Raw genomic sequence first — 55734 nt, forward strand, 5'->3', positions numbered from 1 at the left:
GAGGGCGTTGGATGAGGGGCAGACATCATCGATTCGGGGAATCTGGCGGCGCGATTCATCACCATGCACGCCATTGGGCTTCATCGCGCGCCAATTGGCGACCTGTTCAGACCTTCCGTAGTCGGTCGGCGAACTCAATCCTGCCAAAAGCACTTGGACGACCGGAGTGTCGAGCGTGTACGAGGATAGCGGTGACTCAAGCTGAGTTAGGAGAGCGGGTGAGCCCATAGAAATTCCGTGAAGCTGTTCAATGTCCAGTGGTGGCCGATTGTTGTCGGACGGAGTTCGCTACCGAGTTTCCCCGGCCGTGGCGTCGTCGCCCAGAGGACGGATGCTGAGAGTAGCCCCGTTTTGCTCTGCCGAGGGAGCGCTGGCGGAGATGGCAAACGAACGACCGCCGTACGCCACGGTGCGCTCCTCGGCGGCGTCTACCGCGCCAGGATTGAACAATGCTTGAATTCGCGAGAAAACGGCAGCATAAAACTCACCGGGCACCTCAAACAATGGCGTCGCTCTGGAGTCCGGGCCCGCATACACGCACGAGCTCGTCGCTGGCGTCGGCGATGGCAAGAACAACTTGCGATGCCCAGCAATCGCTGAATCCTGCAAGAGCTTTCCGGTGATGCGCGTCACATACCCGCCGGTGCGCCCTGGATAGGTCGGGTCTTCCAACAGCGGGGGCTTTCCAGTCGAGGCATCGGTTGCGCGATTCACAGGGTCTCCAGAGCAAATTTGGGAGCCGGCGTCGAACGTCTGGACTTGGCCGTTGTCGGCCCGTCAGTCAAGCGACGCCTGACGGGGCGAACGCGAGCGGTGACGACCAGCAGGCTAAATCCGCTTGAAAAAGTGGAAGTCATAGCAATCCCGCTGAAGCTTGCCTCTGGCGTAAAGGCCAATCATCAGGTGCTCTGGCGGCTCGTTCGGTGGCACGAAAAATCTCTCCCCTGGGAACTTCAGTTCGTCCAACCGCGCGGCAATCACGTCTCTCATCTGCTCGTACTCGGGTTCACCCACGAACACCGAGACGGCCTTGTGGAACGCAACCATGTAGCCGCCTTCCTTCAGTTGCACCGTTCGGAAGTCGATGATGAAGCGCGCCTCGTTCACGGCCGAGCGGGCATCTGCTTCGTCGTCATCCCCTGGAGTTAGCGCGAGCAGTGTTCCGTTTCTGAGCATGATGATGCCGCTTGCCTTGTACGAGCGCAGGCGGTCTTCGATGACAGTCAGTGGGGTCAGGCTATCTGGCTCCCATGCGAGTCGAAGTTCTTTCATCTGAATTCCAGAGTGAGTTTTGGCCTGAGGGGGGCTATGTCCGCTTCTGGCCGGATTTTGCCCTTGACTGGCGCTCGTCAATCAGAGCGCCAGGGGGCCGTTAGGCTTCCGTCTGCTCGGCCATCTCCAGTGCATCCTCGACTTCGATTCCGAGGTAGCGCACTGTGCTCTCCAGCTTGGTGTGGCCGAGCAGGAGCTGCACTGCGCGAAGGTTCTTCGTGCGACGGTAGACCAAGGACGCCTTGGTCCGACGCATTGAGTGGGTTCCGTACTCGGCCGGATCCAGCCCGATCTCCTCCACCCAGCCATCGACAATTCGGGCGTACTGCCTGGTTCCGAGATGCGGAGACGAATGCACCCGGCTCGGGAACAGAAAGTCCTCGGAACGAAGGTGGGCCAGATTGATCCAGCCCGACACCGCCTCGCGGGTTGGATCGGAGAGTTCAAACTGAACCGGTCGTCCGGTCTTTTGTTGAACCACGTTCGCCCGTGCCGCCGTTCGATCACCGTTGGCTACATCGCGGACACGGAGCTTGACCAGGTCGCATGCCCGAAGCTTGCTGTCGATTCCGAGATTGAAAAGTGCAAGGTCGCGAGTACGGCGGGACAGCTGCAGCCGAGTACGGATCGCCCAAATTTCCTTGAGCTTGAAAGGCCGCTTCTGCCCGACGAGTTTGTCCTTGTTCCACGGGGGCCGTGGTGCTGAGACGGTGAGAGCGTTCATGTCGATCTCCTGTGCAGTTTAGGGATCGAAACTTTGCGCCGGTAGGGCACTTTGGGTCCCAACCGGAAATTGCCGTCTACGGCAAGCAGACTTTCAGAGGCAGTTGAACGCGGGGTCATGGCATGGACTGGCGGGCTTCTGCTGTCCCTCCCGTACTACGGAGGAACCGCTCAACCACGGCGCGGAAGCGCGGAATGTCCTGCCAACAAGCACTTCACTGCTTGCATTGCTGTCTACCGAAGGCTAGCGGGCGCAGGCTCCGACTGAGCCTGGTGCGCATAGTGGATGCGTCAACGCTATCGCTCCGGCAGGCCTGCCGCACGCATGCCTGCGACAAACCTGTTGCGGCTGGCCAGGTAGCTGTCGGCACCGGCAGGATTGTTGATGACGTACCGCTCGATCGTGTTGTGCGGCATCAGCTTGCGGTGCTCCGCCATATTCTTCTCAGCATCTGCCTGGCGGCCGTGCAGCGCGTCGATCGACGCCTGCATGGCATAGGAAAGACCGAAGTTCGGCCTTTCCGCCAATGATCGTCGTGCCAGCGCATAGGCCTTTTCGTCGTCTTCCAGTGTGAATGCGGCGTTCGACGCCACGAAGAATGCCGAGGCCATGATCCGCGAGTCCCGATAGCCAATCCGCATGGCGCTGTCTATGTGCGGCTGCATCTCCGCGGCACGGCCGTTGAGTTGCAGCGCCGTCGCATACCTCAGGCGCGCGTTCGGGTTTGAAGGCGAACGCAGCATCGCCTTCTCGTAAACAGGGAGCGCCAAGTCCGGTTGGCCGCGAAACAGCAGCACATTGGCCCAATTGATGAGCGCGACAGTGTTGTTCGGTGCGATGGCCAGGGCGCGTGCAGCGACGCGCTCGGAGGCGGCAAGATCTTCAAGCGGAGGCTCGCCGGAATGGCCAAAGCGCTCGGACATGAGCGCTGCACCCAGGCCCGTCAGTGCGACCACGGAATCCGGGTCGGCGCGCAAGGCCGCCTCGAAACGCGCCCGACCTCTCCTGACGTCTTCCATGGACTGGCGCCGGTCAATGTCCTCCCATCCCGACATCGCGAGGTCCGCGGGGTCGAACTGGTAGCCGGGCCGACTCACCCTCGCTTTGTGCATCTCCGACTGACGCAGCCTGAGGCTGCTGACGGCACGAAGAGCGACGTCGACGTTCAGCCCCGGGCCATTCGCATCGGGATACTCGAAGTGTTCCGACCAGATGATGTTCCCTTCGGGAATCGTCGTGACCTGCGTGTCGATCGCGACGCCACGCCCGTGTGCGGCGATTCGACCGCTCATCGCGTACCGCGCGCCGGCGGGCGATGTCGAGCGAATGACTTTCGCGCTCTGCCGCTCTGAAAGCTGGGCTGCAATCTCATCCACGAGCCCGTTCCGAACGTTCGCAGGTGCGGGTATGGTGCCGATGTCCTGGAACGGGATCAGGACAATGGAATGGCGTCTTGCGATCTCTTCGTCGATCCGAAGCGGCGGCGACGCCGATCCGATGTAGATGGTACCGCCGGCGATCACGAGCGCCCCCAACGCGACGGCTGCCACAAGGCCGCGCTTGCCACGCCGCGTGGGTGATGCTGCCGGCACAGTTGGCGCCGCCACTGTCGTATCAGTCGCTCGCGTGGGATGGCTGGGCTCGCTCAGGTCGGCAGGCCGAACGTCCGCCTCGAATATGTAGCCGCGCCGCGGCAACGTGGTGATCAACTTCGAGCCCTGATCGCCCAGCCGGCTTCGCAGGTCGCCGACGCACTGCACGAGCGAGTCGTCCGTCACCACTACATCCGCCCACAGGCTCTCCATCAGTTCGGCCCTGCTGATGAGGCGTTGGGGATTCGCCAGGAAATAGCGCAGCAGCGCGCTTGGCTTGGGGCTGAGCGGTATCGGCAAGCCGTCCAGTCGCAACTGATCGCGCTCGAGATCAAACTCGAAGTTGGCGAATTGAACGACCGCCGGAATCCCGACTCGAGCTCGCGATGGCAGGGACGCACGCGGAACTCGCTCATTGATGGTCGATTGCCCGTCGTTCATGGCTCCGCCTTCTCGGATCTCCGCAGACGCCCGGCATGCCGGTGTGCGATCCGCCGGGGGATTTTCCTCCCGTTTACGTCGACGTGGAAGGCTTTCAGGCGTCGCCTCCTCGGAGATTCATCGCCTTTTCATCGGGGTTTGATCGTGGTGATTCCACCCGCCACGCCTATGGTGGCCTGGCGGCGTCCGCTCAAGTTCGCAGGGTCCGCGAAGGGTTAGTCCATGAACAAACACCTGACGGGCATGATGGCCGGTGCGCTGGCTGCAATCTTTGTCCTTTTGCCGGCTTGCGGCGGTGGGGGCTCGGCCGGTGGGGGCTCGGCCGGTGGGGGCGCGGGATTCTCTGCGGCGCCACCCGTCAAGGTCATCGTGACGGGACCCAACGCTGTGACCTACTGGAACGAGGTGGCGAGCGCCACCGTCAACCTCCCCGCCACGGCCACCGGGTCACCGGCCGAACAGCGGCCGTCCGATGCAGTGGACCTCGCCGTGGTCCATCTGGCCATCTACAACGCGCTCGCTGCGATCACCGGGCAATACCAGCAGTACGGGGGCTTGACGCAGGTCGTTTCCGGCGCAGTGGTGTCCCAGCAAGCAGCGATCGGCGCGGCGGCCCATGGCGTATTGAAGGGAATGTTCCCGAACAGATCGGCCCAGTACCAAGCCGCCTACGACAGCTTCCTGGCGTCGCTCCCTGACGACGCGGCCAAGTCCGAGGGCGTCGCCGTGGGCACCGGAGCGGCGAGCGCGATGCTTGCGCTGCGCGGCGACGACGGTCGCTCGGTGGCGCTGGCACCTTATGTGCCAGGCACGGAACCAGGGCGCTTTCGGGGCGTGAACCCGATCAACCGCAACATGCCGTTTATCGGCCGTTTGCGATGACCAGTGCCTCGCAGTTCCGCACGCCTGCGCCGCCCGCGCTCGACAGCGAGGTCTACGCCATCGATCTCAATGAAACGCGCTTGCTGGGCGCCGCCGTCGGCAGCTCGCGCACCGACGCCCAACTTGAAATCGCCAGGTTCTACACGGAGGCCCCGCCACGCTATTGGCAGCGCAACCTGCGCCGGTTTGCCATGAGCGACTCCAGCCTTGTCGATCAGGCGCGTTTGCTGGCCATGCTGTTCGTGGTCGATGCCGATGCAGGCATCGCCTGTTTCGAGTCGAAGTACCACTACGAATTCTGGCGGCCGCAAAGCGCCATCCCGTTGGCCGGCGCGGACGCCAACCCGGCCACGACGCCCGACGCGACATGGACGCCCGTGGTGCCGACCCCCAATCACCCGGAATACCCTGCGGCCCATGGCTGCATCACGGCGGCGATGGCCGAAACCCTCAAGACCTACTACCGCACCGACCAGGTCGAATTCACCCTCGACAGCACGGTGACCGGCACCACGCGCCGTTTCAAGTCGACGCAGGCCATGGTGAACGAGGTCTGCGACGCCCGCGTCTACGGCGGAATGCATTTTCGAAACTCGACGCTTCGTGGCGCAGAGCTTGGAACCAGCGTGGCCCAGTGGGCGTTGCAACGGAACTTTCTGGCGCGATGATCAATTGGATTGAGTCATGCGAACCCGAATCTTCGCGTCGATGTTGTTCAGCTGTATGGGGCTCTTCCCGCCATCCGACGAGGTGACCGCTGCAGAGGAGCGCATCTATCTCAGCAAGGTCGACATCGAGCGCGTTCTCATTGGCAAGGGTCTCGAGTCGAGGAATCTGTCGACCGGCATGGTGTCGCACTGGATTTTCCTACCGAATGGCAGGGTCGAGTTTGCCAACAAGAGCGGGCCGGGCAGCGCTTCCGGAACCTGGATCGTTCGAACCGACGGCTTGATGTGCGTGACGATGCTCGCCCGCACGGGTTGCCGCTACTGGTTTCGTCAGGGCGGCGCACTCGCGAATGCGATCAGCAAGGACCCTGATTCGCCGCTGGTGGCCGAGATCGAGTTTGAGTAGCCACGCTGCCCAGTGAGACTCGAGCGGCCTTCAGCAGGCTCGGCACTGGAATGTCCGTTCTTGGCCGAGACTGTGAGTTCGCATTTGAGCCAGGGAGCTGAACACGAAGGCGCGACGGTGCGTTTTGTGGCAAGCTCCCGCTCGTGGACAAGTGCCAGTGGACCGGCGTGCGGAGGCTCAACCTTCTATGGTTCCCGAAACCCGATATGCGAGGAGCGGTGGCGTCAACATCGCCTACCAGGCGATCGGCAACGGTCCGCGTGATCTGGTGCTGGTTCCCGGCTGGGTGTCGAATATCGACGTCTTCTGGGAGGAGCCGACGCTGGCCCGGCTGCTGACGCGGCTGGCCTCGTTCTCCCGCCTAATCCTCTTCGACAAGCGGGGCACCGGCCTGTCCGATCGTGTCAACGACATGCCAAGCCTCGAGGTTCGCATGGACGACGTGCGCGCGGTGATGGATGCGGTCGGCTCGCAGCGTGCGGCCTTGTTCGGCTATTCCGAGGGGGGCGCGATGTGCGCTCTGTTCGCCGCCACGTATCCGGAACGGTCTTCGGCGCTCATCATGGGCGGCGCTTTCGCGCGACGCATACGGGCGCCCGACTACCCCTGGGGGTCGACGGCCGAGCAGCACCTGGCATTTGCCGACCAGATCGAACGAGACTGGGGCGGACCGGTAGGCATCGATGCCCGGTGCCCTAGTCTGGCCCAAGACGAGCGCTACCGGCGGTGGTGGGCCCGCTGGTTGCGCGCCAGCGCCAGCCCGGCGGCCGCGGCAACGCTGGTGCGCATGAACATGGAGATCGATATCCGGCATGTCCTGCCGGCCGTGCGCGTGCCCACGCTGCTGCTGCACAGCAGCAACGACCGCACGATCGATTTCGGCGCAAGCCGCTACATGGCCGATCACATCCCCGGAGCCAAGCTGGTCGAACTGCATGGCATCGATCACGTTCCATGGGGCTGCGACTGCGACGCTATCGTCGACGAGATCGAAGAATTCCTCACCGGCGCTCGGCACGACGCGGAACCTGACCGGCTGCTGGCCACCGTCCTATTCACCGACATCGTCGGCGCCACCGAGCGCGCCGCCAGCCTCGGCGACCGCCGCTGGCACGATTTGCTCGACAGCCACCACGCATTGATTCGCCACGAGCTGGAGCACTTTCGCGGCCGCGAGATCGACACCGCCGGCGACGGCTTCCTCGCCGCCTTCGATGGGCCGGCGCGCGCCGTGCGTTGCGCCTGTGCGATCTCCGAGGAGGTGCGTGCACTCGGGCTCGAGATCCGCGCCGGGCTACACACCGGCGAGTGCGAATGGATGGGAGGCAAGGTCGGCGGCATCGCTGTGCACACCGGCGCACGCGTTGCTGCACAGGCGCGCGCCGGCGAAGTGCTGGTCTCCGGCACGGTCAAGGATCTTGTCGCAGGTTCCGGGCTCGTGTTTCAGGATCGAGGAGTGCAAAGCCTCAAGGGTATCCCTGGCGAGTGGCGGCTGTTCGCGGTAGAGCACTGAGGCGCATGGCAAAACCAATGAGGCTCCCGGACCGCCACCGCTGACCGCGCCTGAGCTCATTGCTCGATGAGCTGCTCGACCTGGACGCGCGCGGACAGGCACATCGGATGGTGCTGCTGCGTACACCGCTTATGTCATGAGTTAACCACCAACGACTGCTTTGGAGCGGCGAATTCGGGTGTGCGAAAGGCTGGAACGGGTTGAGAGCGGCGCCGAGCGGCTGCTTTCTGGCATCCGTGCCGCCTGCCATGCGCGAAGAGGTTCGGGGCCTGCGCGACACCGAAGCAGGGCGATTCGTACTCCGCCTGTACTCGGAAGAGCGCGTCCGCGCTCCGCGCGGTGCCTGAGAGCCTTCTCAGGTCTTCGCCGACTTCTTCGGCGCTCTACTCGCGGCCTGCAGGGCCGCCGCCTGCGCGGAGTGCTTCTCGCCACGCGAGGGCCTGTGAGCCTTGCTAGCCTTGGGCTCCTTGGGCTCTTTGGGCTCCTTGGGCTCCTTTTTTTCCTTGGGCTTCTCTTTGGCCTGCGGGTGGTGCGTCCTCACCAGCTTGTCGATTGCCTTCGCCCTCGGCTGCTGCGCTTGCGCTTGGCGCTTCGCACGCTCCTCCTTGAGCAGACGGCGCTCCTCGGCCAGCGTCTGTTCGGCTTCGGACGGCTCATGGTCCGCCCCCAGCGAGTGGACGCGGTCCATCGTCGCCTTGTGAAGCATCGCGCCGTTCTTCGCGATGCGGTGGGTCAGCGATGCGATGCGAATGGGCATGTTGCGATCCTCATGGTGGGTGAAAGACCAATGTAGGCCGGCCTCCGCGTCCTGCCAATCGATTTGTGTGGCCTCGCCCCTGCGGCAGCGAAATTTCGCTGTCGGAGAAGCGACTGTCGCCAATACCGCTGCTGGCCGACTGTAGCCTGTCGGCTACCAGGAGCTTCGGGCCCTAAGCGACTGTTGGCTTCGCTCCGAACCGGGCGTTCAGCTTGGTTGCAGGCGCCGTGGCGGCGCCAACGTGAATAAGACCAGCGCGTGCGGACCCAAGCCTGGCGGTCCGGGCGCGCTCCGCGCCAGGCTGCAGCGCTCAGCCTGATCACGTCCGATCCGCTAACGGACGCCAGCAACCAGGCCCGCTGCCAACTGCCGCGCGGTTCGCGCGCTGGCGCCCTTGCCGGTAATCGCCAGCGCCGGGGGGTTGGCCAGCATCCGCTCGAAGACCGCCCGCACTTCTTCGGCGCGGATGTCGTCGATCATGGCAATCGCTTCGGCCATCGGCGTCACGGTTCCGCTGGCGAAGAGCTCTTCGACGGCCTGCTCCATCGTTGCGTAGGTCCGCTCTCCGGCGCGCACACGGGACACGGTCAGCTGGTTCTTCGCCCGCTCCAAGTGCACCGGATCGATGGTCGTGGCCTGTGCGCGCAGCAGGCCGCCCGTCGCCGTCACAAGCGCGTCGAGCTTGTCCGGGGTAGTGACCGAATGCACCACGAAGTTGGCCCAGACGTCCCCGCTTTCCATCGTGGAATGGGCCGTGTAGGCCAGGCCGAGCTGCTCTCGGACTCTGTCGACCAGGGGCGCCGACATCCCGCCTCCAAAAAGGTTGGCCGCCAGCGAAGCCGCAAGGCGCCAGCGCTGCTGCGACATCTCATCCTGCCGCGCGGGCGCCAGCGGGTAGGCGATGTTCAGGTACACCTGCGACACCTGCGTGAAGCGCCGGGCCACGGCATGACCGACGTACTTCGCGGGCGCCGGCGGTAGCGTCACGGGTAGGTCGGCCGACGGGGGCATTGCTGCAAAGAGTTCCCCGGCGAGCGCTACCCAGGCTTCGACGTCGAAGTTCCCGGCCGCAGCGACGACGGTCTTTTCCGCGACGTAGTGGGACTGCACGTGGCGGACCAGGTCGTGCCGGGTAAAGCCTTCTATGTTCCCGACGGTGCCAATCACAGGCATGCCCATCGGGTCGTCGCCCCAGATAGCGCGGTCGAGCAATTCACTGGAGCTATCCTCCGGATCCTCCTCGTACTCGATGGCTTCCTGGCGAATCACTTCCAGCTCGCGCTGCAATTCATTGTCGGGAAATGTGCTGTTCAAGACGATGTCGGCCGTCATGCGCAGCAGATGCTCCGCGTGCCGGCCCAGGCCAGTCATGAAGTAGCCGGTGGTGTCCTTGCCAGTGAACGCGTTGACATCCGCGCCTAGCCGCTCCGCATCCAGGTTGATGGCCTGCACGGAGCGGGTGGTGGTCCCCTTGAACGCCATGTGCTCCAGGACATGGCCGATGCCGTTCGTGACCGGCGTCTCGTCGCGGGAGCCGACGCGCAGGAACACGCCCACGCTGGCGCTCTGCACGTGGGGCATGGGAATGGCGAGCAGCCTCACCCCGTTCGCAAGCCTGTGAAGGGCGATGGTGGCGCGCTTCGCCGGCAGCCGGACCATTTCTCAGCGGCCTTCAGGCTGCTGCAGCCTGACGCCGATGCCGTAGAGCGCGAGCAGGCCCAGCACGTGCCCGATGGCCACGCCGGGCTCACCCGATTCAATGCGGCCGATGGTTTGGACATGCACGCACAGGCGCGCGGCGGCGGCGGCCTGGCCCTCTCCGGCCGCCGTTCGGGCCAGCCTTGCCGCTGCCCCAAATTCCCGTATTGAATGCAAGGCGTCGCCGCCGATGTCTGCCGAGATGCGCTTGCCTTGGGTCATGGGTGCATTGTCGCTGCGCCCGCGGCCTGCTCGGTACTGTGGTCCGGCGGCGGCTAATGGCATTCTTTCATTTCCGAATGCAGGGGAGTCCGTCGCGCCTGAATGTGAAGAACTGGGGAACCGAGCGCTTTTCGACGCTCGCCACCTTTGTCGGCGTTCTGGCTAACGACACGGAGCTTGGATAGGTCTGCGGCGCGCGGCCAAGCGAAAAAAGGTTTGTCCAACGCCGGAAGTCTTCCAACGGCGGCAACCTGCCGTCGCCCGATGTGGGCTTGTACGGCAAATTTCTTCTCCGTTTTTGAATCGAAGTCGATGTTTTCGAGACCCCCCAGTTTGCGTCGATGAGCGCGCTGTCCGGCCCACCTTCCACTCCAAGCAGAAATCGCGCGAGCTTCAGGCTGGCTACGGCGAGGAACGCGCTTGCTTGAGTCCCCAGGTCGCAGGAGGCCCAACCCTGCCTTCCAAAATCAAGGAAACCAGCGGCGTCGAGAGCAGAGTATCTCGGTATTTGGCTTTGTCGAACAGAACGTCTCGGTGCAGGTCACGCTTCTCTACGCAGTCGGGCCCGACCCGAAGACCGGCGCTGCACGCATTCGTCAGACGGAGCGGAGAGCCAGGCTTATGGGCGAGACCCGGCCCAGCGTCGAGGAATTCCGTGGTGGCCGCCCACGTCTCCACCGTTCTAGTCAGGTAGGCGAAGGGATTGCTGAGCTGAAATATCAGATTCCGCACAAGAAGAAGGTATGCATGACTCGTTCGGTAATATTGTTGGCGGGTGCGTTGGCGTGTTCAACCATTGGCTGGGCGCAAGAGGCGCCTGCGCCGGCGCTGCGTGAGGGCGACAAGTGGGTCTACAGCCTGAAGGTCGAGAAGCCGCCGGCCGGCTCGTCGATCCGTCATTGGGAGAACACGATCCATCGTGTCAGTTCTACCGGGATGGTCCTCGCGACCAAGCCAGTCGATTCGAACCTCCCCGCTACCGAGACTGCCTTCGAGAAAGACTGGAGTCGCATGGTGAGCATCAACGGTAGGATGACGACGACCAACAAGTACTTCGATTTTCCGCTGCGCGTCGGCAAGACATGGGAGGTCGCCGTGACGCAAGAGCATCCGACACCCAACGTGAAGCTCGTTCGTAACAAGCTGGACTACAAGGTGATCGGCTGGGAGGAAGTCACAGTGCCCGCAGGCACCTTCAAGGCACTAAAGATCGAGGCCGACGGCGAGTGGTACAACGAGTTCGAGCGCACCAACGCCGTAGCCAGTTCCCAAGTCCAAGCCGGCACGGCAGGGGGCACTTCCATCGCACAAACGCGGTCGCCGACCACGCCAGAACCACTGACGGGGAGGTTCTACAGGGCTTTTTGGTATGTGCCGGATGCCAAGCGGGAAATCAAGTCTGTGCTCGAAACAATCAACCAGCGTGGCGGCATCAGCCAACGCGATACTGCGGAGCTCGAGTCGTTCACCGTGCAGCCCTGATTTGCATGGGTCAACAGCTCGCCGGCGCTTTGCGTGGCCTCCTCGGCTGCCTCGGCCGGGGGCTGGAACGCCTTCGAGCACCGCGTGTGAAACGCGACCCCTTCCTCCGTGAGGTAGAGGGCGCGGGTTGTTCTAACCATGAGCAGGACCCCGAGTGCGGACTCCAGGCGACTCACGGCTACAACACTCCTTCTGCCTATGCAGCTTTTAGTGTGTTGCATCGATCAATTGAATCCTCCGCCGACTGTAGCCGGTCGGCTACTCGCAGCTTCGGGCCCTAATCCGAAGTTCACTATTCTCCGAAGCGGACTTTGGGGCTCATGTCAGTCAGGAGGTCGGAGCGCACCTCTTCCGGTGTGAAGGCTTTCAGAATCACGTCTTTTGGGTAGACCGCACCCTCGGCTCGCGCCAAATCTATCCTGGCAATCTGCTCCGGTGTTAGATAGGGCCCCTTCAGGGCGATGGCAGCGCTCGTTATCTGAGTGCGTCGAGCAAGGAAGGCGTGCATCTGCGCGACCGTAAGTCCAATCGCATGGCCTGCGGCGACTTCGGCTGCAACGTGCACTGTGAGGCCAGAGGCGGCGTGCACATTGACCGCCAACTTGAATTCGGCAAAGTATTCTTCGAGAGTCATCACGTGTCTGCTTGTGGCCCGCATTCTGCCTTTGCACTGCGCGCCAATTTTCAATCGACCTGTTTCTCGCACTCGCGAGGAGAGGCAACCCCGCGAATTTTCGACCAGTATTCGTCCTGAATGTCGTCGTCAATGACGGGCCGGACGTGCGTAGCGTACAGAGCGTCCTTGCCGTCCCTTCTGGGCCCGGATATCCAGTAGTGCTCGCCTGTCTCAACGTCGAAGTAGTTCGACTTAAATCCGCTCCCCTTGAGGCTACGAAAGGCTTTGCCCCCGTAGTACAGCGTTGCCCCGGACTTGGAACACGTGACTCGGCCAACGCGAGCTGGTCCTGTCAGACCGCCCGACTTCGCTTCGATGTACATGATGCGACTTTTCATCAGATTCGTGCTCTTGTGAAAACTGCGAGGGTGGTGGGAACGTCCGGTGCTGTCGCATGCTGCCACACCGTGGAGTGGCGTCACCTGAGTACGCCGAAGGCGAACCAAGCGATGATGCCCGCTACAAGCACCCAGTTGCCCTTCCGGCAGATTTGCTTCCCTGCCGCTGAATATTCGTCGCCTGGACCAACAGACCAGGCCACGCCCGTTAGAAGGATGCGCGCTGACGGCAACTTTCGCTTCTTTGCATCTAGGGCATGTCCGCCCACGACCACTCCCAGGTACGTGTAGTAGATGCCGCAAGCCGTGCCCAAGATGGCGAGGAGAGTGTGCAGGGTCATGACATTTCCCGTTCAACGTCGCAGCCAGTATGGCCGTAGCCCATCGGCGGAACCTTCGGCTCAACCCGCCGCCGTGCATGCTAGTTGAGTGCTCGTGTTGAAGTCCGTTTCGTACGTCCGTTTCTGGCCGAACTTTGCCACACGACCGACGCTGGTCAGTCTTGCCCCAAAGACCTGAGCAGCAGGCACAACGGGTCAGCGGTTTGCGCTGGAGCGCTTCTTCGTAGCGACCTTCGCCACCGACCCCTTCTTCGCGGCCGGCTTCTTCTGAGGCGCCTTCGTCGGCGCCATCTTCCCGGCAGCCGGCTTCTGTCGCGCGGCCGCGCCGCCCTTGCGCAGGACGGCCTCCCAGGCCAGGCGGGCCCAGCGTGCCGCTTCCTCGCGGTCTTCATAGATTTCGGGCGGCGCTTCCACGTACGAGGTCTGCGTCAGCTTGCCCGAGCGCATGTACTCGAAGGGCGCGAGCCCCTTCGCCTCGAACTTCGCTCGGCTCTCCTCGTCGGTCTTGAGGTACAGGCGCTCGCCGCTCACCAGACCGAACATGCGCCCCTCGTGGAAGATGCCGTGGCCGCCGAACATGCGGCGGGCTGACACACGGCCGAAGCGCTCGAACACTTCGGGGAGTTCCTCGGCCAGCTTCACCGTTTTGTGCCCCGTGTCATGAGGAAGTGATGGCGGACCGATAACCAAGGGCTCATGGCGCGTGGGAAAGAAGAGTGTTTCGGAGCGAAATTCTGACCGAGGTCGGAAGGTCCGGAGTTGGCCGGATTTTGCCGCAGCTATATGCGCGCTGGCACTGCCCCATTGGTCCCGAAGTGTTTGGCCGCGAGCTCCTTGGCGCGCCGTATGCCCTCTTCCGTTAAGTAGACCGACTCTTGCCTGCCGTGAGCCTCAGTGATGAGCCCTTTTTCGTGGAGCCGGTCCATGGTTTCGAAGTCATATCGCTTCCATACCCGTCCGTTTTCAAACTCGAAGACGCCGAGCAAAGCCAGAAGCGCCTCTTCGACCTTGTCCATGTCGTATCTCATAACATCACCTCTCAATGTTCGACAGTGAACCGTCTGCCGGCGCCGCCTCAGATTGGCCGCGCCGCCGCGAGGCGGCAGTTCGACTTTACGATGGTGTTCTGGGAGTCTGGCCTTCGCTTGGCCAACATGATCTCACCCGGGATGATCGTACAGGCTTCAGATCCGGCAGCGCGCAGCGATGAAAGCAAGCAAGACCAACAAATCCACGTCCTGGAGCGACGTCAAGGCCAGACTGGCCCACTTCGACCACGATGGACTGGTTTGCCTGGTGTATGACCTGTACACGGCCAACAAGGACAACCAAGTATTCCTTCATGCCTGTTTCGACCTGGGCGAAGATGTCCTGGAGCCGTACAAGACCGCCATTAACCGTTGGCTCTGGCCCGACACGTTCCGGAATCAGACCGCGTCCGTCACCAAGGCCAAGAAGTCCATTGCGGACTACAAGAAGGCAATTGGCCAACCGGAAGGCCTCGCAGAATTGATGGTCTTCTACTGCGAGCGCGCAACAGGCTTCAGCGTCGAAGTCGGCCTGCAGGACGAGGGCTTTTTCAGTGCGTTGGTGCGAATGTTCGAGCAGGCGTTGAAGGCCATTGCGACACTGCCGGACGCGCCGCGGCGGTTGTTCATGGAACGACTCGAAGCTGTGTGTCGCATCAGTCGGCGCATCGGCTACGGCGTTGAAGATGCCATGGGAGACCTGATAGTCGAGTACAGAACCTACGATTGATGGAAGGTCAGCTTTGGGGTGAATTCTGCGTCGATGGCGAAGGTGCGGTTCTTGGCGGTCTGCTGCCCGATGGCAAGCTGGTGGGAAGGGTGTTCGCGGCCGGCCGAACATCCGAAGAAGTAGACGTTTTGTCGGATTGTTGTTACAAAGTAGATGATTTTGTCGCTTTGTAGACGTTTTTCAAGGGCCGCCCCTTTCCGTCATGACTGTTGTGGGTCTTGCCCACGCCCGGAGGTCCGAAGGCCAGAAGGTTGTGGCCCTGGGCAAGCCATCCATCCGCTTCGGCAAGCGCCATGACGTGGGCCTTGGAGACCGCCGGCACGGTGGCGAAGTCGAAGGTCGCCAAGCTCTTGTCTGGTGGCAGATGGCTATCGACGCGAGCACGCGCCAGTCGTCGCGTCTCGCGCTCGTGTACTTCCTGCTCCAGCAGCATTCCGAGGAAGCGCTCGGCCGGCCAGCCCTCGCGGTTGGACTGCTCGGCCAGTGCCGGCCACATCCGCTTGATGGTGGGCAATCTCAGCTCGGACAGCATCGGCGGAAGTCTTGCTGCGTCGGCCGCAGTGCGCGTGGAAGCAGTGGTTGCGGCAGCGGTCATGCCAGCCTCCAGCAGTTCGTCATAGACGGCAGCAGCCGGCAAGACCACCTGCACCGTCGGCATCAGCGTGGGTCGCGGTGCGAACTGCTCGCGCAGCATGTCGATGTCGGGCACTTCGTCGCGCTCACGCAGTGCATCCAGCACGCCAGCAAGCTCGGCCACCACGTTGGCGCGGTCAGCCAGATCCAGCAGGCCCACCATCAACCGGCAGGCGGCGCGTTCACTCAGCCGTTTACTCAAGTGTTCCCACGCCTGGGCGTACTCGCTGCGCGGGAACATCGCATCGCGCAGCACCCATCGGGCGAAGGCGCCGGGCTTGCGCCGCAACGATGGCAGCAGTGCAGACTGCGCGCCAGAAAGCGGGGGCGCCTGTCCTAAACGTTTTTATGCGCATTTCCAGAAATCGAAGTGTTTTTATGCGCGGCTAAGCGTTTCTGGATACGATTGGTAAATGATCCAGAAAATCTCGCGGCTTCAGAAGGCCAGCGCCGGCGGCGATCCCATCGGCGCAGGCTGGCTGGTGCGCGAGTTCGGGCTGGATCTGATCCAGCCGCCCTTCGTGCAAAGCGAGATCGGGCCGCGCAGGCAGACGGTACGCCTTCAGCATCACCGTCGGGAGGCGCATCAGGAACACATGCGGCCCGATGCCACCGTTGCGGCGCACCTGACCTTCATGCTCAAGCACGAGGGCGTGCATCTGGAACTCCTGGCGCGGCTCTTTGACCGCGTGGATCCGCTGCAACTCGCCGCCTGGGTGCAGGCCGAGCCCAACGGGCAGTACGCGCGCCGCGCAGGATTCTTCTACGAGTGGCTCACCCGGAAAACGCTGCCCATTGAGAGCGGCCTGGTGGGCGGCAACTACGTCGACGCGTTGGATCCTGAGGAGCAGCTGGTCGCGACGACGAGCTTGCCGGTCGCTCGCTGGCGGGTGCGGGACAACATGCCGGGAACCAGCGACTTCTGCCCGACCGTGCGCCTCACGGCCCCGGTTCGCGAGGCCCTTCGGTTCGACCTGGCGCAGGCGTTGGGCCGAGAGGAAGCCGAGTTCGGGGCCGAGGTTCTGCGGCGCAGCGCCGTCTGGATGACCTTGCGGGAGAGTCGCTCGAGCTTTCAGATCGAGGGAGAACAGGATCAGGTCACACGTGTTCAGCGATTCGCCGCCGTGATGGCAACCCGCACCGGAGCAGGCGATGTCCCTTTGACGGCTGACGCGCTGGCCACGCTCCAGAAGGACATCCTGGGCGACGTGACCACGCTCGCCTCGTTCGGGCTGCGGCAATCACCCATATTCGTCGGCCAGACGATCCGCTACGAGAACGTCGTCCACTACGTCGCGCCGGACTGGGTTGACGTGCCGGCGATGCTTGAAGGGTTGCGAGCCTTTGTCGAGCGCACGAAGGGCGCGTCGCCCACCGCGCGCGCCGCAGTCACCTCGTTCGCCTTCGTGTACATCCATCCTCTGGCCGACGGCAATGGCCGCGTGCACCGCTTCCTGGTCAACGACGTTCTCAGACGCGATGGCGCCATCTATGCGCCCTTCATCCTGCCCCTCTCCGCCTTGATCACGGAGCACTCCACGGAACGCGCGCGATACGACGAGGCCCTCGAGGCCTTTTCGCGGCCGTTGATGAACAGGTATGCCGACCGCTTCACCTTCTCGAGGGAGGCTGAGCGACAACCTGACGGGGTCATGTCGAACTTTCGCTTCGATGCCTATGCGGAGGCTCGAGCGGCCTGGCGGTTTCTCGACCTGACCAGCCACGTCGAGTACACGGCCGGACTGCTCAGGCGCACGATCGAGCAGGAGATGCATGCGCAGGCCGCGCTCTTGCGCAGCCTCGGCCAGGCCCGCGCGGCAGTGAAGGAAATCATCGAGGGGCCGGACTCTGACGTGGACGCAATCATCCGCTCGGCACGCGAGAACGATGGCGTGCGATCGGGCAAGTTGGCCCAGCGCTTCCCCGCCCTCCAAGATGACGGGATCTGGGCCAAGGTCGCGGCCGCCGTCGCTGAGGCCTTCGCGCCTGGGCAACCGGGACCAACGGACGCGGCGGACGATACGGATTCGCGGGCTCCGACCAGCTGATGCGCCGGTCGCCCGCGTCCGTGCTTTCCCTCATCCCTCTCCTCTCTTGACTGCCGACCCCTTCCTGTTCGGCGCAACGTCGGCCGAATCGCAGGCAGGCAGGACGCGGCCAGCCCCCGGACATTCGTCACGGAACGGCAATGCGGAGCCGACAGACCGGCCCAAGAGGAACGCTAGACTTCCCCCTCAGTAACATTCATATACAACGGGGGTCGGGGCGATGGTTCGATGGAATTGGCGGGTGTGGGCGCTGTGCGCTTCCTTGGGCGTGTTGACTGTTCTGACCGGTTGCGCCTCAGTGACGCACGGCACCACGCAGTCGGTCACGATCGAAACCCTCACGGCGGGTGGCCAGGTCGTCGAAGGGGCCGAATGCAGGGTCGCCAACGACAAGAGAGATGCCGTCATGCTGTCCGGGCAAAGCCTGTCCGTGCGGCGCTCCAGCGCCAACCTGAGCATCGAATGCACGCAGCCCGGCCACGCCCCGGCGAATGGCCAGGCAACCTCCCGCGTCAACACGGGCATGGTGGGTAACATTCTCATCGGTGGCCTGGTCGGCGCTGCAATCGATTCGGGCACGGGCGCGGGCTTCAACTACCCGAGCTGGATGCAGCTGGTGTTCGGCGAGGTTCGCACCTTCGACCGGAGCAGCCAGAGCGGCAACCAGCCGATGGCGGGCGTGAAGGTCGGCGAGACGCGGCTGGCGGCGGCGCCACCTCCGCCGGCGCCCCCTTTCGCACCGGAGCGTGCAGCGGCTGCGCCGGTCGCTGCCGCGGTGGTGCCCACGCCCACAGCTGTGCCCACGCCGCCCGTGGCGTCCGCGCCGCGGGCGCCTGAGCCGGCGACCCGCGTGTCGATGGACGACCTGAAGGCCCTGCTGCCCGCCAAACCATGAAGGCGAGCAACCTGCATCTTCTCCTTCTCTCGGGCTGCGCCGTCTTCGCCTCCGGCGCGCAGGCGCTCGAGCCCGACGTGCTGTTCGGCAGGATCGCGCCGAGCGTGTGGTCGGTGCGAACCTTCGATGCGCAAGAGCGCCCGCTGCGAACCGGCAGCGCGGTCGTCGTCGCGCCGGGCCGCCTGGTCACCGCGTGCCACGTGCTCGCCAAGGCCAGCTCCTTTGTGATCCGGCAGGACAACGTCACCTATGGCGCGACCTTGGAGCATCCCGATCCGGCGCGCGACCTGTGCCAGATCAAGGTGGCCAACTTCACCGCGCCACCGGTGGCGATCGCGCCGGCCGGCGCCGCCAGGGTGGGACAGCGCGTGTATGCCATCGGCAACCCGCGCGGGCTCGAGAACACGCTGAGCGAAGGCATTCTGACGGGCCTGCGCGGAGGCGACGATGCGCAAGTCCCGCTCCTGCAGACCACGGCAGCGGTGTCTCAGGGCGGCAGTGGCGGTGGCTTGTTCGACCAGGACGGCCGGCTGCTGGGCATCACGAGCGCCGCGGCGCCAGACGATGGCAACGGCGGCGTTGCGATTCCCGCCGCCTTCGTTGCAGAGCTTCCCGTGCGGGCGCAGACTGCCCTGGCGACGCGCAGCAGCGAGCCGGCCGCAAGGCCCGCCGCCTTGACGCTGAGTTCACCCCTGCGCACCGGGGACGCGCTCGAATATGTTCGCACCGATCGGCTGACCGGCAACCGCACCCCGGTGATCTACCGCGTCGACCGGATCAGCGGCGACGAGCTGTCCTTCAACGCGGGCGGGCGGATCGAGAAGACCGATGGGCGCGTGGTCTCGGTGGTGACGCCGGTCGGGGGCATGTACGACACGGCTTCCCCGCCGGGCGGATGGGCGCGCAAGGACGTTCGGCCCGGGATGCGTTGGCATCTCGACTATGTGGCCACCGCTGGCGACAAGCGGCGACACGAGGTCGATGCTGTCGCGAGCGGCGAGCACTCGGTGCGGATCGATGGATCCGAAGTTCGGGTACTGAGGATCAGCTACGAGGGCTGGATATACGGCACCAACTACGGCACGACTACCAGCCAGTTCATTGCGACCGTCTGGTATGCGGCCGAACTGGGGCGCGTCGTCCGCTTTGAAGGACGCAACAGCAGCCGGGTCAACGCCACCGATGAAACTCTGGAGTTGGTGCGCGTGATGCGATAGAGACCTGTGCTTGCCCGCCTCGTCATACTTGCCTCCTCACGACAACAAGGAAATCTATGTCAGCAGGCGGTTTTCACGTGCACGGTCCGCACGACCACGAACTCGAGCACGCCGGTGCGCACGGCGACGCTGATTCAGCCCACACTTCCACGGAGTCGGGTCGCAGGAGCATGACCAGCCAAATCGCGGTTTGCACTGCTGTCATTGCCACAGTGGGAGCGATTTTCGCGTACATGGGCGGGCTCACTCAAGCCAATGCGGGCCTGTACAAGAACAACGCCGGCATCAAGAAGACCGAGGCGTCCAACCAGTGGAACTACTTTCAGTCGAAGAGTACCAAACAGGCGCTCGCCGAGTTCGCGCGCGACACATCGCCCGATGACCGCAAGCAAGGCTGGCAGGCGAAGGTGTCTCGCTACGAGCAAGAGAAAACTGAAATCCTGTTAGTCGCGCAGAAGCTGGAGGTGGAGGCTACCGACTGGGATCACAAATCTGAGGCGCAAATGCACCAGCATCACCGCTGGGCGCAGGCGACAACAGCGTTGCAGGTCTCCATCGCTTTGGCCGCCATGGCGTTGCTGACAAGAAGGAAGTGGTTGGAGTGGGGCATGGTCGCCGTCGCTGGCGTCGGCTTGGTCGTTGGCGCTCTTGCAGCGCTGCACATCTGACCACGGCGTGAGCTCGTGTGAGCCGGTTGCGACGAGCTGCTGCAGCGGCCAGGGGCGAACCTTCGCGCCACCCTGCCCGGCTGAACGATTTTCGCGTGCACCGATCCGCGAAGGAACGTTCGGCAATCGTTAGCCCGCCACTTGCTGAACTGGAAAGCGGCAGTAAGCAACCAACAGGGCTGAAGACGCCAGGGACAGACATCCAAAAGCTCTCCTCATGGATAAGTCACTTCTCTTCACCGTCGACCAAGCGTTCCTAATTGCCGGCCGTGGCTGCGTGCTTACTCCGGGAATTGCACCGCGGCGGGCGTAGGCCGCGGGTGAAGAACCTACTCAACCACCCACCATGAGTTCCAGCCTCTACCTCTTCGATCTGAGCCGCCACGCGCTCCCCTTGCCCACGTCGTTCGAAGACTTGGAGTCGCTTCGGCAAACGCTGCAGGACAAGCCCGATGGCAAGAATCTGCGATTCATCGAATTTGCCTTGCGGTTCGAAGATAGATTCCCGGTGCGCGCGGGCGAGGCGGCGGGTCGGGCCGGATCGCCTGGGCCACTCGATCGGGCCAGCACGGTTCGCTGCGCTGCGTGGCACTTCGATCTGCCGTTTGTCGAGACAATGCCTGCCTACCGTGCGGCGGTCGAGATCGCTGGCAATCTGGGACTCATCGCCTATGACCCCGAGCTCGGTATCGGCTTTCTGCCCGATGGACAGGTGATTCCCGCTGAATTCGCCCAATCCAACGCCAGCGTACCGCCCCCCGACGACACGCTGCGCGGCGAAGAGGAAGTGCGAGCCGTGCTCGCACCAGCGTTGGCAAGGGTCTTGGCATCACACGGCTTTACCCTGGAGCCGGAACCGGAGGGAAGTCTCGTCCGGAGCATCTCGCTGGCCAGGACGCTGGGGCCGGTGCGTCAGCGCCTTCACGTTCACTTGATGCGATACGAGCAGGTAAGCCTGCTGTTCCAAGTCGAGCACGATGCCTGTTTGGCCGTCTACGTGGCGGCACATGGCCAGGAGAATCATGCAGATGACGCGCTGCGCCTGAACCTGGAATTCTTCGCGCCGGGACCGGACTGGAATCACCGGTGGAAGCTCGAGCGGCGCAGCGAACTCGCCGGCCTGCTGGAGATGGTGCGCGAGAAGCTGCTGCCGCTGGCCGAACTGAGTCGCGATCTCGGAGGCCTGGACCAGTTGCTCAACGACGACAGCGCCGACACGATCCGGACGCCCTACAAGACGGCCTACTCCTGGCTGGGGCGACCGGCCGGGTCGGACGGCTCGCGCAGCCTGCGGGAGGAATGCCACGAGCATCCAGCACGGCTGGTCATCGCTCACCTGAACGGCAACCCGTCGACACCGCGCATCACCGAGTGGTTCGACGCGCATTACGCCGACGCGCGGCAGGCAAGGGGGCGGGACGCCTACCTCAAACTTCGCGAGGCGCTCGCATCGACGGCGCCGCTCGCCCACTGGCCCGATCGCCTGGCCCATCGCGCATCGATGCGCACCCTGCCGCGGTCGCTTCTGCACAGAGAGTTCGATCCGCGTGGTCGACGTTGTCACCACTGGGAAGTTACCGAGTCGCTCCATCAGGCGCTCTCTAAGGATCCCGCACAGTTCTGGGGGCGGTTCGCTGGCGAGAGCGGACGGGTCGAATTGCAGCGGCTCTGGTGCGAGAAGGCCGATACGCTACCGCCATCGGAGCGCATCGAGTCCGTTGGTCTTGCCTGTCGCCTGACGACCGTCGGAGCGCCCGCACAGGCCGGCGACATTCAAGTGTTGTTACTGGAGTTTCCTCCAATCCAAGGTCTGGGCGAATGTGCAGTGCTGGCGCTCGCCCGCGTCGGCGAGACGTATCGGAGGTACAGCATGGGTCATTACCACTCCTTGGAGAACGACACGGTCCAAACCCAAATGGCGTTTCAGGTGAAGTCCGGGATCACCCAGAGGCAGCTGCCGGGCCTGTTGGGCGTTCAAGAGTTTCTCGACTTCGTGCGCAGCACGTTTGAGAGCAATGTCTAGCAGGCCATGGACCACGCAAGTCCCGACCAACGCCGTTGAGCCGGATGACTCGCATCTGGTCGCGTTCTCAAAGGGAGGCCGGCGTCAAACCAACACCTCAGACTGGAGGCGGGTTGAATAGCGGGTGAGGGGAACACGTTGTCGTGCCCCCGCTGCCGTAGGGTCGCGTCATCACCTCGAGCAGGTGACCATTTGGATCATCAAAATAGACTCCGCGCCCGCCGTCCCAGGTGTTCATTTGCCCCACCTCGCGCCTGCTCGGATCTGCCCACCAGGTCAGCAAGCCCTTGCTCGCGCATGCGCGCGAAAATGGCATCGAACTCGACTTCGGTGACCAGGAACGCGTAGTGCTTCGACTGTATTGACGCTGTAGTCCCCTGGCTGCATGCGCGAGCTTTGACGATGACCGCCAGCAGGCAGCTTTGTTCAGGACGAATCCGCATCCCGTTGCCAGTCCTCCTGCAGCCTGTCAGCCTCTCAATTCCACCCAGGCCGGCGCATGATCGCTGGCGCCGTCCAGGCCGCGCACCGCACGGTCGACGCCTGCTCCCTGCATGCGGGCCGCAGCTTTCGGGCTGAGCAAGAGATGGTCGATGCGCATGCCCGCGTCGCGCGGCCACCGGTTGCGCAGGTAACTCCAGAAGGTGTAGAGGGGCCGCTCGGGCGATTGACGTTGCAGTGCATCCGTCCACCCTCCGTCCAGCAGCGCGTGGTAGGCGGCACGAGGCGCGGGTTGCAGCAGCGCGTTGTCCTTGAAGGAGCGGGTTGCATAGATGTCGGCGTCGGTCGGCACGACGTTGTAGTCGCCGGCCAGCACGACCGGATGCCCCGAGGCCAACAGCGTGGCGGCGTGCCGGTTGAAGCGGCCGAACCAGTCGAGCTTGTAGGCGAACTTGGGGCCCGGCTGTGGATTGCCGTTGGGCATGTAGCAGCAACCGATGACCAGGCCGTTGACCGCCGCCTCGAGGTAGCGCGCCTGCTTGTCGGCAGGATCGCCCGGCAGGCCACGGCGAATCTCGATCGGTTTGCCGCCTTTCGCCAGGATGGCAACACCGTTCCAGCTCTTCTGGCCTGCCACCAGCGCCTCGTATCCGATTGCTCGGAGCGCGTCATGGGGGAATGCGGACTCCGTGCACTTGAGTTCCTGCAGGCAGACCACATCCGGCGCCGTGACGTCCAGCCACGCGCGCAACGGGTCGATGCGCTTGCGGACATCGTTGACGTTGTACGTGGCAATTCGCATGGAACTCGGGCTAAGCCCTCGGGGCCTTCGCCTCGACCGCTTCATCCAGGCCTGCGGTCAGCCGAACCCAGGTCTGGTAGTCCAACACCAGCAGCCGTCTGCGCGCTCGTCGCGGCGTGCCGGATTTGCTGGATCGTCGAGGTTCGGCGGCCCCGCCTGGGGCGATGAGATCCAGAGGGGCTTGGCGTGGCTTGACCATTGCCCCAAGCATGGCGACGTCGCGACGCGCCTGCGTAGGCCGCAGCCGGCAGCGCACGCCCGACTTGAGGCATGTCGGCATCCTGCGTGCAGGCGCGCGGAATCACCAGGTTGACGCGGGAATACCCTTCGTCCAGGGTGTGGTGGCCTGGCGACGTCCGTGTGCCCGAATGCACGGATGCCGGACTCCCGGCGGAATTCGGGTGGGACTGTGACTTCCGACCTTTGCGGTTCGCTGCGGCAAACGCGTAATGGCGCCCAACCCCACGGATGCGACACCCATGAACACCGACCTCGAACTGCTGCTCGACGAACCCATCGACGGCCACCATTACTGGACGATCGTCTGGCGCGGCCCGGCGGGCGAGTTGCGCGTGCTTGACTATGCGCGCGGGCCACTTTCTACCCAGGCTGCTGCCACGCAAATGGGCACCCAAGCCATGCGGCGGCACCAGAACCTCGAGCTGGAAGCCCACATGTCATTGCCCTCTGCGCCTAACGATACGCCGGGCGCGGCCCTCGGCTGCATGCTGTACTGACATCGGTCATCGCCAGACTGCGAGCGGCCTGGCGGTGAACGCGTTGTCGAGCGGACGGCGCTGCATTGGCGACAGCATGGCGGACTTCTCGCAGGTGATCGGCGCGCTGCTGTTCCCTACCGAGGACATTCACGGGCTCAGCGCAATGCGCGTAGGCGACTCCGCGCGCCAGGGCGCGGCGCCGGCTGAGCACTGCACCCAGGCCGCCAACTGAATATTTCACGCGAACGAGCAAACCACCTTCGCGTCATGGCACTGCAAACACAAGACATCACGATCCAGAGCGGAGGCGAACGGCTGGAAGGCCATTTGGTCGCGGGAGCGATCGATCAGCCGGGTGTACTTTTCGTGCACGGGTGGGACAGCGACCAGCGGCACTACCAGGATCTTTCCAGGGAGGTCGCTGCGTTGGGCTGCACGTGTCTGACCTTCGACCTGAGAGGACATGGCGCGAGCGACCGGTCGCAAGGCAGGGTCAGTCGCGCGGACAACCTCATCGACGTTCTGGCGGCCTACGATGCGCTGTCCCTGCACCCGGGCGTCGACGGCGCATCCCTCGCGGTGGTCGGCACAAGCTACGGCGGCTACCTGGCGGCGCTGGCAACCCGGCTGCGGCCGGTGCGCTGGCTCGCGCTGCGGGTGCCGGCCCTTTATCCGGACACACAGTGGGAGGTGCCCAAGAACGCACTGGATCGTGAGATGCTGCAAAGCTACCGGCAATGCCTCAGGCCTGCCGCGGGCAACCGCTGCCTCACCGCGTGCCAGGCGTTCCAGGGCGACGTTCTTCTCGTCGAGTCCGCAAACGACTCCGTAGTGCCCCACCCCTCCATCCAAAGCTTCGCAAACGCGTTCACGCAAGTTCGCTCCATGGCGCATCACTGCATATCGGGCGCGGATCATGCGTTGTCCATGCCCGCGAGCCAGCAGGTGTATGCGGCGCTGCTTATTGCCTGGTTCAAATCGCAGGTCTCACCCGCTGACTCGGCGAGGCCGCGCGCCTGAGCGGCGGCCTCGCCTGCAGACGAGAGCACGCTCGGCTGACGAATCTGCTTGTCGGCCCAACTCGGCTACGAGTCCCGCATCCGAGGCTGATGTCCCAGGAAGTGGTGTAAGTCTTCTTTCACTCGCTGCGCGGCAAGGCGCGTAGGGCGTAGCCCGAAGCGGCTTGCCGCGCAGCGACCGCTCCCTCGGGGGTGGCCATCGTGAAGTCCGGATAAGTTTGGGGTGCGACCCACCAAACCTGTCCATAAAGGAAATCACAATGACCACCGCCACTATGGCATTAGCCGAGCTCGCCGAAAAGGGAGCCGACGTCGACGTCCTGCGCCAGATGGTGCAGTTCATGGCCCAGCGCCTGATGGAGCTCGATGTCGAAGGCCGCTGCGGCGCCGCCTACGACGAAAAGAATCCGGAACGCCTGAACAGCCGCAATGGCTACCGCGAGCGCACCTGGGACACCCGAGCCGGCAGCGTCGAGCTGAAGATCCCCAAGTTGCGCCAGGGCAGCTACTTCCCCGAGTTCCTCGAGCCTCGGCGCACCGCAGAGAAGGCGCTCACGGCCGTCATCCAGGAAGCCTACGTGCAAGGCATCTCCACCCGCTCGGTAGACGACCTGGTCAAGTCGCTCGGCATGAGCGGCGTCTCCAAGAGCCAGGTCAGCCGCCTTTGCGGCGAGCTCGACGAACGCGTCAACGCCTTCCTGGGACGGCAGATCGAGGGCGACTGGCCCTACCTGTGGGTCGATGCCACCTACGTGAAGACGCGCGAGGCCGGGCGCATCGTGAGCGTGGCGGTGATAGTGGCGGTCGGCGTGAACACCGACGGCCAACGCGAGGTGCTGGGCCTGAAGGTCGGGGCCTCGGAAGCCGAGCCCTTCTGGACCGAGTTCCTGCGCAGCCTGAACCGTCGAGGTCTTCGCGGCGTGAAGCTCGTGATCAGCGACAGCCACGAAGGCATCAAGGCAGCCGCTGCGAAGGTTCTGAAGGCCACCTGGCAGCGTTGCCGGGTGCACTTCATGCGCAACGCCCTGGCGCATGCCGGCAAGACGCAGCGGCGCATGGTCTCTGCTGCCATCGGCACGGTGTTCGTACAAGACTCGGCCGATGCGGCACGTTCGCAATGGCGCTCGGTTGCTGATCAGCTGCGAGACAAGTTCCCCAAGCTCGGCACTCTTATGGACGACGCGGAGAACGACGTCCTGGCCTTCATGACCTTCCCTCGGGCGCACTGGACGCAGATTTACAGCACGAACCCTCTGGAGCGGCTGAACGCCGAGATCAAGCGACGTACGAACGTGGTGGGCATCTTCCCCAACGACGCCTCGATCACGAGGCTCGTCGGCGCCATGATGATGGAGCAGAACGACGAGTGGTCCCTCAACCGGCGCTACATGCAGCTGGAGGGCTTGCAGACCCTGAGCGATACTGCGCCCACTCGGCTGTCCGCAGTGGCACGCTGAGTACCGTGCATCTCAGCCTTCTCCGGGCTGTGGACCTACACCACGGAATGGGACGCGACCCATCCGAGCCAGCATGAAATTCACCGTCATCGGCAGTGGTGGTTATCGGTTCGGCCCGTCGGCGAAACCACAAGACAGTCGCCTCCTGCCGCCGATCGGGTCCTGACAGTTCCGGGGCGAAGCCGATCGCGGCGACATTCATCCACGAGACGCCTCCCACCCCAGGCAAATCGGCGATGGGCACTGCCGGCACGCGAACCAAGGGTGCCAAGCGTGAAATCCTTCACGCAGGAAATTACTTCTAAAGCATTACTTGTAGCACTATTGGCTACATGAAACTCGCGCCCTCCACGACAGACATCAGCTACCGCTGGTGGATGGATAAACCAGATCGGCGTGGGCACTGCGCGCTCTTTTCCGCGCGGCGCAGTTTGTATCGCCGACCGGATGGATCTGCCTGGGTTTGCTGCGTCCCGATCATCGCCCTCATGGTGGCGTTTGCATGGTCGCTCAAATCCCTTTCTGTGTGACCTCTGACCTCTCAAATCATGGCAAAACGACTCGATACCCACAACCGCTTCGCCGCGCCACAGGACAGCGCCCCTTCCCGGCTGGACGAGCTGACCTTTCAGCATCGATTCGAAGAGCGTGAGCAGCGCGCCACCGGTTGGCGCAACATCACCTTTGCCGCGCTCGCAGTCGTTTTGGTGCTTGTGGCACTGTTCCTTGCTCGGTGAGACTTCAACGGCTTCGGCTGCAGGGGCGGGAACACGTCGCCCGCGCTCGTCTGAAGTTGCGCACCTAATGAGAGGAAGCGCTTCGCGGCGGCGATCTGCCTCTGAGCACTGATCACGGACTCGGGTTGAGCTATTGAAGCCACCGATCATTTCAATGCCCCTCGCTTTCAGCAGTAGACCCGCACCACGCTATTCGGTGCGGGTGCAAGATCTGACCAATGTCGAAACCGTGAATGCGGCATCGGCGCGGTTGCAGCGGTGGGAGACGGGAACGGCATGTCCCTTCCTGTTCGACGCCGCTTGCACGATCTACGCATCTTGACCCCTCGCCTCCCGGAGGCTGTTCAATCTCGATGACGATGATCTGCTGTGCCGCCACGGCGAGGCGGATGCGACAGATGTGCCCTATGCAGATTCAGGAATGATGCGCGCGCCGGCATGGGCAGCGTAGCCTGCGGAGACGCTGGCCGACATTCGAGACCTTTTCCCGCCGGACGACGAGCCGCGAGTCAAGGGCTGGGTGCTTGTTGCACCCGGCCCAACGCGGGATGCGACAACCGCCAAGATCTGCCGCAGCTTCTCGCAGAAATGATGTGGAGCGGCAGGGCGACTTGCTCAGTCCGTCGCGCTGGCTTCGAGTCGCTTCAGCAAGTCGTCGCGGCTCATTTCCTTGACAACGGCCAACTGCTGAACCTGCGCGGCATTGGGCCTGGACTTGCCCTGCTCCCAGTTGTAGATGGTTTGCCCGCCGATGCCCACCAGCTTGCCGTACATCGCGGCCGACCATCCCAGCTTGCTGCGATGCGCGGCCAGGCGCGCCGCGCTGAAGCGCCGGCGCGGGCCTTCCTCATCGGCCCGGCTTTCCCGGGCCGCCGGAACCGGCGCCGCTGCGCGCTTGTCAACGCGCCTGAGTTCCTTTTGCAAGGACTCGACCTGGCGACGCAGGGTCGCGATGGCGCTGCGGTACTGCGCGCTGGCTTTTTTGAGAGTTTCGACTTCCGTGCGCACTTCCTTGCGGGCGACGCGCGAAATCTCGGCTTTCAGAACGGTTGCAATGTTTGGCATTTGCGGATTCTGCCGGATTCTGGCGGCGCACTTCCCAATTCGAGTTCCGCTTAAGCTGCGCGCTGACCGCGAGGCTGCGGCCGCCGCCTCAGATCGGCTCTGCCGCCATGGTGCCGCGGCATGCCACATGGCCGCAGTGGCACGGATAGTCCGACACCTCCTCGCTGGCATCGATGATCAGCGCGTAGTCGAGGAACAGCTCGGCATTCTTTGCTACCGGACGGAGAGTGAAAACGCTCAGCACGATCGCGCCATCGCTCGCAACCTCTTCGCGTGCCTCGCAGTTCGGCACGCAGGCATGGTTGAGGTGGCGGGTCGCGTTGCCGCCCTGCCCTCCGTCGATCGTCGTGCCGTCCGACAACGCAAACAGGTAAGTCAAGCCGCTGTCCCATTCCTCCAGCAAAGCCGCGTCGGCCGAATAGCGCCGGCCCTCATAGGCGCCCAGACAGGTGCCCTTCGCAAGCCGGCGGCGCGCAAAGACACCCTGCCCGTGGACACCGCTGTTGCGCACGAGCACCACGGCGTCCAACGCAGAAGTTGGTTGGGAAGACCAAGGAGTAGGAATTTGAGACATGCCCGGATCATGCAAGGTGCGCGCCACGCGCGGAGCGCGATTCAAGGCAGGTTCTTCCGGCCACGCGCCCCGGCGTCACGAATGGCCACTTCAGGCCGCTTCTGACGTATCCGGCACGCGGCCAGCGGTAAAAACATTCCACTCGGAACCGTAGGTCGCTGCCGCGTAGGCGTGAACGATCACCGAGCCGAGCACGCCGTGCAGCACATCTCCCTGGGAGGCGCGGCGGCTGATGACGGCCGTCAACATCCCCTTGGCCGAGAGCTCCTGCAGCGCGCGATCCACCCAGACCTGCCTTTGCGCGGCGGAGAGCATCTCCACCTCTGCCTTCATGACACGAATGCGCTCGCCCAGGAAGTCCGCGGGCACCGCCGCGGCGGCCTGCGGCTGCGCGCGCACGGGGGTTGCCGCGTCGAGCACCGCCGCGACGGTGGGCGCGGGCGCGGCGTGTTCGTTGCGCAGGGACGATCTGAGATAGGAATAGGCGTTGTCGACGCTGCGCAGGCTGCTGTTGGCGGCACGCCGCTCGAGCGCCTCGAGCTTGTCGCGCACCTGCTCTTCACCGAACTCCTTGACCAGACCGTCCAGCTTGATCTCGCGGATCCCGAGGGTCTCCGCGCGCAGCGCAAGATTGGCGTCGATGGGCGTCGGCGGCCTGTCGGTGGCGGGTACGGCCTTGCTGCGACGGCGCACGGCGAACTGGACTTCATCGACCGTCCGGCCTTGGCGGTGCTCGATGAGCTCGATCTGCAGATCGGTCTCGCGGTTGATCTCTTCGACGGCCTCCTTGATCCGCTCGCTCTTGAACTTGCGCCATTCGCGGCGGTCGCCCCCTGGCATGTTGCTCAGGGCATCGGTCCACCAGCCGACCGGTTTGCGGCTCGTGACGCCGCCGGGGTTGTCCCGATAGCGCGCGCAGATCTCGTAGAGGGCAACGGCTGCGTAGGTGCCGAGCCGGCTCAACACCTCGAGGTCTATGCGGGCCCAGCGCGAGGGCTCTCGCAGTGCCGCCATGATCGACGGTGGAAATGACCAGCTCACCCAGGTTTCGCCCCGCCGCACTTCCAGCGCCACCTCGGACAGCATGGAAAAGCCGCGCCACTTGACCCCGTCGCCGGGGGCGGTGGACTCCCAGTCGACCTCCAGGCTGCGCATCTCCTGCAGGTAGCGTTTTGCCGCGGTGCGATCGGAAGCGTCGGAACCGGTGGTGCGCAGGATGGTGGCCAACGGAGCTTCGAACAGGAAGTCCGCGCGGGGCATGGCTTCCATCGAACCGAACCTGGCCTGGGAGACCTGAAGCAGAACCGTGTAGATTCGCCGGGCTGTCAATGTTACGCGTGCGGAACGCGGCACCATGACCACCATCTCGTGCGGCTTGCGCAGTTCCAGGGAGTCGTTGGCGCCCTGCCCTCTAGCGATGGCGTTCGGCCCGGCGGTTTCGAACGAGGTCATGCACGAATGATATGTCCAAACGGCGTTGGACACTTCATCTGATTGAAGTGGGGCATGTGCGAGTAAATCACGGACACTTCGCCTCGCATCACCCTTCAGAGGCCGAGTAAACCACGGACACTTCGGCGTAATTCGCGCCTTGATTGACCTTTGGGAGGCGAGTAAAGCACGGACACCAGTGCTTTAGACAGGCAGTGGCGGCGGCATTGAGGGCCGAGTAGATCACGGACGGTTGGCAACGTCGCCACAGCGCGTGCGGCAGACGAGCTGGCGGGCAGCCTGTTGATAACTTCGACCCGCCCGGTAAAGCCGCGGACGGCTTGCGGGTAGCGCACGGACGCACACGAGTAAATCGCGGACAGATCCGAGCAGTTCACGGACGGTTTGCGCGAATTTAGCATCGTAAGTCTTTGATTTTATTAAAGAAAATCAAAATTTGCGTGACCCGTAATTTCTTGAAGCTATTGAACTAATTCGAATCAGGGAAGGTTTTTTGACCGCCGGATTCGGGGACAATCGCTGCAGCAAACCTGCACTGCAGAGACGAAGCTCAAGTTCATCGATTTTCAGGAGGTGCTGTGCATAATCGCATAACCCTGAAACTTCGAAAGCTCCTTGCGTGGACATCAAGCAAACCATAAGACGACAGACACTCGAGGACATCGAGCTCCAGGCGCAGAAGATCGCCGGCATGATGAGCCATATCCGCACGGCAATGCTGGCGCCGACGGCGATCAAGATTGCGCCGAGCATGACTGCAACCCAACTGGCGGAACTTTGCGGCGTCGACAAGGCGAAGATCGCCTACCGCCTCACACGAGGCGATCTCCCCTCAGGAGAGATCCATGGAAATCGCCGCGAATGGACGATGGCCCAGTCCCAGCAGTGGAGCCGCGACTTCCGGGCTTCGCACTTGCGGCCCAAGGGGGCCGCAGGCATCACGATCACGGTCGCCAACTTCAAGGGTGGCGTGGCCAAGACGACATCGGCCGTCACCCTGGCACAGGGCCTCTCGATGCGTGGGCACCGCGTTCTGCTCCTTGACCTGGATCCCCAGGGTTCGGCCACCACGCTCTTCGGTGTGCTGCCCGATGCCGAGGTTGAGAACGAGCACACCGCCATGCCGCTTTTCGCGGGGGATGAGGAGAGCCTTCAGTACGCGATCCGCCCGACCTACTGGCCGAACATCGACCTGGTCTGTGCGGCTCCCCTGCTCTACAACGCGGAGTTCATCTTGCCGTCGCGCCAGTCGAAGGACGCCGGGTTCGAGTTCTGGCGGGTGCTCGACCGGGGCCTGGATGCAACGCGCGAGGAGTACGACGTGATCGTCATCGACACGCCGCCCTCGCTCAGCTACGTCACGATCAATGCGCTGATGGCCGCCGACGGCGTGATCATGCCCCTGCCGCCTTCCGCGCTGGACTTCGCCAGCTCGGCGCAGTTCTGGGATTTGTTCTCGGATCTGTGCAACGGCTTGATCCGCAGTCGCGGCAAGAACAAGAGCTTCGAGTTCATCGACGTCCTGCTGTCACGGGTAGAAGCCTCCGACGCCGCCAGCTCGGTCGTGCGGCAGTGGGTGCTCGAAGGCTATGGCGACAAGGTGCTGCCCATCGAGATCCCGAAGACCTCCGTGGCTGCCACCGCCAGCGCCGAGTTCGGCACGGTCTACGATCTCCCGCGCGGGTCGGTCAACTCCAAGACCTTTGCCCGGGCGCGCGATGCGTACGACAGGATGTGCGAGTTGGTCGAACAGCAGATCGAAGCGGTGTGGTTGCGCCAGCTCGACGACCGTCAGACCCTTGAATCAGGAGTGTGAGATGAATCTCAAGGCAAAGGCTTCCAAGATCGACTTCGGCGCGCTGATGGCGACCGCGGGGCAGGGTGCGGATACCTTGGTCAAGCCTCCCAAGACGGCACCGGGTGCCATGATGGCGCAGGCCAACGATGCGCGTTCGGAGATGCTGCGCGAAAACGAGGAGCTGCGGGCACGGGCGGCGCGAACCGCCGAGCTCGAGGTGCAGCTGACGGAGGTGGTCGAAGATTTGCGCAGCTGGGACGGCGCCAAGCCGGTTCGGATGCTGGATCCCCTGCGCATCGGCCGCAGCCCGTACGCAAACCGCCATGAGAGCAGTTTCCTGGGTGCGGACTTCGAACTGCTCAAGCGCGAGATCATGGACGCCGGCGGCAACGTGCAGCCGATCAAGGTGCGGCCGGTCAAGGCGCGCGACGGCATCGAGTTCGAGATCGTGTTCGGCCATCGCCGTCACGAAGCCTGCCGGCAACTTGGGCTGCCGGTTCAGGCTGTCGTGGACAACCTCGATGACAGAACCCTGTTTGTCGAGATGGATCGGGAGAACCGCGATCGCGCCGACTTGTCGCCGTGGGAGCAGGGCGTGATGTACCTGCGCGCGCTCGACAAGGGCTTGTTTGCCTCCAACCGGCAACTGGCCACGGCCATTGGAATCGACCCCAGCAACCTGGGCAAATCGTTGGCGCTGGCCAAGCTGCCCGATGAACTCGTGGCGGCGTTTGCGACCCCGCTCGATATTCAGCTGCGGTGGGCGCCGATGCTGAACAAGGCCCTGGAGGAAGATCGCGACGGGTTGATGAGGCGCGCAGCCGAGATGGCCGTGCACCGGGCGCCGAGAGGCCCGAAGGCGGTGTTCGCTTATTTGGTGGATCCACAGACGACGCCAAGCGCGTCGTCTGCCGTTGAACCGAGGATCTTCATGGCAGGCGGGAAGAAGGCGGCGACTCTCCGTTTCGACGCAGTTGGCAGGGCATCCTTGCATGTGCATCTCCCATTGACCGCGGCGCAACAGCAAGAGCTCGGGAAGATGACAGAGGCTTTCGTCAAGTCAATCTGACTGTCGTGGTGACCGGACTTGCATCCGGACAAGGGGGGGTGGTTCTGGAACCACCCCCCCTTTTTTTTGAGGTGATCCGGCCGACGGTTGGCGTGGCGAGCCTTGACGAACCGTCACCCCGACTCATCGGTGGAAATCCTCCGTCCAGCTGCCGTCGCTGTCTTCATCGCCGATCAGGCATTCGACGCGACCACTGAGGCACGACGCTCGGTGCCGTACCCGCGCCACCGCCCCATACGACCTTTTGCGTCTGGATGCGTTGCAATCGAGTTCTAGTGGCGAATGGAGCAGGGGCTCGCGGTTCAATGCACTGTGAGGAGGCTCCTGAAGTCATTGCCGTCTGGTTGGCAGCGCCGCCTCGATCCACGCTGACGCGTAGCGGGTGCCGCTCGGCGGCGCGTGGCAGGCGGCAGCAATTACTCCACGTCGCATAGGGGCGTGCGCGAACTGGGCATGCCCGAAGACAGAGATTCGCGAATCCGAAATCGGGCTATTGCTGGCAGTATGGTTCCGGAACCATGCCCTGTTTACAAAGGCGCTGCCGCCAACCAAATCGATTCGCGCAGTTGGCCTTGGCGCAATTGCGCTACGCGCGGACACCTCGCGAGCACAGTGTCGCAAAGAGCGAAGCGAACGATTTACTGACAGGGCGGGAGGTTGCCTGCGAATGCTCAAGTGACGACAGTTTGGCCATGGAGGCTCGCTCAGATTCCCGAGAATCGCCTCTAACTCTTTGATTTCAAACAAGTAAATCTTATGTCTTTGCAGAAGAGCCGTTTCGGCATCAAGAAGTAGCACGGATGATAATTCGAGATATCATCCGTTCGCTACACAGCAGTCGGTTGAGCCGACAGGCGGCTGAACGAACCACCCCATCAAGCGATGACCACGGCGATTTACCGAAATCAGGCTCCAGTTCCCGACCGCTCCGGGGATCCGGGGGGGAGGTGCGCATCCGATGCGCGCCTCGAGCCCATTGCACAGCCACACTGCCGGGATGCCCGGCATAGCCGATGAAAGCCCCGCCGAGCCGCAAGCTTCAGCGCGCGCACTTCGCCTTCATGCGAGGGCTGTTGCAGGGGTTGGACGAGCGCGAGTTGTGGGACCGTTACCTGCGCAGCGAAGGCGAGTCGAACGACCGACGCAACGTGCGTCAGACCGTCGCCTGGATCCGAGACGAGTTCGCCGCTGCAGCGCAGCGCGAGGATCGGCCGGGCACGGCACGACTGGTGCGTCTCGATCCGGAGCGTTTCAGCGCGCGACAGCAGACCCTGCCCAGCCTCGAAGAGTTCGCGCTGGAGCGCGGGCTGGAAGATTTCTCGGAAGCCGAGCAAGCAGAAGCCTATGCCGATGCCTATCCGGAAGCCGGCGCTGGCAACAGCCGCCGCGGCGTGCGACCCCCGAAAAGAGCCAGGGTCATTGCGCGCCAGCTGGAAGCGCTGCGCTGGCTCGAGTCGCACGTCGCCCAGGATCCGCGCGCAACAGACAGCGTGGCCGCCTGGCTCAATCCGGCCGTGGCCGAACGCCTGCAGCGCAGTGGACTGGCAACCCTTTCTGCGCTGGCGGCGCACATCAACGCGAGCGGTGCGCGCTGGTGGCGCCCGGTGGCCGGTGTCGGCGCACTGAAAGCCGCCCGGGTCGTGGCCTGGCTTCAGGCCCAGGAGGGCAGCACAGGTCTGCGACTTGGCGCCCATGCCTTGTCGCCGCGCACGCAAGTGCCGCCAGCGGTGTTGGACGGTGCGGTGGCGCCAGGCACTGCGCTGTTGCCATGGGAGAAATTCCGCGTGCCCGCCGACCTGGATGGCCGTCTCGGTCAGTTCCGTGCTCCCACGGGACGGTGTCTGCTGGTCGCTGCCAACGACTACGAAGCCATCGCCGCCTGGCTGACGGCCAAGGCAGGCTCCGCCCAGGCCGGCGGGCTGTCTGCGACCCGGCGTGCCTACCGCAAGGAGGCCGAAAGGTTGATGCTCTGGAGCGTGCTCGTGCGTCGCAAGCCGATCTCTTCGCTCGCCGTGGAGGACGCCGTCGCCTACCGGTCGTTCCTGGGCGACCCGCCGCTCGACTGGTGCGGCCCAAGGCATCAGCAACGATGGTCGATGCAGTGGCGGCCTCTCGAGGGCCCACTGTCTCTGACCGCGCAACGGCACGCCATGACCGTGCTGCGGGGGCTGTTCGGGTTCCTCATCGCCCAGGGATATTTGCTCAACAATCCGTTTGCTGCGGTAGCGATGCTGGCGCCTGCGACGCCACCGCTTGGATCGACCCGAACCCTGACCCTGCCCCAATGGGACTGCCTCGCTACGCGTCTGAAACAATCCCCCGACACGGCGGCATCGCGGCGCTCGGTACGCGCGCTGCACTGGCTCCATGCAACCGGTCTGCGCATCTCGGAGGTCGCCGGTGCGCGCTGCGGGCACATGGAGCGATTTGAGTTCACGGATGCGCAGGGTGCCCTACGGACCGGCTGGCTGCTCCAGGTGGCCGGCAAAGGGAGCCGAAGCCGACAGGTGCCTGTGCCGCTGGAGCTGGTGGCTGAACTCCATCGGGAGCTTGATCGCAACGGGTTGGTGCCGGATGTATTGGCGTCCGGCCACGCGGCTCTACCAATCCTGGGGCGCTTCGACACCCTCCAAGCACCGGTGTCGCCGGTATCCGCTTCGGGCCTGGCGAAAGCCATCAAGCGCCGTCTGGATCATGCAGCCAGCGGACTTGCCGCTGAACATTCAGCGCGCCTTAAGAAAGCGAGCGCTCACTGGCTTCGGAACTCTCATGGCGCGCACGCCTTTCAGGGAGGGGCGGGGCATGCTGCCATGCCACTTCAGAGTAATTAGAATAGACAGGGGCACGTTTCGACGGCGACGATGTCCGGCCAGCTGACTGCAAGAAGGCAATCCCGGCTGCTCGTGAACTTCCGCAAGGGCGGCGAGCGCCCTCGCGGCCTCGCTCGCTGGAGAAGATAGCGATCCATCTCCATCGCAGTGAGGAGGGCCGCGTCGTGTCAAGGATACAGCCGCCCCTGATCCTCATGATTCCCAATACCGTCTGCGATCTACTCGGGTTAACTTCGAACGAATGACCACCGCCCGCACGCCACCGCAACTCGGCCACATCGATGACGAGGAGCTTGAGCGCCTCGCTACGTCCTGGCGCGCGCAAGCCTTGCGCGGAGATCGGGAGGCCTATGGAATCGCCCATGCGCTGGAGGTTGAGCAGCGCAGACGGCTGCGCGAGAGCCAGATGGCGCAGTTGCCGCCGGAGCCCGTTGCCACTCCGCGGCCGTGGTGGAAGTTTTGGCAGGCGGGAACGGCCACCGGCGGCGGCCCCTTGTCACCCATGTGAAAAACCGGCCAAAACCGCCCCGTCAGCAGAACCGCGGGCACTTCGCCTTCCTGCATGGCCCATTCGGGCAAAACTGGCGTGAGCGGCGTTAATACCCGCGGTCGAAGAGACAAAGCGGGAGCTCAAGCCCTGCGACAGCACGGCCGGGACTGATGCAGAGCCTCTTCAGCGCCGTTCCGGTCAAAGAATGACCAGCAACACCAGGCATGCTGCGGACAAGCCCATCTCCAAAACTTCCGTCCCCGACATACTGCGCAGCCGCCGTACGGTCAGCGTCAGCACCGGCACCATAAGGGCGAGGCCGATCCAACGATCCAGCGGGGCGAGGCAGATGCGTGCAAGTGCCCACAGCCAGGCGCAGTGGGCGAGAAAGCACCAGAACTCGGCGCGGCTGGTAGCGGAAGTCAGGTTCAGCGTGCTGCGCCAGCCCTTGGCCACGGCGTCCCACCAATCGATCTGCTCGTTGTCCAGCAGCTTTTGCAGACCGTGCAGCGCCAGCACGCACAGCAGAACGGGGCCGAAGGCGCTCCACAAGGCAATGCCGGTGTAGAGCGGATGGCTGTAACCGGTGTCGCCGCCGCCCAGGCTCGCGGTGGCCAGCACGGCCAGGCCGGCACCGGCCAGGAGTGTGACACCCGCCACGGCGAACTTCGGCATACCCGCGTGCAGCAGGCCGCGCCCGCCGGCAAACAAGGCGAGCGCGAGCATAGTGCCGCCCAGGAAGTACTTCAAGGCCGCAGCAGAAGTCTCCCAGCCCTGATGGGGCCGCGCGGCCCAACGGCTCGACACGGGCGGCTCCAGCGGGCTCGCGCCGGGCGCCCATTGCCGCGCGGGCTCCTGCCGTGCCGTCAGCAGCCGTCGGCTCCAGTCTTCGGCTTGCGGCGCGAGTTCCGCAAGCGCCAGTTCCAAGTGATGCAGGCGCTGTGCACTGTCCAGATCGTGCGGCACCAGAAGCGGCTTTGCGGCCGCGCCAGCTGCCGTGAGCGCTGGCAATTGATCGCGCCAATACATGGGGGCGGGCGGCGTTTCGCAGGCCAATGGCGCGGATGCTTCGCCGGGTTGCAGCATGGTCACCGTATTGGCCTGCATGACGCTCAGGTTGTGTTCCGGGTGATCCCATGTGCAGGCAAAGGCCAGGCCACCGAGCCCGGTGCCGGGCGCACCGCCCAGAATGACGTCGGGCCGGAAAACGGGAAGCGGCTGGGTGGAGGTGTTGGCCAGGCGCAGCGCCAGCTTCAGGTGAACTTTGCCTCCAGCGCCCGGCGCGGCCCACAGGCCGGGCGCGATGGCCTGCATATCGCGCATCGAGATGGCAAAAAAGGGCGTGCGCGCGGCGCCGGTCTCCCACCGCGGGGTCAGCCCCTGGTTGAGGGCGCCTTGCCACGCGGCGCGAAACGGGGCCTCCAGCACGCCGCTTCGCGAGTGGCCGCGCGCAATGGCGGCGGCCACGGTGTCTTTCGGGGGAGACGTCATGCCGGGCAGCCGGCGCTTCAAGGACTCCCAGGCGCCGGGTTGGGGTGCGGGCGGAGCGGCCGGGTCGGTGATCCGGGCCAGATACGCATGCAAGAGCTCGCGGCGCAAGGCCTCCACCTCGGCGGCGGGCGCCCCGGCGCTGCGCAACAGACCGACGAGGAAGAAGGCGTCGGCTGCGTTGCCGCCCACGGTCGTTGCGCGCAGGGCGGCGGTGAATTCGGTGGGCTCAGATGCAAGGACCCAGGCCGGCAGGCACAGCAAGACGCAAAAGATGCGGCGCAGGTAGAGCGTCATGGGCGATGCATGGGCCGATGGCGGAGTTCGGGGCGGAAGGATCTCAGAAATGTACACGTCTGTAAGAAGCCGAAAATTGGCACGAAGAGCGGTGGTTCAGATCCTCCGGGGTGGAAGGAATCGCCAGCATGTGCAGAACGGGAGTGAACTGGATCGCCCGCTTGATGCTTGCGAAACGACACGGAAACTTCGCAATCGAGCCACTTACTTTTCGGGGTGGCGTGCCCGGCTTGCCTCGCGGCTCCACGCCGGCAACTGAGCGCTTGCCGGCATATGTGAAAAGTTCCCACTTTCCAGAGCACCGTCGTACATTCGACCCAGAGCATTGGCGACGGTAATCCGACAACAAGGTAGGGCGAGGAAAGCGATGAATCTGTATCCATCCGATGAAGGCCTGGGCGGGCCGCTGGCGCCTGCTGACTGGACCATGTCCGTTGGGCTCGAAGGACAAGGAGAGAGCGCTCTCTACTTCGCAGACATCCAACGCGGCGGCAACCATGTTTGCCGCCTCGCCATCGTTGGAGCGAAGTCCAAAGAAGAGGCTCATCGCCAGTTGGCCGTCAAGGCTCGCCTGTGGATCGCCGAGTACCTGGCGCGACCGCGAACCGGCATCACAGAGTTCGGATCGCTTGAACAACCAGGTACGGGGACATCCGCCACTGCCTCGGGGGCGCCGGGCGCCGCACAGTAGCGTGGCAGGCCGGACGTGTTGCCGTCGGCAGGCGTTGCTTCACATTGATCCAGGCCCAAGATCAGCGAAAGCCCAGTGCTGCCAGTGCCATAAGTACGGTCGCGCTGCGACCGGCATTGATCATCCTGCGCCGCTTCTTCGCGTTGAGCGGGTGGCGAGACTACGTTCGAGAATGCTTTCCATGGACCGCCTTGAAAACATAGAGACATTCGTTCGCGTCGCCGAGACTCAAAGCTTCGCGGAAGCGGCTCGGCAAATGCGTGTTGCAAAGTCGGTCGTGACGAGCCGGATCAAGCAACTCGAAGACTACGTGGGCGCGCCGCTGTTTCACAGGAGCACGCGGATGGTTCGCCTGAGCGACGTCGGGCAGGCCTTCCTGGGTGACTGCGTCGGCCTCATCGGACGCGCCAACGATGTCCTCGACCAGATGCGAGGTGCGCGCGTGGGGCCTTCAGGCGTGCTTCGCATCCATGCATTGACGGGCTTCGTGCTGGGTCACTTCGCCTCTTTGCTCAAGGATTTTCAGGTGACCTATCCCGACATTCGTCTGGAGCTGATCGTCAGTGATGCGGTCGTCGACCCCGTCAAGGCAGGGGTGGACTGCGCGCTTCAGATCTTTCCCGCCGCTTCGACCGAACTGGTCTCGCGGCCGCTGTTTCCGGTCAGGCGCGTGTTCTGCGCCACCGCGCAATACCTGCGCGCGGCAGGTTCGCCCGAAAGCCCGCGTGATCTCCACAAGCATGCCCTTGGCCTCTACTCGGGCTACCCGACGCGGGATCGCTGGACCTTCCGCCGTGGCGAGGAAGAAGTCACGCTCTACATGAACGCGGCGCTGCTGAGCAACAGCGTGCACCTGCTGCGCGAGTACGCGCTCGAGCATGCGGGAATCGTCTGCCTGCCCACGCTGGTGGCCGGCGAGGCGATCCTCAAGGGGGAATTGCAGGTCGTCCTGCCGGATCATCAGCTTTCGTCGTTCTCGCTCAGCGCCGTGTACGCAAGCACGTCGCGCAATGCTTTCAAGCTCAAGCTCTTCATCGAGCACATCGCTGCCGCCTTCAGCCGCGTGGCGCCGTGGGACGCTCGCTTGATCGAGCGCGGCATGCTGCCGCCGACCTTCTTCTCCGACTGAGCGCTCGGGGGTTTACCCGCGCTATTGACCGGATTTGCCGAACAATGCGGCGGGCGTTTGATCCCTACCGCGACGCCGGGTTGCTGCCTACAGTTCGACATCCGCAGCACATGCTGCGTCCTTGGACTTCAGCAGGAGACACCCGCCCATGACCGCCACCGCCTACCAGACCCGGTTCGGGTCGCTCAAGAATTTCGAGAAGGGTCGCGTCGAGCCGATCGCCGACGACGTGCGCCACTATGCATTCTCGAACTGTTTCGAAATTGCGAGCAACAGCAAGCCGTACGAGAAGGTCGTGTTCGGGCAGAACCAGATCTACGTGCTCGAGACGCTGCGCGCCGAGGGCAACTCGCCCTGGTACACCTGCGCGCATGACGAGTTCGCGCTGGTGATGGACGGGACGGTCGAGGTGCACCTGGTGCAACTCGACGCTGGCCAGGCCGTGGCCGATACCGACAAGAATGGGGCGGTGCTCGTGCGGGGTGAGCCCAAGGGCAAGAAGATGGGCTGGATGAAGCTCTCGCGTGGCCATCAGGGCTTGCTGCCCAAGAACACGGCCTACCAGTTCCGCGCACCGGGCGAGCCCGGTGTGATCGTCCTGCAGAGCTGCAAGGGCGACCTCTCGGTCGAGAAGTGGGCCGACATCTGCCAGGCTCATTGACTCGCCCCCAGTCTTCGCGCACTTCGTGTCGCTTCGCCAACCCCCTACCGGGGGCAACACCGGCGGCCCGGCGAAGCCGGTTCCGCGGTGTTCCACGAAAGACACGGCACTTGAATATTCAAGACCAGATGAGGAAAACATCATGAACGCACCCGCAGAACTCGCCAAGGTCATCGCATCGCAGCCGAATGCTTCGCTTGGCTACAAGGACTTTTCGCTCGGCAGCTTCGGCTTCCGCCGTGACGAGTATTTCGTCCACATCAACTGGAAAACGCGCGACGGCCGGCCTATGAGCCACACCATGGACGCCGGCAGCTACCTGCGCGCGCTGATGCGCGACGTGGCCTGGGGCTTCTTCTACGGCTGGGTCAATTTCGACCACGTGTTCGGCACGGTCAACCACTACCAGTCGGTCGACCTGTATGCGGGCAGCTTCAACGGCACGATGAAAGAGGCGGGCATCGACCTGCTGGAGAACTTTCCGAGCGCGCAGATCCGCGCCACCTTCGAAGCCATGCTCGACGACTGGACCAACGAGACCTTCGATCCGTTCGCGGCACCGCAGGAAACCGGCTCGCCCTACGGTCGCAAGAACGGCAACAACACCGCCAAGGTGACGCGCGCCCGTGAACTCGCCACGCGCTGCGTCGGCCTCAAGGGCGACCTGAACCTGCGCAGCGACGCGAGCGGCGCGCCGGTCAACCGCGCGTTCGCCGATGTCTCCCAGGAGCAACCCGAGCTGCACCCGGAGCCCGGCTTCGAGAACGAGGTGCACGCATTCAGCCTGTTCGGCTTCCTGAGTCGTTCGCAGGTGACCTGGAACCCGAGCTTCACTTCGGTGGTGAAGCACAGCTACATGTGCCCGACCACCGAAGAGCACATCCTGCCGATCATCCATGGCAACGACCGTGTCGAGTGGTTCTTCCAGATGACCGACGAGATCCACTGGGACTGCGCCGACAAGAACACCGGCAAGCCGATGGCCCGCGTGATCATGAAGGCCGGCGACATGTCCGCCATGCCGGCCTATTGCCGCCACCAGGGCTTCAGCCCCAAGCGTTCGATGCTCCTCGTCTGGGAGAACGGTTCGCCGACGCTGGTCTACGAGATCCAGAAGGGCGAGAGCCCCGAGGTTCCGGTTCAGTTCTGACAAGCCTGCGGCCCAGCCGGCCGCACCACGAAAGCCATTCATGAATCTCGCGGACCTCCAGGCCGCGGTGGGCATCGTCACGCCCATTCGCCACCAACTCTTCATCGACGGGCGTTTCGTCGACGCCGAGTCGGGCGAGACGCTGGCCACGCTCAATCCGCACGACAACTCGACCATCGCCGACGTCGCGCTCGCCGGCAAGGCCGACGTCGACAAGGCGGTGGCCGCCGCGACCCGCGCATTTCCGGCCTGGAGCCGCATGGCGGCGGCCGACCGCGGCCGCATCCTGCTTCGGCTGGCGGATCTGATCGAGGCCAACGCCGAAGACCTGGCCCGCCTGGAATCGCTGGACACCGGGCATCCGGTGCGCGACTCGCGCGCGCTCGACGTGCCGCGCACCGCCGCGTGCTTTCGCTACTTCGGCGGCATGGCCGACAAGTTCCAGGGCGAGACCATCCCGGTCGAGGCCGGCTTTCTCAACTACACGCTGCGCGAGCCGGTCGGGGTGGTTGGCCAGATCGTGCCGTGGAACTTTCCGCTGATGTTCACCAGCTGGAAGATGGCGCCGGCGCTCGCCGCCGGCAACTGCATCGTGATGAAGCCGGCGGAGATCACGCCTTTGACGTCGCTGCGCATCGCCGAGCTGATGCAGGAAGCCGGCCTGCCCGACGGCGTGGTCAACATGGTGCCGGGCATCGGGAGCGTGGTGGGCCAGTACATCGCCGAGCATCCGGGCATCGCAAAGGTCGCGTTCACCGGCAGCACGGCCACGGGTCGCCGCGTGGTGCAGGCGAGCGCGGGCAACCTGAAGAAGGTGCAGCTCGAGCTCGGCGGCAAGGGGCCGAACATCGTGTTCGAGGACGCGTTTCTGCCGGCCGCCATCAACGGCAGTGCCTGGGCCATCTTCCACAACCAGGGACAGGCCTGCATCGCCGGCTCCCGGCTGGTGCTGCACGAGAAGATCGCCGATGCCTTCCTCGACAAGTTCATTCCGCTGGCGCAATCGATCCGCCTCGGCAACCCGCTGGATCCGGCCACCGAGATGGGCCCGCTCACCAGTGCCCAGCACAGCGAGCGCGTGCTCGCCTATGTCGACGTGGCCACCGCGCAGGGCGGCGAGCTGCTCGCGGGCGGCAAGGCGCCCGGCGGTGATCTTGCGCGCGGCTGCTACGTCGAGCCGACCATCGTGCGCGCCCGGTCGTACCGTGACCGCGTGGCGCAGGAGGAGGTGTTCGGACCGTTCGTGACGGTGCTGACCTTCAAGGACGACGCGCAGGCCATGGAGATCGCCAACGGCACCGAGTACGGCCTGGGCAGCGGGCTGTGGACGTCCAACCTGCAGCGCGCGCACAAGATGGCGCGCGACCTGCACGCCGGCATGGTCTGGATCAACAGCTACAAGCGGGTCAATCCCGGCTCGCCGTTTGGCGGCGTGGGGCAGAGCGGCTACGGCCGCGAGATGGGCTTCGACGCGATGCGCGAATACACCCAGGTCAAGAGCGTGTGGGTCAACGTCGATGCACAGATCCCGCCGCACTTCAAACGCTGACGCCGGAAACCACACCCCATGACCTACAGCATCTTTCGATATCTGGCCGCCTGCGCGCTGCTTTTGTGCGGGGCGGCCCCGATCCAGGCGCAAGACTGGCCGAGCAGGCCAGTGCGGCTCGTGGTGGCGTTCCCGCCTGGGGGGATCGTCGACAACGTGGCGCGCCAGATCCAGCCGCGCTTGCAGGCGGCGCTCGGCCAGCCCGTGATCATCGACAACCGCGGCGGCGCCGGTGGCACGGTGGGCTCGATGGAAGTCGCGCGCGCCGCACCCGACGGTCACACCCTGCTGATGGTGTTCGACAGCTATGCGACCTATCCGCTGGTCTATCCCAAGCTCGGCTTCGACGTCGCCAAGGATCTGCAGCCGGTCACGCAGATCGCGAGCAACCCGCTGGTGCTGGTGGTCAATCCCAAGGTGCCCGCCAACGATTTCAAGAGCTTCGTGGCGCTGCTCAAGTCGCAGCCGGGGCGCTACAACTACGCGAGCGTCGGGCCCGGCTCGAGCAACCATTTGACCGCCGAGCTGTTCAAGGCCGTGAGCGGCACCTTCGTCACGCACATTCCCTACCGCGGCGGCGGCCCGGCCCAGCAGGACTTGCTGGGCGGGCAGGTCGAGATGATGTTCCTGTCGGCCGTGCTGGCGCAGCCGAACGTCAAGGCCGGCAAGCTGCGCGCGCTGGCGCAGACCGGGGCGCGGCGCGTGAGCGCCTACCCGGACACGCCGACCGTTGCCGAAAGCGGCTACCCCGGCTTCGAGGTGAACTCGTGGGTCGGCATGCTGGCCCCGGCCGGCACACCGCGCCCGGTCATCGACCGTCTCCAGGCGGAGGTGCGCAGGATCGTCACCGACCCGGCCTTCGCCGCGCGCCTGCAGGAGCAGGGCCTGACCGGCATCGCCAACACGCCCGAGCAGTTCGCGACGGTGCTCAGGGCCGAGCAGGACAAGTGGACGCGGCTGGTGCGCGAGCGCCAGCTCAGCCTCGAGTAGGGCCGGGCCATGGCCGTGCGCGACTTCATTCACACCAGCCAGCCGCAGCGCGTGGTGTTCGGCGCGGGTTCGCTGCAGCACCTGGCGCGGGAGATCGACGCATTGGGCATGCGCCGTGCGCTGGTGCTCAGCACGCCCGAGCAGCGGGCCCAGGCCGAGCGCGTGGCCGACATGCTGGGCGCGCAGGCCGCGGGCGTGTTCGACCGTGCCGTGATGCATGTGCCGATCGAGACCGCCCGCGAGGCGCGCGAGGTCGCCAGGCGCCTGGGCGCGGACTGTGCCGTGGCGATCGGCGGTGGCTCGACCACCGGCCTGGGCAAAGCCATTGCGCTCGATTCGGGATTGCCGATCCTGGCCATTCCGACCACCTATGCGGGCAGCGAGATGACGCCGATCTACGGGCTCACCGAGGGCGGCCTGAAAAAGACCGGTAAGGACTTCCGCGTCCTGCCGCGCACCGTGATCTACGACGCCGAGCTGTCGCGCACGCTGCCGGTGGGCCTCTCCGTGACCAGCGGCATCAATGCCATCGCGCATGCGGCCGAAGGGCTCTACGCGCAGGACAGCAACCCGGTGATGGATCTGATGGCGCAGGAGGGGATCGCGGCGCTGGCGCGGGCGCTGCCGGCGATCCGCGCCCGGGCCGACGACATCGAGGCGCGGGGCGACGCGCTCTACGGGGCCTGGCTCTGTGGCAGCGTGCTTGGCAACGTCGGCATGGCGCTGCACCACAAGCTGTGCCACACGCTGGGCGGCAGCTTCAATCTGGCGCATGCCGAAGTGCACACCGTCGTGCTGCCGCACGCACTGGCCTTCAACGCCGCAGCCGCGCCGCAGGCCATGGCGCGCATCGCCCGGGCGCTGGGTGCGCAAGCAGCACCGCAGGGAATCCAGGATCTGGCCCGCCATAACGGCGCGCCGGTCGCGCTGCGCGACATCGGCATGAAGGAGACCGACCTGGACAGTGCGGCCGACATCGCGGTGCGCAACCCCTACTGGAATCCGCGGCCCTTCGGCCCGGCGGAGCGCGACGCGATCCGCGCGCTGCTGCAGCGCGCCTGGGCTGGCGAGCCGCCCGGTTGATCCCCCGAGTTTTTTCAGGCAGATCCAACGAGAAGGAGACATTCATGACGCTCAATCGCAGACAGTTCACCCAGGCCGCCGCCGCATGGGCCGCCGCGGGCGCCACGCCGCTGGCGCTCGCGGCCGACACGCTCAAGATCGGCTACGTGTCGCCCCAGACCGGCCCGCTCGCGCCGTTCGGCGAAGCCGACAAATGGGTCATCGAGCAGATGAAGACGGCGTTCAAGGACGGCATCAGTGTCGGCGGCAAGAAGTACGCGGTGCAGATCGTGCTGAAAGACAGCCAGTCCAACCCGAACCGAGCCGGCGAGGTCGCCAACGACCTGATCCTCAAGGACAAGGTGGCGCTGATGCTGACGGCCGGCACGCCCGAGACCGCCAATCCGGTCAGCGATGCCTGCGAGCTCAACGAGGTGCCCTGCGTGTCGAGCGTGGTGCCCTGGCAGCCCTGGTTCTTCGGCCGCAAGGGCGACCCGGCCAAAGGCTTCAACTGGACCTACCACCTGTTCTGGGGCCTGGAGGACGTCATTGGCGCTTTCACCAGCGGCTGGAAGACCGTCGCGACCAACAAGAAGGTCGGCGGCCTGTTCCCGAACGATGGCGACGGCAATGCCTGGGGCGACAAGGAGCTGGGTTTCCCGAAGCCGCTCTCGCAGATGGGCTTCACGCTCACCGACCCCGGCCGCTTCCAGAACGGAACGCAGGACTTCTCCGCGCAGATTGCGGCGTTCAAGAAGGATGGCATCGAGATCGTCACCGGCGTGGTGATCCCGCCCGATGCCAAGACCTTCCTGACCCAGGCAAAGCAGCAGGGCTTCAAACCCAAGGTCATCACGCTCGGCAAGGCATTGCTGTTCCCGGGGGCGATCGAGGCGCTCGGCGAACTCGGCTACGGCCTCTCGACCGAAGTGTGGTGGAGTCCGTCGCACCCTTTCACCTCGAGCCTGACAAAGCAGAGTGCCAAGGCGCTGGCCGAGGCCTACGAGGCCGGCGCGAAGAAGCAGTGGACGCAGCCGATCGGCTTTGCGCATGCGCTGTTCGAAGTGGCGTCCAACGCACTGTCGCGTGCCAGGTCGCTGAAGCCGGCCGACGTGCGCGATGCCGTCGCCGCCACCTCGATCGATTCCGTGGTGGGGCCGGTGAAGTGGGGCGGCCAGGGCCCGATGAAGAACGTCAGCAAGACGCCGCTCGTGCTCGGCCAGTGGAACAAGGGCAGCAAGTACAAGGTCGAGCTGACCATCGTCAACAACGAGCTGGCCAAGAACATCCCGACCGGCGGCACGCTGAAACTGCTCTGACATGGCGCTGCTCGCTCTTCATGCCGTCAGCAAGGCCTACGGCGCGCTCAAGGTCACCGACAGCATCACGCTGGCGGTCGAGGAGGGCGAGACGCTGGGCATCCTCGGGCCGAACGGTGCGGGCAAGACGACGCTGTTCAACCTGATCTCGGGCGACGTGCGCGTGGACGCGGGGCGCGTGGAGTACGAGGGGCGCGACGTCACCGGCCTGAAGCCGCACCAGCGCTGCCATGCGGGCATCGGGCGCAGCTACCAGGTGCCGCAGCCGTTTGGCAACATGAGCGTGTTCGAGAACCTGGTGACGGCAGCCTGCTTCGGCGGAAAGCAGCGCGAGCGCGAGGCCTGGCAGACCGCCCACGAAGTGCTGGAGCAGACCGGACTCATGCCGCATGCCAACCGGCCGGCCGGTGGCCTGACGCTGCTGAACCGCAAACGGCTCGAACTGGCGCGGGCACTGGCCACACGGCCCCGGCTGCTGCTGCTCGACGAGATCGCGGGCGGGCTGACCGAACACGAGGCCCGTGTGCTGGTCGACGAACTGCGGCGCATCAAGGCGCGCGGCGTCACGATGATCTGGATCGAGCACGTCGTGCACGCGCTGCTTTCGCTGGCGGATCGGCTGTTCGTAATCAACTTCGGCCAGAAGCTCGCCGAGGGCGAGCCGCAGGCTGTCATGGCCGACGCCGAGGTGCGGCGCGTGTACATGGGGATGGAAGCATGAGTGCCACGCCGAGAAAGAGCCGAGCATGAGTGCTGACGTGACCCGGCTACTGGCGACCCGCGGCCTGCAGGCCTTCTACGGCGACGCGCAAGCGCTGTTCGGCATCGACTTCGAGCTCGCGAAGGGCGAGTTGGTCGCCATCATCGGCTCCAACGGGGCCGGCAAGTCGACTTTTCTGAAATGCCTGACCGGCCTGGTGCGCGCACCGCACACGGCGATCGAGTTCAAGGGCGAAGCGATCGGGGGAATGCCCGCGGGCGAGATCGTGCGGCGCGGACTGGCGCTGGTGCCGGAGGGCCGGCGTCTGTTCCCGAGCCTGAGCGTGGAGGAGAACCTTCTGATGGGAGGCCTCACGCAGCGGCCGGGCCCGTGGAACCTGCAGCGCCTCTATGCACTGTTTCCGATCCTGGCCGAGAAGCGGCAGCTTCCGGCTACCTCGCTCTCGGGCGGCCAGCAGCAGATGGTGGCGCTCGGTCGCGCGCTGATGAGCAACCCCGAGGTGCTGTTGTGCGACGAACTGTCGCTCGGGCTGGCGCCGATCGTCATCCGCGAGATCTACGCCGCCATGCCGGCCATCACCGGCGAAGGTATGACGGTGGTGATCGTGGAGCAGGACGTGACCATGGCGCAGCGCGTGTCGCAGCGCATCTACTGTCTGCAGGAGGGTCGCGTCTCGCTGCAGGGGCGCTCCGACGCGTTCACGCGTGAGCAGATCTCGCAGGCCTACTTCGGCCTCTGAACCGGGCCCGACACCATGATCGAAACCCTCATTCAAGGCCTGCTGCTCGGCGGCCTTTACACCTTGTTCGCCCTTGGCCAGTCGCTCATGTTCGGCGTGATGCGGCTGACCAATACGGCGCAGGGCGACTTCATCATCCTGGCCGCGTTCACCGCCATTGGCGGCATCGCGCTGACGGGCGGGGCGCCCGGGCTGGTTGCGCTGGCGGTGCTGCCACTCGCGTTCGGCTTTGGCTATGCGCTGCAGCGCTACGTGCTCAACGGCACGCTGGGAAAGGATCCGCTGCCCTCGCTGGTGGTGACCTTCGGCCTGTCGATCGTGATCCAGAACCTGCTGCTCGAGATGTTCTCGGCCGACCCGCGCGCGATCGAGATCGGCGGGCTCGCCACGCAGGGCGTGCAGGTGGGCGACGCGCTCTCGCTGGGCGTGCTGCCGCTGGTCGTGCTGGCGGTTGCGGTGGCCGTGACTGCGGCACTGCAGTGGCTGTTTGCGCACACCGCGCTGGGCCGCTCCTTCCGGGCCGTGTCGGACGACCGCGAAATCGCCGAGCTGATGGGCCTGGATGCCCGAAAGGTCTATGCGCTCGCGACCGCCATCGCGTTCGTGCTGATCGCCATCGCAGGCGTGCTGCAGGGCATGCGCACCACCGTGTCGCCGTCAGACGGGCCACTGCTGCTGTTGTTCGCGTTCGAGGCCGTGATCATCGGCGGCATGGGTTCGTTCTGGGGCACGCTGGCCGGCGCCATGATCCTCGGGCTGACCCAGCAGATCGGCTTCAGGCTCGATCCGGGCTGGGGCATCTGGTTCGGGCACATTGTTTTCCTGGCGGTGCTGGTGCTGCGCCCGCAAGGCCTTTTTCCAAAGACCAAAGGCTGAAACCATGGACAACGACATTGCAATAACGAACCCGACCTTCGACGTGGTGCGCGGCAATCGTGCCAGCCATACCGCGCTGGCGATCGGTGCGGCGCTCGTGCTGCTGGCGGCCAGCCTGCCCTGGTGGGGCGAGTCGAGCTGGATGCGCGAGTTCGTCGAGATCGCCTGCTATTTCATCTTCGCCATGATGTGGAACCTGCTCGCCGGCTACGGCGGCATGGTGAGCATCGGGCAGCAGGCCTTCTTCGGATTCGGCGGCTACGTGATGCTGATGCTGGGCAACTTCGCGGGGGTCAACCCGTTCGTCGCGATCCCGCTGGGTGCATTGGCGGCCGCGCTGGTGGCGGTGCCGGTGTCGTTCGTCGCGTTCCGGCTGTCGGGCGGCTATTTCGCGATCGGCACCTGGGTGATTGCGGAAGTGTTCCGGCTCTCGTTCGCCAATGTGTCGGCGGTCGGCGGCGGCTCCGGCACCACGCTCACCGCCTTGCGCGGCATCGAGAAAGCCACGCGCGAAAGCGTGACCTACTGGATGGCGCTGGCCTGCGTGGTCGCGGCCATTGCGCTGGTGTACCTGTTCCTGCGCAGCAAGCGCGGCCTGGCCCTTCTGGCAATCCGCGACAACGAGGTCGCGGCGGAGTCGCAGGGCGTGCCGGTTCAACGCATGAAGCTGGCGGTCTACGTGGTGGCGGCCTTCGGCGCCGGGCTGGCCGGGGCGCTGTATTTCGTCGGCAACCTGCGCATCAGCCCCGATGCGGCCTTCAGCGTCAACTGGTCGGGCTTCGCGATCTTCATGGTGGTGATCGGCGGTATCGGCCGCATCGAAGGCCCGCTGGTGGGCGCGCTCATCTTCTGGGCGCTCAACAAGTTCCTGAGCGACTACGGCACCTGGTACCTGCTCGGGCTGGGGTTGCTCGCGATCGTGGTCACGCTGTTCTTCAAGCAGGGCCTCTGGGGCTATGCCCAGCAGCGCTGGGGCTGGTCGCTGTTTCCGACCCAGCGAAAGCTGGTTCAGTCCGGCGCCTGAGCACTGCCGTTGCAATCCCGAACCGTCCGTCACAAGAGAGAGGCATTCATGCGGAACATCAACGAAAACACCATCACACCCGCGGTACTCGCGAGCCTGGCCGACTGCCCTGATCCCCGGCTTCTGGAAGTGTTGTCGGCGCTGGTGCGTCATATGCACGATTTCGCACGAGAGGTGAAGCTGACGGAGGCCGAATGGATGGCAGGGATCGAATTCCTGACCGCGACCGGGCAGAAGTGCGACGGCAAGCGACAGGAGTTCATTCTGCTGTCGGACACGCTCGGCCTGTCCACGCTGAACGTCGCGCTCAATCACGCCAAGGGTTCGCAGGCGACCGAGGCCACGGTGTTCGGTCCCTTTCACGTACCCGGTGCACCGGAATTCGAACTCGGCGATGACATCTCCGGTGGCGCCGCCGGCGAACCGCTGTTCGTGCAGGCCACGGTGCGCGGGCCGAAGGGCGAACCCATCGCCAATGCGCAGGTGGACGTCTGGCAGGCCGATGCCGAAGGGTTCTACGATGTTCAACGCGCAGAGCTGTCGACGGCACAAGGCCGGGGCGTGCTGCGCACCGACGCGTCGGGACGCCTGTGGTTTCGAGGCGTGATGCCGGTGGCCTATCCGATCCCACGGACGGCCCGGTTGGACGCATGCTGAACGCGACGGCCCGACACCCCTGGCGGCCTGCGCATGTGCACTTCATGATCGTGGCGCCGGGCTATGAAACCTTGATCACCCATGTCTTCAGTGATGGGGATCGTTATCTCGACAGCGATGCTGTGTTCGGCGTGCGCAGCTCGCTGATCGGCGACTTCGTGCGTCATCCGCCGGGCGAGGCGCCTGACGGGAGCGGACAACCGACGCCGTTCCACGTGCTCAACTTCGACTTCGTATTGGAACCAGTTGCGGCGACCATGAGCCGCGACAGTGCCCGGACGCCATGATGGGCATCCGACACTTCGTCATCTTCGCCACGGATCGGCCTGGCGCAGAGTCTCTCCGACAGGAGAATCGCGAGCGGCACCGCGCATACATCCGGCAGCCTGATGGGAATGGCGTTGTGGCGGTTCTAGGCGGAGCGACTTTGGACGAAGCGGGTCTGATGAACGGCTCCATGCTCGTCGTCGCGGCTGAAGATAAGGTTGCTGCAAGAGCATTCTTTGCCTCGGATCCCTATGTGGTGGGTGGCCTGTTCGCAGAAGTTATCGTCCGGGAGTGGCGTTGGGGGCTCGGCCGCTGCGAATCATGCCAAGTGTGATGACCTTCAACTCAGGCCGCAGCAGCCATCGGCCAAGTGAACCTGAACCGTGGTGGCGCCACGGCGCGCGCACTTCACCCTGCGCCTATCGATAGCCCGCGAGCTCGTGCTTGGCGATCGCATTGCGATGCACTTCGTCCGGGCCGTCGGCCATGCGCAGGTGGCGGGCATAGGCCCAGAAGTTCACCAGCAGCGTGTCCTGGCTCAGGCCCATGGCGCCGAAGGCCTGCATCGCGTCGTCGATCACCTGGATGCAGTTGTTGGGCGCGATCACCTTGATCATCGCGATCTCCTTGGCTGCCACCTTGTTGCCCACCGTGTCCATGCGCCAAGCCGCATGCAGCACCATCCAGCGGGTCTGGTCGATCAGCATCCGGCTCTTCGCGATGCGTTCGCGCCAAACGCCCTGTTCGGCCAGCGGCTTGCCGAAGGCCACGCGCGACACCACGCGCTCGCACATCATCTCCAACGCCGATTCGGCCATGCCGATCATGCGCATGCAATGGTGGATGCGCCCCGGGCCGAGGCGACCCTGCGCAATCTCGAAGCCGCGGCCCTCGCCAAGCAGGATGTTGTCCACCGGCACGCGCACGTTCTCGAACAGCACCTCCGGGTGGCCGAAGGGCGCGTCATAGTGATTGACCAGTGCCATGTCGCGCACCACCTTGATGCCGGGGGTGTCGGCGGGCACGATGATCATCGACTGCTGGCGGTGGCGATCGGCGTTGTCGGGGTCGGTCTTGCCCATCAGGATGAAGAGCTTGCAGCGCTCGTTCATGGCACCCGTGATGTACCACTTGCGCCCGTTGATGACGTACTCGCCGCCCTCGCGCCGGATGCTGCAGGCGATGTTGGTGGCGTCCGAAGAGGCCACGGCCGGTTCGGTCATCGCGAAGGCGGAGCGGATCTGGCCATCGAGCAGCGGCTGCAGCCAGCGCGCCTTCTGCGCGGCCGAGCCGTAGCGCTCGATAACCTCGGTGTTGCCCGTGTCCGGCGCGCTGCAGTTGAACGCTTCGGCGCTCCAGTAGCGCCGGCCCATGATCTCGCACAGCGGCGCGTACTCCAGGTTCGTCAGCCCGGCACCGTGCGCAGTTTCGGGCAGGAACAGGTTCCACAGGCCCGCTGCCCGGGCCTTTTCCTTGAGATCTTCCAGCAGTGGCAGGCCGGTGTAGAAGCCGCCGCTCTTCTGTGCGCTCAGGTAGGACTGATGCGCTTCCTCGGCCTGGCGCTGCTCGTTCGGGTAGATGTGCGCGTCCATGAAGGCGAGCAGGCGGGTGCGCAGATCCTGAACCTTGGGCGTGTAGGCGAATTCCATGCGGATGACTTTCGGGTGAGGGATGATGACCGACGTATTGCTGCAGGTTGTCTCTGATCAGCAAGCGGATGGTGCAGCTCGAATGGAAGTGCCTCCATGGTGCCCGGATCGGGCTCCCCCGGCTGTCTCCTGCATGACGGAGCGCGCGTCCTCAAATAGAGTTTACTGAGCGGCTAGCATCGTTAAATGATCTGGCTAGCGTTGCTGACCTCAACAGCAGTTCCGAGTGATCAAGCGCCAATTCGGTCTCGCGAAGGTGAGGTTCAAGGGGCTGGCAAGAACACGGCGCATGTGATCACGCTGTTTGCGCTGTCCAATCTGTGGATGGCGCGCAAGAAATTGATGGCGATGATGGGACGGGTGCGTCCGCAAACAGCCTGAGGGCGCTGGATGAGGGGCAGACATCATCGATTCGGGGCATCTGGCGGCGCGATTCATCACCATGCACACCATTGGCCTTCATCGCAGGCCAATTGGTGACCTGTTCAGACCTTCCCTAGTCAGCCACTGAAGCTTCACCCCCGTCGTCTGCAAGACGTACCTTGTAAAAGTTGTGCAGTTTGCTGACGTTGAAAAGTTCTTAGCATGTCTCGCGCGAGTTCCGGCCTGCCGACGAACGGGTGTGCGTTCATCGGCCGCGGACTCACTTGGCCAGCACCAGGACGGGCTTGCCTTTCTCGACGATGTAGGTGGCGAGTTCCGATGCCTGCCCGCTGCCCACGTTCTTCGCCGAGTGCACCACGCCGGCGGGGATGAACAGGGCCTCGCCGGCCTTCAAGGTGACGGGCGGCTTTCCGTCAAGCTGGTATTCCATCGTGCCTTCGAGGACATAGGCAATCTCTTCGCCTGGATGCGAATGCCTGCCGAACGCCGCACCCGGGGCGAAGTCGACGCGCACCTGGATGACCTCGCGTCCCTGGATGCTGAGGTCGCTGCGCATGATGTCGGTGCGTCCGATGCCGGTTGGCTGGGCCTGGGCCGGCAGCAGCGAGAGGCTGCCGCCTAGAAGCAGCGCGGCCGCTGCGAGGATTCGAGTGGTCTTCATGGAATGTCCTTTCATTGGGACGGTGATGGATCGAAGAGGTCGGGACTGCGGTGAAGGCCGAATCCCGGCACGTCCGAAGGACGCGCCGAATGAATTACATCGGCCGCGTGTATCCCGGATGTGTCGAGCGGCGCGGGCTTTTGAAATCCAACGTACGCGAGCCGTCCCGAGACACACTGGCATACATAGGCGCGCCCTACACCGGGCGATTGGGCCACGTACTCCCAGCCCGTCACGGCGCCGCTCATCGTCGATGCCTTCAACGTTTTCCCGTCGGAGGGAGACAAGGTCTGGCCCGCCATAGAGAAAATCGCGCAGGAGGTGGGCCTGCAATGTGGTCCGGTCAGGGACCTTGATGATCCGTATCTGGGCATGCCGGAACGAGGCACGCTTTCGGGGTGCGTAGAGAGTCTGGTCGAGATGGATCCGGAGGCCGGTGCCATCGTTGGCGAAGCGGTGACGCGACATGGTGGGGCGTCCCATTCGCTCTGCTGGCGAGCCGAAGGTCTCCATGAGAGTGGTCGGCGGCTTTTCGGCCGCACAGTATGTGGATAGGGTGTTCGAAGTTCAAGGCATCAAGATGGCCTCGCGGAGACGCGCCTATCTGAGGGGGCCCGATATGAAGCGGGTGCGCGGTCTATTGCTGGTCTCCATAGACTTGAGTGACTTCTCGTTCACCTAGGATCGCCCGAACCTTGGGTCACCCGTCGCGCCGACGCCGTCAACGTTTCAGAATGGTCCTGAAGAGCATTAGGCTGCCTTCTTCGGCTGCACGAGCGCCGGGTTCGCTTGATACAACTGCGGGAACTTGCGCTTCAAGTTCTCGATCTTCGGCAGTTCATGGATCAGCACATAAGGATTGGCCGGATTGAGGGTCACGTAGTCCTGATGGTAGGCCTCCGCCGGATAGAAGACTCGACCCGACTCCACCTTGGTTGCGAGGGCCTTGCCGAAGGTGTTCGATCGATTGAGTTGCTCGACATACCCGCTGGCCACGCGCGACTGCTCTGCATTCGTGGCGAAGATCACGGAACGGTACTGCGGACCGTAGTCCGGCCCCTGCCTGTTGATCTGAGTGGGATCATGAGCCACGGAAAAGTAGATCTGCAGTAGTTGGCCGTAGTTGATCTTCTTCGGATCGTAGGTGACGCGCACAGCTTCGGCATGGCCCGTCTTGCCGCTCTCCACTTTCTGGTAGTCCGCTGTTTCGGCGGTTCCACCGGCATAGCCCGACACCGCGCTGCTCACACCCAAAACGTGCTGGAACACGGCCTGGACGCCCCAGAAACACCCGCCCGCGAGGACCACTGTTTCGAGTCCAGCATTCTTCGCCGAGGTGACATCGATTGCTGTCGGCGGAACGGGGTGGGCCGGGCCAGCCCAAGCCGCGGGATGCAGCACGAGCACCACCCCCAAGGCAAGGCCTGCAAGCGCACACCTGCCTCGCGTGTCGAGACGCGGAGTGCGATGAAAACGAGAACTCATAGATAACTCCGATGAATGAGAGAACAGGACAGTCAGCGGATTCTGATCACGGATCACTTCGTCCCCCTAAAGGGCGTGTCCCTCTGTATCCCTGCTGACTCATTCACACACTACGTTGCACTGCCGCAGGTCTCGCGTGCCGCTTCACCGAAGCACAGCGGCCTTTGAGTTCGAGAGGCTGGCGCCTCTGACGGCTGGCCTTCGAGTACCGGCTTCATTGAGCTCGC

General features: G+C 64.4%; 55 protein-coding genes and 4 pseudogenes. 35 read left to right on the forward strand and 24 right to left on the reverse strand.

Annotated features, from left to right (window positions below):
* The 5 genes from ACSFA8_RS19305 to ACSFA8_RS19325 form a co-directional block, all read right to left on the reverse strand.
* Nucleotides 1-228: hypothetical protein (locus ACSFA8_RS19305; RefSeq protein WP_435481100.1), on the reverse strand; the 228-nt coding region annotated here is incomplete at its 3' end.
* 60 nt (nt 229-288) lie between these two features.
* Nucleotides 289-714, reverse strand: coding sequence for a hypothetical protein (locus tag ACSFA8_RS19310; protein WP_435481101.1), 426 nt, complete (start codon nt 712-714; stop codon nt 289-291).
* Nucleotides 715-828: 114 nt separating this feature from the next.
* Entirely contained in the window at nt 829-1272 is a 444-nt protein-coding gene (locus tag ACSFA8_RS19315; protein ID WP_435481102.1) for a hypothetical protein, read from the reverse strand.
* A gap of 100 nt (nt 1273-1372) precedes the next feature.
* On the reverse strand, nt 1373-1996 hold the full coding sequence (locus ACSFA8_RS19320; protein WP_435481103.1) for a site-specific integrase: 624 nt from the start codon (nt 1994-1996) through the stop codon (nt 1373-1375).
* A 296-nt stretch (nt 1997-2292) separates the two neighbouring features.
* Nucleotides 2293-4029, reverse strand: coding sequence for a winged helix-turn-helix domain-containing protein (locus ACSFA8_RS19325; RefSeq protein ID WP_435481104.1), 1737 nt, complete (start codon nt 4027-4029; stop codon nt 2293-2295).
* A 222-nt stretch (nt 4030-4251) separates the two neighbouring features.
* Between ACSFA8_RS19325 and ACSFA8_RS19330 the strand changes: the two genes are divergently transcribed.
* The 4 genes from ACSFA8_RS19330 (at nt 4252) to ACSFA8_RS19345 (ending at nt 7498) form a co-directional block, all read left to right on the forward strand.
* Complete coding sequence (locus ACSFA8_RS19330; RefSeq protein ID WP_435481105.1) at nt 4252-4911, forward strand: hypothetical protein; 660 nt, start codon at nt 4252-4254, stop codon at nt 4909-4911.
* Nucleotides 4908-5579 carry a vanadium-dependent haloperoxidase gene (locus ACSFA8_RS19335; protein ID WP_435481106.1) on the forward strand — a complete coding sequence of 224 codons (672 nt, stop codon included), beginning with the start codon at nt 4908-4910 and terminating at the stop codon, nt 5577-5579. Before ACSFA8_RS19330 ends, ACSFA8_RS19335 begins: the two co-directional genes overlap by 4 nt.
* Nucleotides 5580-5595: 16 nt before the next feature.
* Complete coding sequence (locus ACSFA8_RS19340; protein WP_435481107.1) at nt 5596-5985, forward strand: hypothetical protein; 390 nt, start codon at nt 5596-5598, stop codon at nt 5983-5985.
* Between the two features lie 268 nt (nt 5986-6253).
* Nucleotides 6254-7498, forward strand: a complete 1245-nt coding sequence (locus ACSFA8_RS19345) for an adenylate/guanylate cyclase domain-containing protein (protein ID WP_435481108.1) — start codon at nt 6254-6256, stop codon at nt 7496-7498.
* A gap of 355 nt (nt 7499-7853) precedes the next feature.
* On the opposite strand, the gene ACSFA8_RS19350 is transcribed toward ACSFA8_RS19345, so the two are convergent.
* From ACSFA8_RS19350 to ACSFA8_RS19360, 3 genes are all read right to left on the reverse strand, one after another.
* Nucleotides 7854-8255: a hypothetical protein gene (locus ACSFA8_RS19350; protein ID WP_435481109.1), complete on the reverse strand. Its 402-nt coding sequence runs from the start codon at nt 8253-8255 to the stop codon at nt 7854-7856.
* A gap of 333 nt (nt 8256-8588) precedes the next feature.
* A complete protein-coding gene (locus tag ACSFA8_RS19355) occupies nt 8589-9914 on the reverse strand; it encodes a M16 family metallopeptidase (protein WP_435481110.1) in 1326 nt (441 codons plus the stop codon).
* 3 nt (nt 9915-9917) lie between these two features.
* Nucleotides 9918-10175, reverse strand: coding sequence for a helix-turn-helix domain-containing protein (locus tag ACSFA8_RS19360; RefSeq protein WP_435481111.1), 258 nt, complete (start codon nt 10173-10175; stop codon nt 9918-9920).
* A 420-nt stretch (nt 10176-10595) separates the two neighbouring features.
* Between ACSFA8_RS19360 and ACSFA8_RS19365 the strand changes: the two genes are divergently transcribed.
* Nucleotides 10596-11657, forward strand: coding sequence for a hypothetical protein (locus ACSFA8_RS19365; RefSeq protein WP_435481112.1), 1062 nt, complete (start codon nt 10596-10598; stop codon nt 11655-11657).
* A gap of 292 nt (nt 11658-11949) precedes the next feature.
* On the opposite strand, the gene ACSFA8_RS19370 is transcribed toward ACSFA8_RS19365, so the two are convergent.
* From ACSFA8_RS19370 to ACSFA8_RS19390, 5 genes are all read right to left on the reverse strand, one after another.
* On the reverse strand, nt 11950-12291 hold the full coding sequence (locus ACSFA8_RS19370; protein WP_435481113.1) for a hypothetical protein: 342 nt from the start codon (nt 12289-12291) through the stop codon (nt 11950-11952).
* Nucleotides 12292-12341: 50 nt separating this feature from the next.
* Nucleotides 12342-12671 carry a 1-deoxy-D-xylulose-5-phosphate synthase gene (locus ACSFA8_RS19375; RefSeq protein WP_435481114.1) on the reverse strand — a complete coding sequence of 110 codons (330 nt, stop codon included), beginning with the start codon at nt 12669-12671 and terminating at the stop codon, nt 12342-12344.
* 80 nt (nt 12672-12751) lie between these two features.
* Nucleotides 12752-13012 carry a hypothetical protein gene (locus ACSFA8_RS19380; protein ID WP_435481115.1) on the reverse strand — a complete coding sequence of 87 codons (261 nt, stop codon included), beginning with the start codon at nt 13010-13012 and terminating at the stop codon, nt 12752-12754.
* Nucleotides 13013-13207: 195 nt separating this feature from the next.
* A complete protein-coding gene (locus tag ACSFA8_RS19385; protein ID WP_435481116.1) occupies nt 13208-13654 on the reverse strand; it encodes a TfoX/Sxy family protein in 447 nt (148 codons plus the stop codon).
* 137 nt (nt 13655-13791) lie between these two features.
* Nucleotides 13792-14028, reverse strand: a complete 237-nt coding sequence (locus ACSFA8_RS19390) for a DUF6429 family protein (RefSeq protein WP_435481117.1) — start codon at nt 14026-14028, stop codon at nt 13792-13794.
* Nucleotides 14029-14218: 190 nt separating this feature from the next.
* Here ACSFA8_RS19390 and ACSFA8_RS19395 point away from each other — a divergent pair, with 190 nt between their 5' ends.
* The gene (locus tag ACSFA8_RS19395; RefSeq protein ID WP_435481118.1) at nt 14219-14770 is read left to right on the forward strand and encodes a hypothetical protein; all 552 of its coding nucleotides are present in this window, start codon (nt 14219-14221) and stop codon (nt 14768-14770) included.
* Nucleotides 14771-14912: 142 nt separating this feature from the next.
* Here ACSFA8_RS19395 and ACSFA8_RS19400 read toward each other — a convergent pair whose 3' ends face one another.
* A complete protein-coding gene (locus tag ACSFA8_RS19400) occupies nt 14913-15365 on the reverse strand; it encodes an ATP-binding protein (RefSeq protein WP_435481296.1) in 453 nt (150 codons plus the stop codon).
* Nucleotides 15366-15377: 12 nt separating this feature from the next.
* Nucleotides 15378-15704 (reverse strand): annotated as a pseudogene (locus ACSFA8_RS19405) (IS21 family transposase); the annotation flags it as partial.
* 112 nt (nt 15705-15816) lie between these two features.
* Between ACSFA8_RS19405 and ACSFA8_RS19410 the strand changes: the two are divergent.
* The 5 genes from ACSFA8_RS19410 to ACSFA8_RS19430 all read left to right on the forward strand — a co-directional run bounded on the left by ACSFA8_RS19410 (nt 15817) and on the right by ACSFA8_RS19430 (nt 22254).
* Complete coding sequence (locus ACSFA8_RS19410) at nt 15817-17451, forward strand: Fic family protein (protein WP_435481119.1); 1635 nt, start codon at nt 15817-15819, stop codon at nt 17449-17451.
* A 271-nt stretch (nt 17452-17722) separates the two neighbouring features.
* The gene (locus ACSFA8_RS19415) at nt 17723-18346 is read left to right on the forward strand and encodes a hypothetical protein (RefSeq protein WP_435481120.1); all 624 of its coding nucleotides are present in this window, start codon (nt 17723-17725) and stop codon (nt 18344-18346) included.
* Entirely contained in the window at nt 18343-19563 is a 1221-nt protein-coding gene (locus ACSFA8_RS19420) for a S1C family serine protease (protein ID WP_435481121.1), read from the forward strand. The genes ACSFA8_RS19415 and ACSFA8_RS19420 overlap by 4 nt, the downstream gene beginning before the upstream one ends.
* A 56-nt stretch (nt 19564-19619) precedes the next feature.
* Nucleotides 19620-20231, forward strand: coding sequence for a DUF4337 domain-containing protein (locus ACSFA8_RS19425; RefSeq protein WP_435481122.1), 612 nt, complete (start codon nt 19620-19622; stop codon nt 20229-20231).
* 346 nt (nt 20232-20577) lie between these two features.
* Nucleotides 20578-22254 carry a hypothetical protein gene (locus ACSFA8_RS19430; protein WP_435481123.1) on the forward strand — a complete coding sequence of 559 codons (1677 nt, stop codon included), beginning with the start codon at nt 20578-20580 and terminating at the stop codon, nt 22252-22254.
* A 97-nt stretch (nt 22255-22351) separates the two neighbouring features.
* Here ACSFA8_RS19430 and ACSFA8_RS19435 read toward each other — a convergent pair.
* Together ACSFA8_RS19435 and ACSFA8_RS19440 are read right to left on the reverse strand one after the other, a co-directional pair.
* A pseudogene (locus ACSFA8_RS19435) lies at nt 22352-22616 on the reverse strand (VOC family protein); the annotation flags it as partial.
* 107 nt (nt 22617-22723) lie between these two features.
* On the reverse strand, nt 22724-23497 hold the full coding sequence (locus ACSFA8_RS19440) for an exodeoxyribonuclease III (protein WP_435481124.1): 774 nt from the start codon (nt 23495-23497) through the stop codon (nt 22724-22726).
* A 479-nt stretch (nt 23498-23976) separates the two neighbouring features.
* Here ACSFA8_RS19440 and ACSFA8_RS19445 point away from each other — a divergent pair, with 479 nt between their 5' ends.
* From ACSFA8_RS19445 to ACSFA8_RS19465, 5 genes are all read left to right on the forward strand, one after another.
* The gene (locus tag ACSFA8_RS19445; RefSeq protein WP_435481125.1) at nt 23977-24234 is read left to right on the forward strand and encodes a hypothetical protein; all 258 of its coding nucleotides are present in this window, start codon (nt 23977-23979) and stop codon (nt 24232-24234) included.
* Nucleotides 24235-24268: 34 nt separating this feature from the next.
* Complete coding sequence (locus tag ACSFA8_RS19450) at nt 24269-24448, forward strand: hypothetical protein (protein ID WP_435481126.1); 180 nt, start codon at nt 24269-24271, stop codon at nt 24446-24448.
* A 35-nt stretch (nt 24449-24483) separates the two neighbouring features.
* Nucleotides 24484-25236, forward strand: coding sequence for an alpha/beta hydrolase family protein (locus ACSFA8_RS19455; protein ID WP_435481127.1), 753 nt, complete (start codon nt 24484-24486; stop codon nt 25234-25236).
* 259 nt (nt 25237-25495) lie between these two features.
* Nucleotides 25496-26692 (forward strand): IS256 family transposase, encoded by a 1197-nt coding sequence (locus ACSFA8_RS19460; RefSeq protein WP_435481128.1) that lies wholly within the window; start codon nt 25496-25498, stop codon nt 26690-26692.
* Between the two features lie 548 nt (nt 26693-27240).
* Complete coding sequence (locus ACSFA8_RS19465; protein ID WP_435481129.1) at nt 27241-27429, forward strand: hypothetical protein; 189 nt, start codon at nt 27241-27243, stop codon at nt 27427-27429.
* 615 nt (nt 27430-28044) lie between these two features.
* Here ACSFA8_RS19465 and ACSFA8_RS19470 read toward each other — a convergent pair.
* The 3 genes from ACSFA8_RS19470 to ACSFA8_RS19480 all read right to left on the reverse strand — a co-directional run bounded on the left by ACSFA8_RS19470 (nt 28045) and on the right by ACSFA8_RS19480 (nt 30520).
* Nucleotides 28045-28494 (reverse strand): helix-turn-helix domain-containing protein, encoded by a 450-nt coding sequence (locus ACSFA8_RS19470; RefSeq protein ID WP_435481130.1) that lies wholly within the window; start codon nt 28492-28494, stop codon nt 28045-28047.
* Between the two features lie 88 nt (nt 28495-28582).
* Complete coding sequence (locus ACSFA8_RS19475) at nt 28583-29095, reverse strand: SET domain-containing protein (RefSeq protein WP_435481131.1); 513 nt, start codon at nt 29093-29095, stop codon at nt 28583-28585.
* 63 nt (nt 29096-29158) lie between these two features.
* Nucleotides 29159-30520 carry a replication initiation protein gene (locus ACSFA8_RS19480; RefSeq protein ID WP_435481132.1) on the reverse strand — a complete coding sequence of 454 codons (1362 nt, stop codon included), beginning with the start codon at nt 30518-30520 and terminating at the stop codon, nt 29159-29161.
* Nucleotides 30521-31139: 619 nt separating this feature from the next.
* On the opposite strand from ACSFA8_RS19480, the gene ACSFA8_RS19485 reads away from it, so the two are divergent.
* The 4 genes from ACSFA8_RS19485 (at nt 31140) to ACSFA8_RS19500 (ending at nt 36726) form a co-directional block, all read left to right on the forward strand.
* Nucleotides 31140-32336 (forward strand): ParA family protein, encoded by a 1197-nt coding sequence (locus ACSFA8_RS19485; RefSeq protein ID WP_435481133.1) that lies wholly within the window; start codon nt 31140-31142, stop codon nt 32334-32336.
* A 109-nt stretch (nt 32337-32445) separates the two neighbouring features.
* Nucleotides 32446-33387, forward strand: coding sequence for a ParB/RepB/Spo0J family partition protein (locus ACSFA8_RS19490; protein WP_435481134.1), 942 nt, complete (start codon nt 32446-32448; stop codon nt 33385-33387).
* 1013 nt (nt 33388-34400) lie between these two features.
* Entirely contained in the window at nt 34401-36218 is a 1818-nt protein-coding gene (locus tag ACSFA8_RS19495; RefSeq protein ID WP_435481135.1) for a phage integrase family protein, read from the forward strand.
* Nucleotides 36219-36459: 241 nt separating this feature from the next.
* Nucleotides 36460-36726 carry a hypothetical protein gene (locus tag ACSFA8_RS19500; protein WP_435481136.1) on the forward strand — a complete coding sequence of 89 codons (267 nt, stop codon included), beginning with the start codon at nt 36460-36462 and terminating at the stop codon, nt 36724-36726.
* Nucleotides 36727-36906: 180 nt separating this feature from the next.
* On the opposite strand, the gene ACSFA8_RS19505 is transcribed toward ACSFA8_RS19500, so the two are convergent.
* Nucleotides 36907-38493 (reverse strand): hypothetical protein, encoded by a 1587-nt coding sequence (locus ACSFA8_RS19505; protein ID WP_435481137.1) that lies wholly within the window; start codon nt 38491-38493, stop codon nt 36907-36909.
* A gap of 367 nt (nt 38494-38860) precedes the next feature.
* Between ACSFA8_RS19505 and ACSFA8_RS19510 the strand changes: the two genes are divergently transcribed.
* From ACSFA8_RS19510 to ACSFA8_RS19575, 14 genes and pseudogenes are all read left to right on the forward strand, one after another.
* Complete coding sequence (locus tag ACSFA8_RS19510) at nt 38861-39184, forward strand: hypothetical protein (RefSeq protein WP_435481138.1); 324 nt, start codon at nt 38861-38863, stop codon at nt 39182-39184.
* A 181-nt stretch (nt 39185-39365) separates the two neighbouring features.
* A complete protein-coding gene (locus ACSFA8_RS19515) occupies nt 39366-40313 on the forward strand; it encodes a LysR family transcriptional regulator (protein ID WP_435481139.1) in 948 nt (315 codons plus the stop codon).
* Nucleotides 40314-40461: 148 nt separating this feature from the next.
* A complete protein-coding gene (locus tag ACSFA8_RS19520) occupies nt 40462-40974 on the forward strand; it encodes a cupin domain-containing protein (protein ID WP_435481140.1) in 513 nt (170 codons plus the stop codon).
* Between the two features lie 142 nt (nt 40975-41116).
* Nucleotides 41117-42124: a hydroxyquinol 1,2-dioxygenase gene (locus ACSFA8_RS19525; RefSeq protein ID WP_435481141.1), complete on the forward strand. Its 1008-nt coding sequence runs from the start codon at nt 41117-41119 to the stop codon at nt 42122-42124.
* An 85-nt stretch (nt 42125-42209) separates the two neighbouring features.
* Nucleotides 42210-43673, forward strand: a complete 1464-nt coding sequence (locus ACSFA8_RS19530) for an aldehyde dehydrogenase family protein (RefSeq protein WP_435481297.1) — start codon at nt 42210-42212, stop codon at nt 43671-43673.
* Between the two features lie 18 nt (nt 43674-43691).
* Nucleotides 43692-44663, forward strand: a complete 972-nt coding sequence (locus ACSFA8_RS19535) for a Bug family tripartite tricarboxylate transporter substrate binding protein (RefSeq protein ID WP_435481142.1) — start codon at nt 43692-43694, stop codon at nt 44661-44663.
* A 9-nt stretch (nt 44664-44672) separates the two neighbouring features.
* Nucleotides 44673-45746: a maleylacetate reductase gene (locus ACSFA8_RS19540; protein ID WP_435481143.1), complete on the forward strand. Its 1074-nt coding sequence runs from the start codon at nt 44673-44675 to the stop codon at nt 45744-45746.
* A 44-nt stretch (nt 45747-45790) separates the two neighbouring features.
* Nucleotides 45791-47044 (forward strand): ABC transporter substrate-binding protein, encoded by a 1254-nt coding sequence (locus tag ACSFA8_RS19545; protein WP_435481144.1) that lies wholly within the window; start codon nt 45791-45793, stop codon nt 47042-47044.
* Nucleotide 47045: 1 nt separating this feature from the next.
* Entirely contained in the window at nt 47046-47765 is a 720-nt protein-coding gene (locus tag ACSFA8_RS19550; RefSeq protein WP_435481145.1) for an ABC transporter ATP-binding protein, read from the forward strand.
* 25 nt (nt 47766-47790) lie between these two features.
* The gene (locus tag ACSFA8_RS19555) at nt 47791-48504 is read left to right on the forward strand and encodes an ABC transporter ATP-binding protein (protein ID WP_435481146.1); all 714 of its coding nucleotides are present in this window, start codon (nt 47791-47793) and stop codon (nt 48502-48504) included.
* Nucleotides 48505-48519: 15 nt separating this feature from the next.
* Entirely contained in the window at nt 48520-49380 is an 861-nt protein-coding gene (locus ACSFA8_RS19560; protein ID WP_435481147.1) for a branched-chain amino acid ABC transporter permease, read from the forward strand.
* A 4-nt stretch (nt 49381-49384) separates the two neighbouring features.
* Complete coding sequence (locus ACSFA8_RS19565) at nt 49385-50404, forward strand: branched-chain amino acid ABC transporter permease (RefSeq protein ID WP_435481148.1); 1020 nt, start codon at nt 49385-49387, stop codon at nt 50402-50404.
* Between the two features lie 48 nt (nt 50405-50452).
* A pseudogene (locus tag ACSFA8_RS19570) lies at nt 50453-51348 on the forward strand (intradiol ring-cleavage dioxygenase).
* On the forward strand, nt 51348-51662 hold the full coding sequence (locus ACSFA8_RS19575; RefSeq protein ID WP_435481298.1) for a YciI family protein: 315 nt from the start codon (nt 51348-51350) through the stop codon (nt 51660-51662). The pseudogene ACSFA8_RS19570 and the gene ACSFA8_RS19575 overlap by 1 nt, the downstream one beginning before the upstream one ends.
* A gap of 85 nt (nt 51663-51747) precedes the next feature.
* Here the strand turns inward: ACSFA8_RS19575 and ACSFA8_RS19580 are convergent, their stop codons facing one another.
* Nucleotides 51748-52977: an acyl-CoA dehydrogenase family protein gene (locus ACSFA8_RS19580; RefSeq protein ID WP_435481149.1), complete on the reverse strand. Its 1230-nt coding sequence runs from the start codon at nt 52975-52977 to the stop codon at nt 51748-51750.
* Nucleotides 52978-53188: 211 nt separating this feature from the next.
* On the opposite strand from ACSFA8_RS19580, the pseudogene ACSFA8_RS19585 reads away from it, so the two are divergent.
* Nucleotides 53189-53358 (forward strand): annotated as a pseudogene (locus ACSFA8_RS19585) (IS5/IS1182 family transposase); the annotation flags it as partial.
* A 262-nt stretch (nt 53359-53620) separates the two neighbouring features.
* Here ACSFA8_RS19585 and ACSFA8_RS19590 read toward each other — a convergent pair.
* Together ACSFA8_RS19590 and msrA are read right to left on the reverse strand one after the other, a co-directional pair.
* A complete protein-coding gene (locus tag ACSFA8_RS19590; RefSeq protein WP_435481150.1) occupies nt 53621-54022 on the reverse strand; it encodes a cupin domain-containing protein in 402 nt (133 codons plus the stop codon).
* Between the two features lie 750 nt (nt 54023-54772).
* The gene (gene msrA / locus ACSFA8_RS19595) at nt 54773-55507 is read right to left on the reverse strand and encodes a peptide-methionine (S)-S-oxide reductase MsrA (RefSeq protein WP_435481151.1); all 735 of its coding nucleotides are present in this window, start codon (nt 55505-55507) and stop codon (nt 54773-54775) included.
* Between the last annotated feature and the right edge of the window lie 227 nt (nt 55508-55734).

It is taken from the genome of Variovorax nitratireducens (assembly GCF_051216545.1).
GTDB lineage: Bacteria > Pseudomonadota > Gammaproteobacteria > Burkholderiales > Burkholderiaceae_C > Variovorax.

Excerpts from the sequence above, each read along its gene's own strand:
- ACSFA8_RS19315 (WP_435481102.1), bottom strand. The coding sequence starts at position 1,272 with ATGAAAGAACTTCGACTCGCATGGGAGCCAGATAGCCTGACCCCACTG.
- ACSFA8_RS19320 (WP_435481103.1), bottom strand. The coding sequence starts at position 1,996 with ATGAACGCTCTCACCGTCTCAGCACCACGGCCCCCGTGGAACAAGGAC.
- ACSFA8_RS19325 (WP_435481104.1), bottom strand. The coding sequence starts at position 4,029 with ATGAACGACGGGCAATCGACCATCAATGAGCGAGTTCCGCGTGCGTCC.
- ACSFA8_RS19330 (WP_435481105.1), top strand. The coding sequence starts at position 4,252 with ATGAACAAACACCTGACGGGCATGATGGCCGGTGCGCTGGCTGCAATC.
- ACSFA8_RS19335 (WP_435481106.1), top strand. The coding sequence starts at position 4,908 with ATGACCAGTGCCTCGCAGTTCCGCACGCCTGCGCCGCCCGCGCTCGAC.
- ACSFA8_RS19340 (WP_435481107.1), top strand. The coding sequence starts at position 5,596 with ATGCGAACCCGAATCTTCGCGTCGATGTTGTTCAGCTGTATGGGGCTC.
- ACSFA8_RS19350 (WP_435481109.1), bottom strand. The coding sequence starts at position 8,255 with ATGCCCATTCGCATCGCATCGCTGACCCACCGCATCGCGAAGAACGGC.
- ACSFA8_RS19355 (WP_435481110.1), bottom strand. The coding sequence starts at position 9,914 with ATGGTCCGGCTGCCGGCGAAGCGCGCCACCATCGCCCTTCACAGGCTT.
- ACSFA8_RS19360 (WP_435481111.1), bottom strand. The coding sequence starts at position 10,175 with ATGACCCAAGGCAAGCGCATCTCGGCAGACATCGGCGGCGACGCCTTG.
- ACSFA8_RS19370 (WP_435481113.1), bottom strand. The coding sequence starts at position 12,291 with ATGACTCTCGAAGAATACTTTGCCGAATTCAAGTTGGCGGTCAATGTG.
- ACSFA8_RS19375 (WP_435481114.1), bottom strand. The coding sequence starts at position 12,671 with ATGAAAAGTCGCATCATGTACATCGAAGCGAAGTCGGGCGGTCTGACA.
- ACSFA8_RS19380 (WP_435481115.1), bottom strand. The coding sequence starts at position 13,012 with ATGACCCTGCACACTCTCCTCGCCATCTTGGGCACGGCTTGCGGCATC.
- ACSFA8_RS19390 (WP_435481117.1), bottom strand. The coding sequence starts at position 14,028 with ATGGACAAGGTCGAAGAGGCGCTTCTGGCTTTGCTCGGCGTCTTCGAG.
- ACSFA8_RS19395 (WP_435481118.1), top strand. The coding sequence starts at position 14,219 with ATGAAAGCAAGCAAGACCAACAAATCCACGTCCTGGAGCGACGTCAAG.
- ACSFA8_RS19400 (WP_435481296.1), bottom strand. The coding sequence starts at position 15,365 with ATGACCGCTGCCGCAACCACTGCTTCCACGCGCACTGCGGCCGACGCA.
- ACSFA8_RS19410 (WP_435481119.1), top strand. The coding sequence starts at position 15,817 with ATGATCCAGAAAATCTCGCGGCTTCAGAAGGCCAGCGCCGGCGGCGAT.
- ACSFA8_RS19420 (WP_435481121.1), top strand. The coding sequence starts at position 18,343 with ATGAAGGCGAGCAACCTGCATCTTCTCCTTCTCTCGGGCTGCGCCGTC.
- ACSFA8_RS19425 (WP_435481122.1), top strand. The coding sequence starts at position 19,620 with ATGTCAGCAGGCGGTTTTCACGTGCACGGTCCGCACGACCACGAACTC.
- ACSFA8_RS19430 (WP_435481123.1), top strand. The coding sequence starts at position 20,578 with ATGAGTTCCAGCCTCTACCTCTTCGATCTGAGCCGCCACGCGCTCCCC.
- ACSFA8_RS19440 (WP_435481124.1), bottom strand. The coding sequence starts at position 23,497 with ATGCGAATTGCCACGTACAACGTCAACGATGTCCGCAAGCGCATCGAC.
- ACSFA8_RS19445 (WP_435481125.1), top strand. The coding sequence starts at position 23,977 with ATGAACACCGACCTCGAACTGCTGCTCGACGAACCCATCGACGGCCAC.
- ACSFA8_RS19455 (WP_435481127.1), top strand. The coding sequence starts at position 24,484 with ATGGCACTGCAAACACAAGACATCACGATCCAGAGCGGAGGCGAACGG.
- ACSFA8_RS19460 (WP_435481128.1), top strand. The coding sequence starts at position 25,496 with ATGACCACCGCCACTATGGCATTAGCCGAGCTCGCCGAAAAGGGAGCC.
- ACSFA8_RS19465 (WP_435481129.1), top strand. The coding sequence starts at position 27,241 with ATGGCAAAACGACTCGATACCCACAACCGCTTCGCCGCGCCACAGGAC.
- ACSFA8_RS19470 (WP_435481130.1), bottom strand. The coding sequence starts at position 28,494 with ATGCCAAACATTGCAACCGTTCTGAAAGCCGAGATTTCGCGCGTCGCC.
- ACSFA8_RS19480 (WP_435481132.1), bottom strand. The coding sequence starts at position 30,520 with ATGACCTCGTTCGAAACCGCCGGGCCGAACGCCATCGCTAGAGGGCAG.
- ACSFA8_RS19490 (WP_435481134.1), top strand. The coding sequence starts at position 32,446 with ATGATGGCGCAGGCCAACGATGCGCGTTCGGAGATGCTGCGCGAAAAC.
- ACSFA8_RS19495 (WP_435481135.1), top strand. The coding sequence starts at position 34,401 with ATGAAAGCCCCGCCGAGCCGCAAGCTTCAGCGCGCGCACTTCGCCTTC.
- ACSFA8_RS19500 (WP_435481136.1), top strand. The coding sequence starts at position 36,460 with ATGACCACCGCCCGCACGCCACCGCAACTCGGCCACATCGATGACGAG.
- ACSFA8_RS19505 (WP_435481137.1), bottom strand. The coding sequence starts at position 38,493 with ATGACGCTCTACCTGCGCCGCATCTTTTGCGTCTTGCTGTGCCTGCCG.
- ACSFA8_RS19510 (WP_435481138.1), top strand. The coding sequence starts at position 38,861 with ATGAATCTGTATCCATCCGATGAAGGCCTGGGCGGGCCGCTGGCGCCT.
- ACSFA8_RS19515 (WP_435481139.1), top strand. The coding sequence starts at position 39,366 with ATGGACCGCCTTGAAAACATAGAGACATTCGTTCGCGTCGCCGAGACT.
- ACSFA8_RS19520 (WP_435481140.1), top strand. The coding sequence starts at position 40,462 with ATGACCGCCACCGCCTACCAGACCCGGTTCGGGTCGCTCAAGAATTTC.
- ACSFA8_RS19525 (WP_435481141.1), top strand. The coding sequence starts at position 41,117 with ATGAACGCACCCGCAGAACTCGCCAAGGTCATCGCATCGCAGCCGAAT.
- ACSFA8_RS19535 (WP_435481142.1), top strand. The coding sequence starts at position 43,692 with ATGACCTACAGCATCTTTCGATATCTGGCCGCCTGCGCGCTGCTTTTG.
- ACSFA8_RS19540 (WP_435481143.1), top strand. The coding sequence starts at position 44,673 with ATGGCCGTGCGCGACTTCATTCACACCAGCCAGCCGCAGCGCGTGGTG.
- ACSFA8_RS19545 (WP_435481144.1), top strand. The coding sequence starts at position 45,791 with ATGACGCTCAATCGCAGACAGTTCACCCAGGCCGCCGCCGCATGGGCC.
- ACSFA8_RS19550 (WP_435481145.1), top strand. The coding sequence starts at position 47,046 with ATGGCGCTGCTCGCTCTTCATGCCGTCAGCAAGGCCTACGGCGCGCTC.
- ACSFA8_RS19555 (WP_435481146.1), top strand. The coding sequence starts at position 47,791 with ATGAGTGCTGACGTGACCCGGCTACTGGCGACCCGCGGCCTGCAGGCC.
- ACSFA8_RS19560 (WP_435481147.1), top strand. The coding sequence starts at position 48,520 with ATGATCGAAACCCTCATTCAAGGCCTGCTGCTCGGCGGCCTTTACACC.
- ACSFA8_RS19565 (WP_435481148.1), top strand. The coding sequence starts at position 49,385 with ATGGACAACGACATTGCAATAACGAACCCGACCTTCGACGTGGTGCGC.
- ACSFA8_RS19575 (WP_435481298.1), top strand. The coding sequence starts at position 51,348 with ATGGGCATCCGACACTTCGTCATCTTCGCCACGGATCGGCCTGGCGCA.
- ACSFA8_RS19580 (WP_435481149.1), bottom strand. The coding sequence starts at position 52,977 with ATGGAATTCGCCTACACGCCCAAGGTTCAGGATCTGCGCACCCGCCTG.
- ACSFA8_RS19590 (WP_435481150.1), bottom strand. The coding sequence starts at position 54,022 with ATGAAGACCACTCGAATCCTCGCAGCGGCCGCGCTGCTTCTAGGCGGC.
- msrA (WP_435481151.1), bottom strand. The coding sequence starts at position 55,507 with ATGAGTTCTCGTTTTCATCGCACTCCGCGTCTCGACACGCGAGGCAGG.